The following is a 52709-nucleotide window of genomic DNA, read 5'->3' as shown; positions in this document are numbered from 1 at the left end:
GGCGCAGGCAGTTCGATTCGGGTGCTGCACATCTGGCAGATGTTGTCGTACCACTTCTTGACGCGGCGGGTGACACGAGTGTCCCGGTCCTGGCTCTGTACGACGGCGGTTCTGCGTTGGACCGGCATGTCCGGGACATCGGCCTCCGGCTCTCCGGCCGGTTCGGTGTCCGCCTCCTGGTCGGACCGCCCGGACGGCTCGGACCACACTGTTCGGATGGGTGCCCTGTCTGCGTCTTCGGCGGCCTGCAGCGCTGCGTCCACCTTGGCAAACGGCTCCATGAGTCGGCTGGTGTCCGCCGCGTCGAGTTCCCAGCTGTCCAGGATGGAGCGTCGGGTCAGGGTCCAAGCCGCCTCGATCATGTCGTGGTGGATGACCGCAGATTCTTCCGCGGCGGCGAGTGCTGCCGCGATACGAAGCGTGTGTTCACCCACACGAAGCGAGAAGGCGTCCTGCTGGGGGGCGGGCACCCCTTCCAGTTCCCACTGCAAGGACCTGACCGCACCCCACTTCTCTGCCGCGCCGCCGCTCAACTCCACCAGGCGCGGGCTGTCGACGACCCAGGCGTATGCATCGGTCAGCGCTACGGGCGGATCTTCCGGCACGCCCAACGGAAACGGATCAGTCCTTCGGACCTTGAAGGGAAGGAAGCGCGAGTAGAAGGCGTCGCAGCCGGGCGTCTGCGGCCGCTGATTCCAGGCGGTCTTCGAGACACCCCACAGGACACCCACCATGGGCGGTATGCGATCGAGTTCCTCCTGGCCAGGGCGCCGCTTTTGCTTCAGCGGCCTCCCGCCCAGGAAGTTGCTGCCGTCCCACGCCACGCGGAGCGCGTAGTCGAGATCGTCCTGAAGTCGGCACTTACCGCCTCTCGTCCAGTGGAACGGTGATCCGTTCAGCCACGTGCTCGGCAGCACTGAACCCGCGGTGGCGGTCCGGCGTGCAGCATCCACGGCCTGGAAGAGCTGCGTCACACGATCGACGCCGTATCCCCCTTCGATGAAGGCGAATCTGTCGTTGATCCGCAGAGCTTCCACCACGGTTCGCTCAAGCGGGGCCCCGGGGGTCGTGCTGTCGCCGACAAACGCCGTCCAGACGAGCGGCGGTCGTAGCCCCGGCAGATACGACTGGATCTCCAGGCGGGGCGCGATGGCTGTCGACCACAGTGCGATGGCCGCGGCGTAGACCTCTTCCGCTCCCAGTACGTCCGACGGGCTCAGCTCACGGGCGAGCTTCCCGATAGGGCCGTACAGGGTGACTCCATCGGTCATCGCCCTCTTCTCCTCACGTCGCTGGCTTCGTATCCGCCTCCGGCAATAATGCCGTGCTTCAGGGCCCTGAAACCGGCCGACCGAGGTACCCCCTACGCGACCAGCGGGCGTTGGACCGAGATGTCGGGGCCGGGATGGACTTCCCCTACTCAGCGCCACCCGTCGAGGGACACATGTGGCCCATCGGTCAGGTAGCGGTGAAGAGCGCTGCCGGTGGTGTTGACGAAGTCTTCGGGGATGGCGTCGAAATCGACCCAACTGACTCGGGCGTGCTTGCGGGGTTCGCGGTTCTCGGGCTCGCCGGTCCATTCGTGGGCGGCGAAGACGACCGTGAGGAAACCGTTGGGCGCTTCGACGCCCCACGCGCCGTGGATGATGTGGGCCACCTTCAGGCACTCCGGCTTCACGGTCAGGCCCGTCTCCTCGTACAGCTCGCGGACCGCAGTCTCGGTGATGGGCTCACCGGGCTCGCTCTTGCCGACCGGCAGGTCCCACATGCCCTTTGCGAACTTGGCGTCCTGGCTGCGCTGGAGGAGGACGACCCTATCGGTGGCCTTGTCGTGGACGATGACGGCAGCGACCAGCAAGGTCATGGATTCGAAGGCGGGCTTGAGGGCTTTCGGTTGGTCGTCGGTAGTCGGTTGCGCCACGATGGTCCTTTCGTCGGCCGGGGTGTTGGGCATGTTAGGCGAGTGCCTCGCGTGCGCGGCGGGCGAGTTCGGCGGAGCCAAGAACTCCCCGGCGCTGGTAGACCGCAAGCGTCGAGCGCAGTGACGTGATCGCCTTGCGGGTGCGGTCGGAGGTCATGCCCTCCATCAAAGCCAGGGCCTGGGTCCAAGCGGCCACCGCCTCGTCCGCGCGGGCCTGGGCAGCGAGGCTGTCCCCGAGGTCGGCGTATGTCAGGGCATGGACTCGCTTGTACTTCACGGGGTCCCAGCGAATCAGGGCGTCGCGGTGCTGTTGCTCGGTGCCGACGTGGTCGGCGAGATCAGTCAGAGTGCGAGCGGTGTGGCTGGCCACGGTGCCTGCGACCGCTGACGCGGGAGTAGCTGGGCTGTGGACCGTCGTCGCGCAGCAGGGCGTCTTCGGCGGCGAGCAGGGCACGGGCCGCAGACGGCTTCTCGCTGGTGGCGGCGTAGGCGCGGGCGTGGGTGATGTGGAGCAAGGCTTCGGTCTGGCCGTCGATGTGGCCGACGCCTTGGGTGAGGGCGGCTTCGGCGAGGTCGATGCAGTGGTGGGGCTGTTTGAGGCTGAGGGCCTGGTGGGCGAGTGTGCGCATCATCCAGGCGGCGTGGCCATAGGGGTCGGCTTCGTAGGCGAGCTGGTAGCCGACCTGGTAGTAGCGCTGGGCCGCGCCTTCCTGACCGAGGTCGTGGTGCTTCCAGCCCGCGAGGTAGGCGAGTTCTGCGACGGCGCCGAAGGCCGCCCTGCGTAAGGCTTCCGCGGCGAAGCGGCCCCGGAGCATGGGGGCGGCCGTGTCGGTGAGATAAGCGGTGACGGTAGTCAGCCCGTGGCCTCCGCCCAGACGCTCGTCCGCCGCGCTGAAGGCCGTCGTGATCTGCCGTACGACATCGACTTCCTCCGTTCCGACCAGGGTGTTGCCGGTGCGGGCGCGCAGGAGCCGCGAGGCGGCCTCATGATCGTGGGCCAATGGCATGGCGACGCCGGCGGTGGTGAAGGCGGCCACCGCCAAGGAGCGATGACGTTCGACGTCGGCACGGCCGAGGTTGGTGATGGCGACGACGGCGTCCGGCTCGTCCGGCACATCGGCCTCTGGTGCCCGGAGACCGACCTCGCTCTGAGTGATGGTGCGCCCGGTCCGGCGGGACAGCGCCTCGGCGAGGTCCTGGCCGGTCTGCCCGGCGGGCTGGCGAGTGCCGTTCACCCAGTGGGAAATCGCCGACTTGTTGGTCTGAATGATCTCGCCGTTCTCTGCGGCGACGCGCCGGACGTCCTTCGCGAGCGCCTCGTACGTGCAGCCGATCGCGTCGATGGTCTCGTGCAGGCGGGAGTTGGGTGCTCTCTGCGTTGCCACGACCGCCTCCGCTCCGGAGCTGTAAACCGCGTATACCGCTTGGCCTCGCTCTCACCGTACCCACTGTGCGTGATGGCGGGTTCACTAATCATCAGCCGCCCGGCACGGCCCGACTCCGTGATCCAGGCTCCCCTCTTGGTCCGGGCGGCTCCCCGAAGTTCCGTACACCCGCTTGGGGTTCGGGCATTCCTGTGCCCGAACCCTGGCCCATCAGAGACGGAGACACGGTGACCACCATCGACACCACGGCCATCACGGTCGAGCTGCCCGAAGCCTTCGACGAGCGCTGGAGCCGCCTGCCCGGCATCCAGGTCGAGGGCCGGCGCATCACCATCGACCCGGCTGAGTACTTCTTCCGCTTCGAGTCGAACACCTGGCTCATCGCCGCCTGGGAGCTGGTCAAGTCCCAGCTCCTGGACGTGGACGAGACCACCCAGAGCGCGGTCGAGCAGCTCGCGCTCGACTTCATCAAGCAGCACAGCCAGTCCACTTCGGACGCGGCCCGGGCACTGGCCACCGCGTACGAGGTGTACGCCTACCTCTTCCGCGACGAGCATCTCACCGGGCTCGGCCTGCCCCAGATCACCGCCGAGCATCTGCGGATGCTGCGCGAGGCCGCCACGCTCATGGCGCTGAACAAGGTCGAGCTGGACGGGCACATTTCCAACGTCGGCCCGTGCTGGTTCTTCCCGGCCGCCACCTCCGTCGTCTTCGACCTGGACGACAAGACGGGCGGCATGCTCGACGAGGTTTACCACGGCGGCTGGTTCAACGAGCACCGCCGACTCGAATCGATCAAGGCCCACGCCGCGTTCGGCGGACGCCTCGTGCACGGCTGCCAGTCCGTGCCGGACCAGTCCGGCGGCGTGGTCGCGCCCTACGGTGCGTCGATGGCCAACGTCCGTGACGACCTAGCCCAGTTCAAGGCTGGATGGATCGAGCAGGTCTACGCCCAGCACGTGATCGACGCCGCGTACCCCCCCCCGGGCATCCGGGGCCGGCTCCCTCGCCCGCCCCGGATGCCTCCACCAGGATCGGAGCCCTTGATGGACGCGAACCTCAGCGCCGAACTCCTCGCTTCCCTGTGCACCCTCGCCGGCCGCCCCGCCCCTGTCGCGCGCGAGGAGGTGCGGGTGTGGTCCATGTCCGGGGTCGAGCGACTGACCTTCCCCGACGGCAGCACGGGCATCCTCAAGTACGCCAAGAAACCCTTCGACAGCGAGGACCAGCCCCTCCGCCTCGCCGCCACCTACGGGGTGCCGGTGCCCAAGCTCCATGCCTCCGCCATCGTCGACGGCTGGCTGGGCATGCTGCTCGAAGACCTCGGCACTCCCATCCGCGACGCCGACGACCTCGACGGCGCGGCAGCCGCTGTCGTCCTCCACCACACCCGCACCGCCCCCGCCCTCCCGGTCCTCGACGAAAGGGGACTCCAGGCCCTGCCCGGCCGAGCCCTCGACCACCTCGACCTGCTCCGCAAGGCCGAGCGCTGGCAGGACACCGACGACATCGAGCACGCCCTGGCGCAGATCGCCCAGGCTGCCGCCGCTCGCGCGGGCGGAGCTACGCGCTCCCCGTTCGGCTGGGTGAGTGCTGTCCATGCTGTCAGTTACGGTCTGCGACGCCAGAGGCGGGTGGGGTGGGTGCGCAAGGGACGCCGAACGACAGGCTGCGAGGCAGTCACCCGCTCCCCGATGCTGCGCATTCTCCCCAGATTCTCCCCAGTGGGCTGGACCAGCCACTCGACGGTGTTCGCGCATGTAAATATGATCAAGAACTCCTTGATCGGCGCTACAGCCAATCCCGCCGCTTGAAGATGAAGTACAGGCTTACACACACCCCCGCCATCAGCAGGATCGCGAACGGATACCCGGCTGCCCACTTCAGCTCCGGCATGTTCTCGAAGTTCATGCCGTAGATGGTTCCCACCAGTGTGGGTGCAAACAGGATGGCAGCCCACGAGGAGATCTTCTTGATTTCCTCGTTCTGTTCGAACCCCGCCTCCGCCAACGCCCGCATTTCCGCGTTCTGTTGTTGGGTCACCAGGGTCGCGTTGACCGTGAGGATTTCGGTCAGGGCCTGGCGGAAGCCGTCCACTCGTTCGCTGGTGTGGGTCACGTGGTCCGCGACGTCGCGGAGGTAGCGCTGGAGTTCCTCGTCCGTGCCGTACTTTGCGAAGCCCGCCATGAGGGCGTGCAGCATGCCGACCAGGGGGCGGGTGGCGCGCTGGAACTCGACCATTTCCCGGGAGAGTTCGTAGATGCGGCGCGAGACCTCGGGGTCGCCCCGGAAGACCTCCGTCTCGATCTCGTCGATGTCGTTCTGCACGCCCGCCACGACCGGGGCGTACCCGTCCACCACCGCGTCCAGGATGGCGTACAGGACCGCTTCGGGGCCCAGGGCGAGGAGGTCCGGGTCCTCCTCCATGCGACGGCGGACCGCCGACAGGTCGGGGGCCGCGGCGTGGCGGACGGTGATCACGAAGTCCCGGCCCACGAAGACGTGCAGTTCGCCGAAGTCCACCTCCTCCGGGGCGTCCAGGTAGCGGGCCGCGCGCAGGACGACGAAAAGGGTGTCGCCATAGCGCTCCAGCTTCGGGCGCTGATGGGCTTCCAGCGCGTCCTCCACGGCCAGCTCGTGCAGGTCGAACTCGGCTGCCAGGGAGAGGAGTTCGGCCTCCGACGGGCGTTGCAGGCCGATCCACGCCATGCCGTCGGGAGCCTCGCGCAGACGGCGGAACGTCTCCGCGAGGGAGCCGGGGGAGGCGGTGCGGCGCCCGCCGCGGTACAGGGCCGACTGCACAACGCTGCCACCCCTGCCACCCCTGCCACCCCCTCCGTCTCCGGGTGCCGTGCCTTCGGTTCCATGCCTTGTCGACATGTCGCTCCCCGTCGTCGACCTGTCGCCGATTCCGTCTTTCCGGTCCCGTCGTTCGGGCACGCTCTCACCTCCGTTCCGCGTCCGGCTCGGTGGCCGGCCCGCCTCGGTCCGTACGGTCGGCGGCCCCGTTGTCACCGGCGCCCCACATGATTGCTATGCCCTCGTAGCAGGATATATGGCTCAAATCGCCTCGCACGGAGGATTCGGGGTCTCGGAGGGTCCGGGGCTTCGGAGGAGCGGAGGAGCGAGGAGTCGGCGCGGGGAGGGGTGGACAGGGGGGCCGGGCTCCCCTCGGGCTGCCGAGTCCGCCGGAGATCGGCCCCCGATGCGGACAGGATCTGACCGCATCGATGCGTACCGTTCCCCCATGGCCCATCGCACCGGCACCGGTACCAGCGCCGCGCCCCCGCTCTCGCGTCGCGCTCTCAATCGCGCCACCCTCGACCGTCAGCTCCTGCTGAAGCGCAGTGACGCGCTCTCGCCCAAGGATGCCGTCGCCCACCTCCTCGGGCTCCAGGCGCAGAACGTGAAACCGCCGTACTTCGCACTCTGGTCGCGGCTGGCCGGGTTCCGGCCGGAAGCGCTCTCAGAGTTGATGGAGGCGCGCGAGGTGGTGCGGATGGTCACCCTCCGCTCCACCATCCACACCCACACGGCGGACGACGCGCTCACCCTGCGACCGTTGGTACAGGCCGCGCGGGACCGGGAGTTGAACGCCTTCCGCAAGGGGCTGGTCGGGGTCGACACGGAGCGGCTCGGCGCGATCGTACGCGCGCTGGTGGAGGAGCGGCCGTACTCCATGAAGGAGTTGCGGGAGGCGCTCCTCAAGGAGTGGCCGGACGCGGACCCCTTCGCGCTCTCCGTCGCCGCTCGCTGTGTGCTCCCGCTCGTCCAGGTCACCCCGCGCGGGCTGTGGGGACGCGGCGGGCAGGTCGCGCTCACCACCGTCGAGCACTGGCTCGGACGCTCGGCCGGCCCCGTTCCCGCGCCCGACGCGACCGTGCTGCGCTACCTCGGCGCCTTCGGGCCCGCCTCGGTCAAGGACATGCAGACCTGGTCCGGGCTCACTCGGCTCGGCCCCGTCTTCGCGCGGCTGCGGCCCGAACTCGCGGTCTTCCGGGACGAGAACGGGGTCGAACTCTTCGATCTGCCGGACGCCTCCCGCCCGGACGAGGACACCCCGGCGCCGCCGCGCTTCCTGCCCGAGTTCGACAATCTGCTGCTCTCGCATGCCGACCGGGCCCGCGTCGTTCCTCCCGAGCACAAGGGGCGCGCCTGGTCCGGCAACCAGGCCCACCGCACCCTCCTCGTCGACGGTTTCCTCGCCGGGATCTGGCGGGTCGAGGAGCGCAAGGACGGCTCTGCCCTGCTCACCGTGCAGCTCTTCGAGGCGCTCGGCGCGGCCCGGCGGGGTGAAGTCGCCGAGGAGGCGGGGCGGTTGCTCGCCGATATGACCCGGGCCGCCTCGTACGACGTACGGTTCGGGGAGATCGTCGGCAACCAGGGCTGAGGCGAGGGGAGTGGCAGCTCGGCGCTAGCTGCTCAGCGCGTGGTCCCGGCGGGCGCACAGGGGCGGGGTCTGAGGCTGGGGCTGGCCGTGTCGTCGGCGGGGGGCGGGCGGGGCGAGCACGGGGTCGATGGTCACGCGGGCCACGCCGAGCGGCGCCGAGAGCGCTCTCAGGGCGGGTTCGGCCAGCCGGATCCACCTCTGGTCGCGGCCCAGTACGGCCGCCAGGGCCTCGGCACTGGTGAATCCGACGGCGGTGCGGGCGCCGAACTCGTCGCGCAGGAAGCGCAGTTGGTGTCCTCCGGCGGAGCCGAGCCGTACCGGCACGTACAGCGGCCCTGCCGGGCGGCGTTCGTCGGGGTCGGCGTCCTCGATCGTGAGGCTGTCCATGGTGTCCTCCGCTGCGGAAGTGTGGATGCCGTACGCGTCATGCGCCCGTACGCCTGAAGTTATGTCCCCGCCACCTTTCAGTCTCCCGCCCTGACGCGCCATTGACCCCGGTGCCGCCGATTTTGGCGCGCTCCTGTCGCAGGTCGGCGTGGACGGGCGGGGCGCCGCGTGGCGGTGGGCCGTCGCGGCGATTTCATTCCACCGGGTGGCGGTGCAGTCGACCTACCAGTCGTGTGGTCACCGCGGTGAGGGAGCCGAGGGGTGCGAAGGAGCCAGGGGCTGCGAGGGAGTCGAGGGAGTCGGGGGCGCCGAGGATTTCGGGGAGTTGAAGGGGGCCGCCGGAAGAGGGTGGACGGACGGGTGGACGGGCCGGACGCGTCAGTCGGCCCGACCCGTCGCCGCGACCGTCACGCCCAGCCCGATCATCGCGAAGCCCCCCGCGCCGCCGATCAGCGAGAGGCGTTTCTCGGAGCGGGCGAACCAGCCGCGTGCGGCCGCCGCGCCCAGGCCCCACAGGGTGTCGGTGATCAGCCCGATGGTGATGGGGATCAGTCCGAGCAGCAGCATCTGCGAGGGCAGATGGCCGGCCGTGTGGTCCACGAACTGCGGCAGCACGGCCGCGAAGAACACGATGCCCTTGGGGTTGGTCACACCCACCAGAACTCCGTCGGCGATGGTTCGCAGATCGCCGTGGGCCGGCCGGACGATGGCCGCCGCGTCGCCGATGGCCGCCATCCCGAGCCGCATGTCACCCCGGTGCCGGTACGCCTGCACCCCGAGCAGCACGAGATACGCGGCGCCCGCCAGCTTCACCGCCATGAACACCGACGCCGAACGCTCCACCAGGGCGCCGATGCCGAGCGCCACCGCGCACACCAGCACATACGAGCCGAGAACGTTGCCGAGCACGGTGGCCAGGGCGGTACGGCGACCGTGCGCGAGGGCCCGGCCGATCACGAACAGCACGCTCGGGCCCGGGATCACGATCACCAGAAGGGACATCGCGGCGAAGGCGAGGAAGCGATCGGTCGACACCATGTCCGTCATTCAACCTCACCTGGGTGGTGTGCGCCCAGAACATGAACTGAGCCCGGACCGGCCCCTATGTCGGCGTAGCCCATGGAGACCGGGCCCATGGAGACCGACCCCATACAGATGGGCTATACGCGTAGGGGGCGCCCATAGACGGGGAGCACATGGAGCCCCCACACATTGGCCGACCCCATATGGCGTGACCCTTCGTAGGGCGACCACGCGCGCCCCGGTACCTCAGGCAGCAGGCAGCAGGCAGCAGATAGGAGACAGGAGACAGCAGCCCGCAGCCCGCAGCCCGAGATCGCGTTGGCCGGCTCGCCCGCGTTGCGCCCTCACTCTGGCGTCCCCGGCCCCCGGGCCTCCCGTCCCCTCCTGGATACAGTCGCCGTATGGAACTGCGGCAGCTCAGCTACTTCGTCACCGTCGCCGAGGAACTGCACTTCGGGCGGGCCGCCGAGCGGCTGCACATCGTCCAGTCGGCCGTAAGTCAGCAAGTTCGGCGCCTGGAAAGGGAGTTGGGGGCCGAACTCTTCGACCGGTCGCCCCGGCACGTGCGGCTCACCGCGGCGGGGGAGCGGCTGTTGCCCGAGGCGCGCGAGGTGCTCGCCGCGGCCGAGCGGGCCCGGGCCGCCGTCCGTGGGCGCACCACTCTGCGGCTCGGCACCAGTGCCGGGCTCGGCGAACACCTCGACCGGGTGCTCGGCGCCTTCGCCGAGATCGCGCCCGGCGTCGCCGCCGAACTGGTCTCGGCGCCCACCCGCGACCGCTTGGCCCAGGTCGTCGACGGGCGGCTCGACGCGGCCTTCGTCCGCTCGCCGGAGCCGGCGCCGGGCCTGCGCTTCCTGCCCCTGTGGGAGGACCCGCTGCTCGTCGCCGTCCCGGCGACCCATCCGCTCGCCGGCCAGGACGCGATCGCCCTGTCGGAACTGGCCGCGCTTCCCCTGGCGCTCACCGCCCGCCGCAACAACCCGGCGCTCGTGGACCTGGTCGTGGGCGCCTGCCATACGGCGGGCTTCGAGCCGATACCGGGGCCGGTCGGAGGTTCGCTCCAGAACACCCTGGCCGCCATCGGGCTCGGCTCGCTGTGGACCGTCGTGTACGCGGCCCACGCGCGTCTGCTGCACAGTCCCCGGGTCGCATTCCGTCCGGTGCGCGCGCCGGGCCTCGCGCTGCCCACCGCGCTCGCCGTGCGCGCCGCCTCCATGCCGGCCACCCTTGAGCCACTCCTCAAGGCGTGCGAGGCCTCCATGGCGAGGGACGCGTCCATGGTGTGCGCGACGTCCATGGTGGGGGATGCGTCCACGGTGTGCGCGTCGTCCACGGCGGGGGATGCGTCGCCCGTCACCCACGGCGGCCCCACTAGCCCCCGCGCCACCAGCAATCCTGTGTCCTCCCACCACACTCCCGGGCCCTGACCAGCAGCGATCACGATCGCTGATCGCTGCGGTCGCGTTCTGGACCTTGGTCGGGCGGGACGGATCCGATGGACTGAGGTCACGCCGGTGAGCGACCCGGAAAGGCCGGGAAGCCGCCGCAGGCACAGGAGTTAGCCATGCCCATCGTCACCATCCAGCAGGGTCCCCGCGACGTCGAGCTCAAGCGCGAGCTGGTCAAGCGGGTCACGGACGCTTTCGTCGACGCGTACAAGATCCCGGCCGAGACCGTTCAGGTCTGGATCCACGAGGTCCCCAAGGACAGCTGGGGCGCGGCCGGCACCCTCATGGCCGACAAGTAGCCGTACGCGGGCGGCACCCTCACTCCCGCCGCGTCGGATGGCCGTCCGTACGGGGGTCGCCCGCCGGGGCTGCTCCCGGCGCGGCGCCGCTCCGTCCCCGGCCCCACCCCCGTCCCCGTACCGCCGTCGGCCGTACGCCGCGAGGGCGGTCAGCGGCAGGGAGACGAGGGCGGCCGCCCCGAACAGGGCCTGGAACGAGGCGTGTTGGACCGGGCCCGCGGCAAGGCCGGTGCCCAGTGAGCTGCCCAGGTACAGGGCCACGCCGAAGAAGGCGACCCCGGTGGCGCGGGCGGTCGGGACGAGCAGGGTCGCCCATGCCTGAACCGTCGAGTGCAGGAACGCCCAACCGCCTCCCAGCAGAAGCGCGGCCAGGGTGAGCGTCGTCAGGGATGTTGGCGGCCGTTCGACGAACCCGGCCACCACTTCCTGGCCCACCTTCCCGACGGCACGCGATCCGCGGCGGCCCTCGACCGGCTCGCCCCGACGGCCGCCGGTCCGCGGTGGCCCTGAACCTGCCAACACTTAGGGACGCGGCCTTCGACGACCGGTCCCCGCAGGTCGATTCGGCGTTTCGGCCGCTGGGAGCGTCGGAAAGTACCAGACTCGCCACCTGACAGTTGGTGCGGATCTTGCGATCAGGAGTGAGAGCGATGCGGATTCCGATGACGATCTCGGACTTCCTCGACCGGGCGGAGCTGGGCTTCTCGTCCGGCACCGGCGTCGTCGACGAGCCGGACCAGCCGGGCCCCCCGGTGCCCGATGTGACCTATGGACGGCTGGCCGAGCGGGTGCGCGCCTGGCAGGCGGGATTCGACGCGCTGGGTGTCGGCGAGGGTGAGCGGGTGGCGGTGGTGAGCCACAACTCGGCGCGCCTGCTGGAGCTCCTGTTCGCGGTGCCGATGAGCGGCCGGATCTGCGTGCCGGTCAACTTCCGCCTCAAGCCGGAGGAGATCGAGTACGTGGTGCGGCAGAGCGGGGCCTCGGTCCTGCTGGTCGACCCGGAGCTGGACGAGGTGCTGTCCGGCGTCGGGGCGCGCCACCGGTTCGTGCTGGGTGAGCAGACCGAGACGGCCCTGATGCGGTTCGGGGTCGAGCCGCGGGCCTGGTCGAACCCGGACGAGGACGCGACGGCCACCATCAACTACACCTCCGGAACCACCGCCCGCCCCAAGGGAGTTCAGCTCACCCACCGCAACATCTGGGTCAACGGGCTGACGTTCGGGCTGCACACCCGGGTCTGGGAGGGTGATGTCTATATGCACACCCTGCCGATGTTCCACTGCAACGGCTGGGGCATGCCGTATGTGATGGCCGGTCTTGGGGTCAAGCAGGTCGTGCTGCGCAAGGTGGACGGCGCCGAGATCCTGCGCCGGGTGGCCGAGCACGGGGTGACGCTGATGTGCGGGGCGCCCGCGGTGTGGAACATGGTCCTGGACGCGGCGGCGTCGTGGCGGGGCGAGATCCCGGGCCGCGACCGGGTGCGGGTGGTCTGCGCGGGGGCGCCGCCGCCGAGCCGGATGATCCAGCGCATGGACGAGGAACTGGGCTGGGAGTTCACCCAGATCTACGGTCTGACCGAGACGTCCCCGCTGCTCACCATGAACCGGACCCGCGCCGCGGACGCCGCACTGCCCGCGCCGGAGCGGGCGCGCAGGCTGTCGCGGGCGGGCGTCCCCGCGCTCGGCGTCCGGCTGAAGGTGTCGGACTCCGGAGAGGTGCTGGCCCGCTCGAACGTGGTGCTCGACGGCTACTGGGAGAAGCCCGAGGAGACCGCGGCGGCCCTGGAGGACGGCTGGTTCCACACCGGCGACGGCGGCACGATCGACGAGAGCGACGGCACCCTGACGATCTCGGACCGCAAGAAGGACGTCATCATCACCGGCGGTGAGAACGTCTCCTCGATCGAGGTCGAGGACACCATCTTCAGTCACCCGGCGGTCGCCGAGGTCGCCGTCATCGGGGTGCCGCACGAGAAGTGGGGCGAGACGATCAAGGCGCTCGTCGTCCTGGTGGAGGGCGAGAGCGTGACGGAGGCCGACATCATCGCGTACTGCAAGGAGCACCTGGCCCGCTACAAGGCGCCGACCTCGGTCGAGTTCCGCGAGGCCATCCCGCGTACGGCCACCGGAAAGATCCAGAAGTTCAAGCTCCGCGAGCCGTACTGGTCAGGTCTCGGACGCGAGGTCAATTGAAGCCCCCTCCCCGCCAGTTCGCCCTTGATGGGCGGGAGTTGGGGCCGCCACCGGGGGTGGGTGAGGGACGTCACACCCGCCCCCTTTGACCTTCACACCGATGTGAGGGTTCGAGCATGCGGTCATGTCGATCAGTGAGAAGCAGACCCCGGCCGGCCCCCACCCCGCCACCTCCGTCCCCGAGCGCCAGGACCGTAAGCGGCTGCCGTGGCTCGCGTTGCTCGCGCTGGCCACGGCGGTGTTCATCACCAGCCTGACCGAGACGCTGCCCGCGGGGCTGCTGCCGGCGATGGGTTCGGCGCTGAACGTCGGCGAGTCCGCGGCCGGGCAGACCGTCACGATCTACGCCGTCGGCACGGCCCTCACCGCGATCCCGCTCACCGCCGCGACGGCGGCCTGGCGGCGCAAGCGCCTGCTCCTGATGGCGATGGCCGGGTTCGGCGTGGCCAACACGGTGACCGCGCTCTCGGGGAACTACGCCCTCACGATGGCGGCCCGGTTCCTCGCCGGGGTGGCCGCGGGCCTGGCCTGGGCGCTCCTCGCCGGATACGCGCGCAGGCTCGCCCCGGCGCACCTCCAGGGCAGGGCCATCGCGATCGCCATGGCCGGCATTCCCGTCGCCCTGTCGCTCGGCGTCCCGGCCGGCACCTTCCTCGGCAACGCCGTCACCTGGCAGGCGGCGTTCCTTGCGATGACCGGGCTCACCGTGGTCCTGCTCGGCTGGATCGGCGCGATCGTGCCGGACCACCCCGGCCGGGACCGGGGCGAGCGGGCGCCGGCGCTCGCGGTGCTGCGCGTGCCCGGCGTCCTGCCCGTCCTGTTCGTGACGCTGGTCTTCGTGCTGGCCCACACCATCCTCTACACGTTCATCGCGACCCTCCTCGACGCGCTCGGCCTGGGCGGCTCCACCGACCTGGTGCTCCTCGTGTTCGGCGCTGCCTCGCTGGTGAGCATCTGGCTGGTCGGCGCCGGGATCAGCCGGCGGCCGCGCGCGCTGGTCGTCGCGAGCGTGCTGCTGGTCGCCGCGGGGGCCGCCGTCCTCGCGCTGCTCTCCGACAGCACCGCCCTGGCCTATGGGGCGGTCGCCCTGTGGGGGCTCGGCTGGGGCGGCGTTCCGACGCTGCTCCAGACCGCCGCCGGGGAGGCGGCCGGCGAGCACGCGGACGCCGCGCAGGCCCTGCTCGTGACGCTGTGGAACCTGGCGATGGCCGGGGGCGGCCTCATCGGCGGGCTGCTCCTGAACCTGTTCGGTCCGGACTCCTTCCCCTGGAGCGTCCTCGCGCTGCTCGCACCGGTCCTGGTGGTGGTCCTCGCCGCCCGCACCCACGGCTTCCCCGCCCGGCGCACCGGAGCCTGAGACACCCCGAGTCGATCTCCCCGGCGCCCGAGGGTAGGCAGGTCAGGGGCGGTCGGGGCATGCTGGGCGGCACGGTCCAGGAAATGAGGCGCACGGCGATGGTGACCTACTCCTACGCCCACGGGGTGAGCGACACCGCCCTGCTCGGCGACACGATCGGCGCCAACCTGGACCGCGCGGTCCAGGCGTACGGAGACCGGGAGGCGCTGGTCGACGTCGGGTCGGACCGGCGCTGGACGTACGCCCAATTCGGCGCCGATGTCGAGCGGTTGGCGTGTGCGCTGCTCGCGATCGGGGTCGCCAAGGGGGACCGGGTGGGCATCTGGGCCGTGAACTGCCCCGAGTGGGTCCTCGTCCAGTACGCGACCGCGCGGATCGGCGCGGTGATGGTCAACATCAACCCGGCTTACCGCGTCCACGAGTTGGAGTACGTGCTGCGACAGGCCGAGGTCTCGGTGCTGTTCGCCTCGCTCGCCCACAAGACGAGCGACTACCGGACGATGGTGGAGCAAGTGCGGGGAAACTGCCCGCGGTTGAGCCGGGTCGTGTTCATCGGCGACCCCGGCTGGAGCGAACTCTTGGCCGAGGGCGCCGACGTGCCGCGGTCCGCGCTCGCGGCGCGCGAGGCCGGGCTGTCCTGCGACGACGCGATCAACATCCAGTACACCTCGGGCACCACGGGCTTCCCCAAGGGCGCCACGCTCTCCCACCACAACGTCCTCAACAACGGTTACTTCGTAGGGGAGTTGCTCGCCTACAGCGAGGCGGACCGGATCTGTGTACCGGTGCCCTTCTACCACTGCTTCGGCATGGTGATGGGCAACCTGGCCGCCACCTCGCACGGCGCCTGCGTCGTGGTGCCGGCCGCGTCCTTCGACCCCGAGGCGACCCTGCGCGCCGTCGAGCGGGAGCGCTGCACCTCGCTGTACGGGGTGCCCACCATGTTCATCGCCGAGCTGAACCTGCCCGGCTTCGCCGCGTACGACCTCTCCTCGCTGCGAACCGGGATCATGGCGGGCTCGCCGTGCCCCGCGGAGGTGATGAAGCGGGTGGTCGCCGAGATGCACATGGCGGAGGTGTCCATCTGCTACGGAATGACCGAGACATCCCCGGTCTCCACCCAGACCCGCACCGACGACGACCTGGAGCGGCGCACCGGCACGGTGGGCCGGGTCATGCCGCACGTCGAGGTGAAGGTCGTCGACCCGACGGGTGTCACCGTCCCGCGCGGCGAGGCGGGCGAACTGTGCACCCGCGGCTACAGCGTGATGCTCGGCTACTGGAACGAGCCGGAACGCACCGCCGAGACGATCGACGCGGGCCGCTGGATGCACACCGGCGACCTGGCGGTGATGCGCGAGGACGGCTATGTGGAGATCGTCGGCCGCATCAAGGACATGATCATCCGGGGTGGTGAGAACGTGTATCCCCGCGAGATCGAGGAGTTCCTCCACCGCCATCCCAAGATCGCCGATGTGCAGGTGGTGGGCGTGCCCGACGAGCGGTACGGCGAGGAGGTCCTGGCCTGCGTCATCCCGCGCGACCCGGCGGATCCGCCCACCCTGGACGAGGTGAGCGCGTACTGCCGGGACCGGCTGGCCCACTACAAGGTTCCCCGCCATCTGCGGATCCTCGACGCGTTCCCCATGACGGTCAGCGGCAAGGTCCGCAAGGTGGAGCTGCGGGAGGGCTACGGGGCCTGAGGTTGCGGGGTGCGGGGCCGCGCGGCGCGGCCCTCCCGGAGGCGGTGCCGCACGCGAGCCGTCCCGCACGCGAGCCGTCCCGCGCCCCAAGGCTCAGGCGCCCGCCGAGACCAGTCGCCGGGCCACGTCGTTCACCGGTTGCGGTGTCCCCGTCAGATCCAGCACGAACAGGGGAAGGTGCAGCTCGTCGGCGCGCCGTCGGGCGTCGGGCGCGTACCCGGCGAGCGAGAAGTGGACGCCGCGCGCCGATGAGGTCATGGCGTGCAGCCACAGGCACTCCACGGCCTTGAGGGAGGCCGGCCGTGTCGTCGGATCCACCCGCGCCACCAGGCCCCGCCCGCGCACATCGATGCCGGAGGCGGGCGGGGGCTCGGCCTGGCGCACGTCGCCGAAGCCCAGCCAGGTCAGATAGAGCGCGGCCGTGGTCACCGCGTCGCGCGCGGTACGGATCGTGAGTGGCCGGAACGCGGTACGGGCCCGCGCCCCCGACGGGCGGGCGCCGGCCGGGGGCGCCTCCGGCAGTGAGGGTTCCGCGGGAGGCGGCGCCGTCACGGGCCGCACCGGGACCCGCAGCACCGCCCCGCAGGAGCAGCCGAGCTCGGGCTGCGGCCACTGGCTCTGGCGGCCGCAGGCCCGGCACCGCACCGTGACCCAGGCGTCCGTCCAGGTCCGGTGGGTGATCGGGGAAGGGGCGGCGCCGCGCTGGATGGGCGGTGCGAGCGGGGCGCCGCAGGCGCACGGGTAGGCCGGCGGCACATAGACGTGATCGCGCCGACAGGTCGGGCAGCGCACCGGTACGCCCTCGCCGCTCATCGCCCCCGCCTCCCTGATGACGTGCCCCGGCCCGGGCGTCACCGCACGGCTCGCGCTCCTCGCCGGCCGCGTCCCGGACGGCGGCACCCGCGCTTCGCGGTCCATGGTCCATCAACCGCGACCGCGGTGTGGCCGATTCGCGCATCCCGGTCCTCCCTTGACGCGCTGGCGAAGCCGTCCTACATTGCTTCCACATAGCAGAATGATACTTCCGCATTACGGAATTCGGTTCCATGGCGGCGCGGCCAGGTGGCGCGCCCGGGCCGATTTCGCCGGCCGAAGCAGGAGCACCCCATGCCTCGTATGACCGCTGCCCGAGCGGCAGTTGAGATCCTCAAGCTCGAAGGCGTCAGCCACGCCTTCGGTGTGCCGGGCGCGGCGATCAACCCCTTCTACCGGGCGCTCAAGGAGGGCGGTGGCATTGACCACACGCTCGCCCGCCACGTCGAAGGCGCCTCCCACATGGCGGAGGGCTACACGCGCTCCAACCCGGGCAACATCGGTGTCTGCATCGGTACCTCGGGCCCGGCGGGCACGGACATGATCACCGGTCTGTACTCCGCGATCGGCGACTCGATCCCGATCCTCTGCATCACCGGCCAGGCCCCGGTCGCGGTGATCCACAAGGAGGACTTCCAGGCGGTCGACATCGCCTCGATCGCCAAGCCGGTCACCAAGGCCGCGACGACCGTCCTGGAGGCCGCGCAGGTCCCCGGCGTCTTCCAGCAGGCCTTCCACCTCATGCGCTCCGGCCGTCCCGGCCCGGTCCTCATCGACCTGCCGATCGACGTCCAGCTCACCGAGATCGACTTCGACCCGGAGACCTACCAGCCGCTGCCGGTCTACAAGCCGACCGCGAGCCGCGCCCAGATCGAGAAGGCCATCACCTTCCTCCTGGAGTCCGAGCGCCCGCTGATCGTCGCCGGTGGCGGCATCATCAACGCGGACGCCTCCGACCTCCTGGTGGAGTTCGCCGAGATCACCAACACCCCGGTCATCCCCACCCTCATGGGCTGGGGCACCATCGCGGACGACCACGAGCTGAACGCCGGCATGGTGGGTCTGCAGACCTCGCACCGCTACGGCAACGCCACGTTCCTGGAGTCGGACTTCGTCCTCGGCATCGGCAACCGCTGGGCCAACCGCCACACCGGCTACAAGCTCGACGTCTACACCAAGGGCCGCAAGTTCGTCCACGTCGACATCGAGCCGACCCAGATCGGCAAGATCTTCGCCCCGGACTACGGCATCGCCTCCGACGCCAAGGCCGCCCTGGAGCTCTTCGTCGAGGTCGCCAAGGAGCTGAAGGCCGCGGGCAAGCTGCCCGACCGCTCGGCGTGGGTCGCCTCCCACCTGGAGCGCAAGTCCACGCTCCAGCGCCGTACGCACTTCGACAACGTGCCGATGAAGCCGCAGCGGGTCTACGAGGAGATGAACAAGGCCTTCGGCCCGGAGACGCGCTACGTCACCACCATCGGCCTCTCCCAGATCGCCGGCGCGCAGATGCTGCACGTCTACAAGCCGCGCAACTGGATCAACTGCGGCCAGGCGGGCCCGCTCGGCTGGACCATCCCGGCCGCGCTCGGTGCCGCCACCGCCGACCCCGAGGTCCCCGTCGTCGCCCTCTCCGGCGACTACGACTTCCAGTTCATGCTGGAGGAGCTGGCCGTCGGCGCGCAGCACAAGATCCCGTACGTCCACGTTCTCGTGAACAACGCCTACCTGGGCCTGATCCGTCAGGCGCAGATCGGCCTGGACATCAACTTCCAGGTCAACCTGGAGTTCGAGAACATCAACTCCCCGGAGCTGGGCGTCTACGGCGTCGACCACGTCAAGGTCGTCGAGGGCCTGGGCTGCAAGGCGATCCGGGTCACCGAGCCGGACCAGCTCCTGCCCGCGTTCGAGGAGGCCAAGAAGCTGGCCGCCGAGTTCCGCGTCCCGGTCGTCGTCGAGGCGATCCTGGAGCGCATCACCAACATCTCGATGAGCAAGACGGCGGACATCAGCGATGTCTCCGAATTCGAGGAGCTCGCCACCGAGCCGGGCCACGCCCCGACGGCGATCCGCCCGCTCACCGTCTGAGCCACCCCGAACGGTCCGGCCCTCGTTCCCCCGCACTGGGGAGCGGGGGCCGGACGCATGGGCCCCTGTCTACGCCGCTTCGCGCTCCAGCAGCGTCTTGAGGGTGGAGAGGATCATCACCCAGCCCTCCTTCACCCCCTTGAGCATCTCGCTGTCCGCGCTCTCGAAGCCGTCGTGCGTGATGGTCAGCTTCACCCCGAGGGAGGCCGGCTCGGCGGCCTGTATGTCGAAGGCGACCTGGGACTGTTCGGTCCTCGCCCGCTCGAACTCCGCCTCGGTGTCAAAGAGTTGACGGTGCATCGGGAGAAGGCGGTGCCAGGTGTACGCCAGCTTGCGGCCCGGCACCGCCTCCATCACCGCCTGGCCGAGATCCTCGTACGCGCCCTCCGGGCCCATCTTCCACAGCACCGGTGAGCCCACCCTCCAGTCGGACTTCGGCCCCCAGCCGCCGAAGTACCGCTGGGCGAACTCGGCGTCGGTCAGGGCCTCGTAGAGCCGCTCGGGGGTGGTCTGGATGTAGATCACGTAGACGAACTCGGGCTTGTCCATGGGGAATTCCTCCTTGGGGCTCCGCCTCGTCCGGCCTGGCCGGCCGGGACCGCCGTGCTCGTACTTGCCGATCCAGCGGTCGGACAGCTCCTGGATCGGCGTCGGGTCGAGATGGTGGAACTTCTCCCGGCCGCGCCGTGCCGAGGTGACCAGACCGGCCGTTTCGAGCACCGCGAGGTGTTTGCTCACCGCCTGCCGCGACATGGCGAGGCCCTCACCGAGCTCCCGCAGCGTCTGTCCGTCGCGCGCCCGGAGCCGGTCGAGCAGGCGCCGGCGGCTGGCGTCGGCCAGCGCCCGGAAGACGTCGTCCACGGCTGCCTCCGGCCTACCTCCGGTGATGTCCGGTATGTCACCCACGTTCCACACTGGTAACCCCGAGGTTGCGTGTCAATTCATGGGGATTTCTGCCCCGGGATGCGTTCTGGTGGGCGGGGATACCGGATCGATTCCCCATCGTCACCCGTCGGCCCTGCCCTTACGGCCGTTTCACAGCGCATACTGGGGTGACGATGACGAAGCCATCCGCGCCCCGGCGCCACCTGCCCACCAGCCCCTTCAAAGCCCCGGATGCTCCGGCGGCCAAGCACTTCGTCCTGGGAGACCGGGTCACACACGACCAGTTCGGCCTGGGCACCATCATTGGGGTCGAGGACGGCGTCGCGATGCTCGTCGACTTCGGCTCTCGCCAAGCCCGAATCGTCAGCCCGTACACCCGCATGGACAAGCTCTAGAACTCGCCCCCAGGGGAGAGCCCCGGCCCGGATCGCCTTGTGCGACCCGGGCCGGGGGCGCGTCCTGGGGCCGCACGCCGGGCCGGGGGCTGCCCGTCCGGGTGAACCTCACCGGCCGGCTGTCCGAAGCGGCGCGCGTGCGACCGAAGTCGTACGCGGCCCTACCAGAGGCTGATCAACCGGCGTACGGACCGGCACCTCGGGAGGACGTGCCCGGGAGCGCGGCCCGCCTAGCGTGGGGCCATGCGCACCCTCTCCCGCGCGGCCACGGCCGTCGCGCTCTCCTTAGCCCTCGCCGTTCCGCTCGCCGCCGCGACCGCAGCCCAGGCCGCGCCGGCGCCGTCCGCCGCCTCCGCGTCCATCGGCGCGGAGCCCATTCAACTCCCGCGCCCCACCGGCCCGTACGCCCTCGGCAGCGACACCCTGCACCTCGTCGACCACTCCCGCCGCGACCCCTGGGTGCCGAGCCAGGACCGCGAGCTGATGGTCACCCTCACCTACCCGGCGGCCCGCTCCGCCTCCGGCCGCCCCGCCGCCTACACCACCCCCGCCGAGGCCCCGGTCCTGTTGAAGGAGCTGGGCGTGGATCCCGCGCGGGTGGGCGACGTCGACGCCACCCGGACCCATGCCCGGTCCGGCGCGCGCCCCGCGCCGGGCAGCCACCCCCTCGTCGTGCTCTCACCCGGCTTCGGCGCCCCCCGCTACTCCCTCACCACGCTCGCCGAGGAACTCGCGAGCCGCGGCTATGTCGTCGCGTCCCTCGACCACGCCTATGAGTCGGTCGGCACCAGCTTTCCGGGCGGCCGGCTGCTGACCTGCGTGGCCTGTACGGCGATGGAGAACGGCGCCCCGGGAAGCCGGGTCACCGAGGCACGCGCGGCGGACGTGTCGTACCTCCTGGACCGGCTGACCGGGCCGCACCCGGCCTGGCGCCATGCCGGGGCGATCGACGAGGGGCGCATCGGCATGGCCGGGCACTCCATCGGCGGGGCCGCGGCGGTCGCCGCCATGGCGCGGGACGGGCGTATCGGTGCCGGGGTGAACATGGACGGCGCGTTCTGGGACGTGCTCCCGCCGACGGGCCTCGACGGCCGGCCGTTCATGATGCTGGGTGCCGACGACGGGCACCGCCCGGGCGGCAAGGACAGGACCTGGGACGCGATGTGGCCCGCCCTGGACGGCTGGAAGCGGTGGCTGACCGTCGCCGGGGCCGAGCACATGACCTTCTCCGACGAGCCCGTCATCGCGGCCCACTTCGGGCTCCAGCAGCCTCCGCTGCCCGCGCCGCGCGCCGTCGAACTCGTGCGGACGTACGTCGGCGCCTTCTTCGACCAGGAACTGCGGGGCTTCACCCGCCCGGTCCTCGCGGGGCCGTCCGCCGACCACCCCGAGGTGAGGTTCAACAACCCGTGACGCGATGAGAACGGGGCCGCCCCTTCGAGAGGGACGGCCCCGGTTTCGCGGTCTGACGACCACTCAAACTGCCCTGGGCTGTGGTCAGTTGCTGCCTAGTCGGCGAGGAGCGAGGGGAGTTGGGTGAGGGAGTCGATCCGCCAGTCCGCCGCGGTGGCCACCTCCGGGTGGTCGGCCCACCAGTGCCCCCACGGGCCGCGCCGCAGATGGGCGACGCGCAGCCCGGCGGCCTTGGCGGGGAAGACGTCGTTCCCCGGGTGGGTGCCCACGTACACCGTCTCGCGCGGCCCGCACTGGGCCGCCTCCAGGACGCGCTCGAAGAACGCGGGCGCGGGCTTGGCGACGCCCCACTCCTCCGAGGTGACCACCAGGTCCGCGGGCAGATCGAGACCGCGCAGCAGTTCCCCGGCCCGGGCCGAGCGGTTGCCCGCGACGACGACGCGTACGCCGAGCTTGCGGAGGCCGCCGAGGGCCGGCCGTACGTCGTGGTACAGATCCGTCTCGTCGAGGTGCTCGCCGCGGCCCGCGGCCTCCCGCGCCAGATGGGCCTCCCGGACGTCCATGCCCGGCTTGACCATGCGCAGCGCGTCGTCCGGGTCGCGGCCCTGGGTGACCACGGCGCCGACGAGGGCCGCGAGGGTGTGCCGGGGCACGCCGATCCAGTCGGCCCACGACGCCCAGTAGCGGTCCTCGCGCACCAGTGTTTCGCCCATGTCCAGCACGATCGTCTCCATCATCGGGGCGATCCTAGGCGGTTGCGGGTGCGAATCGGTCGGACGGCGCCACCGCGCGGCGCGGACGTCACCCGCCCGCCGGGGTGTTCCCAGGGTGTTCCCGCGGCCCGCAATAGATCAAGGCCCCACCTGCATGTGCAGACGGGGCCTTGATCATCGGGCATTCCGTTCGGGACCGTAAACCGAACGGAACGCCCTGGTCGTGGAGGTGTGACCGCCCGGCGGAACGAGGCTGGCGCGACAGGACGTTCGCACCGCCGGGCGGAGTTCAGGGGGGAGGTTCTGGGATCGCGGCGGCGGCGATTGGAGTGCGCGAGCCATCCCTTCCCTCAGGTCAGGAAGGGGGACGCGCACACCTTCACCACCGCACTGGCATCGCCGTACCGCCGCGATCCTCAGGTTGTCCATATCCGCCGACCACCCCTCATCCGGGTCGGCGGATCGGACGGTGCAAAGGATGTGACCTCCCGTCAAATCCCTTGCACGGTCTGCGGGTTGAAGCCGGCTCCTAGTCCTCGCGCAGGGCGCGGACGGCCGCCTCGACGCGCTTGCCGTACTCGGCGTCCGCGGCGTGGAAGTGGGCCAGGTTCTTCTCGATGACGTCGTCGCGGGTGACCTGCGAGAGGCCGCCGGCGATGTTCGCGATGAGACGGGCCTTCTCGTCGTCCGACATCAGACGGTAGAGCTCGCCCGCCTGGAAGAAGTCGTCGTCCTTCACGTGGGCCGGGGCGGCGTGGGTGCCCGTGTGGCCGTGGATGGCCAGCGGGGCCGAGAGGGCCGCGTCGGTCTGGGCCGGGCCCGAGTACGAGTTGGGCTCGTAGTTCTTGTCGCCGCGGCGGCCGTTGCGGGTCGCCATCAGGCCGTCCCGGCCGTAGTTGTCGGCCTCGGTGGCCTTGGGCGCGTTGACCGGGAGCTGGGTGTGGTTGACGCCCAGGCGGTAGCGGTGCGCGTCCGCGTAGGCGAACAGACGGCCCTGGAGCATCTTGTCGGGCGAGGGGCCGATGCCCGGAACGAAGTTGTTCGGGGAGAAGGCGGCCTGCTCGACCTCGGCGAAGACGTTGTCCGGGTTGCGGTCCAGGACCAGACGGCCCACGCGCTGGAGCGGGTAGTCCGCGTGCGGCCACACCTTGGTGAGGTCGAACGGGTTGAAGCGGTAGTCCGCGGCCTCGGCTGCGGGCATGATCTGCACGTACAGCGTCCAGGACGGGTTCACGCCGCGCTCGATGGCCTGGAGCAGGTCCGTCTGGTGGCTGTTGGCGTCCTTGCCGACCGTCTCCGCGGCCTGCTCGGAGGAGAGGCAGCGGATGCCCTGGTTCGTCTTGAAGTGGTACTTGACGAAGAAGGCCTCGCCCCGCGCGTTCGTCCACTGGTAGGTGTGCGAGCCGTAGCCGTTCATGTGACGGTACGAGGCGGGGATGCCGCGGTCGCCCATGAGCCAGGTGATCTGGTGGGTGGCCTCGGGGGCGTGCGCCCAGAAGTCCCAGACGTTGTCCGGCTCCTGCTTGCCCGTGAAGGGGTCGCGCTTCTGGGAGTGGATGAAGTCGGGGAACTTGATCGGGTCCTTGATGAAGAACACCGGGGTGTTGTTGCCGACGAGGTCGTAGTTGCCCTCTTCGGTGTAGAACTTCAGCGCGAAGCCGCGCGGGTCGCGGACCGCGTCCGCGCCGCCCAGCGAGTCGGCGACGGTGGAGAAGCGGATGAACGTCTCCGTGCGCTTGCCCACCTCGCCGAGGAAGTCGGCCTTCGTGAAGCCGGTGACGTCGTCGGTCACCTCGAAGTAGCCGTACGCGCCGGAGCCGCGGGCGTGCACCACGCGCTCCGGGATGCGCTCACGGTTGAAGCGCGCGAGCTTCTCCAGGAGGTGCTGGTCCTGGAGCAGGATGGGGCCACCGACGCCGGCGGTGGCGGAGTTCTGGTTGTCGGCGACGGGGGCGCCGGACTCGGTCGTAAGCACGCGCTTCGACATCGTGACCTTCCGTACTGGAGCTGCACCGCTGACTGTGTTCCGCGGTTCCGTGAGCGTAAGGACGCCTGGAAGGGAACGTCAACAGTTTGTTGAAAAACAAGGGGTGAGCTTCCGGGCGGCGGCGGCGCCTGGGCGCGACAGGACAGGTGTCAGCGCCGCCGCCGCCCGGAAATCTGGGGGACCCGCGGGATGGTGCCGGTGGGTCAGACCTGCGAGCCGGAGAGGCGCTCGACGGCGCGCAGCAGGGCGGAGTGGTCCAGACCGCCGTCGCCCTGGGCGCGCAGCGAGGCGACGAGCTGGGCGACGACCGCGCCGACCGGCAGGGCAGCGCCCACGTTGCGGGCGGCGTCGGTGACGATGCCCATGTCCTTGTGGTGCAGGTCGATCCGGAAGCCGGGCTTGAAGTCCCGGTTCAGGAAGTTGTCCTTCTTGCGGGTCAGCACGGTCGAGCCGGCCAGACCGCCGTTGAGGACGTCCAGGGCGGCGGCGAGGTTCACGCCGGACTTCTCGAGGAAGACGACGGCCTCGGCACAGGCCTGGATGTTGACCGCGACGATGAGCTGGTTGGCCGCCTTCACCGTCTGGCCGGAGCCGTGCGGGCCGCACAGGACGATGGTCTTGCCGAGGGCCTGAAGGATCGGCAGCGCCTCGTCGAAGTCGGCCTGCTCGCCACCCACCATGATCGACAGCACGGCCTCGATGGCGCCGGCCTCGCCGCCGGAGACCGGGGCGTCCAGGACGCGGATGCCCTTCTCGGCGGCGTTCTTGGCGAGGTCGACCGAGGTCTGCGGGGTGATCGACGACATGTCGACGATCAGCGCGCCCTCCCTGGCGTTGGCCAGGATGCCGTCCTCGCCGTACGCGATGGCCTCCACCTGGGGGGAGGCCGGAACCATCGTGATGATCACGTCGGCGTCCTTGACGGCCTCGGCGATCGAGCCCGCCGCGGTGCCGCCGGCCGCCGAGAGGCGGTCCAGCTTGTCCTGCTCCAGGGTGAAGCCGGTGACCGAGTAACCGGCCTTGATCAGGTTCTCGGACATGGGGGAGCCCATGATGCCGAGGCCGATCCACGCGATCGCCGGGCGGCCGGACGGGGACGAAGGGGCGAGGTTGCTCATGAGGGTGCCTCTCTAACTGCGGTGGTACGTCAAGAAGTTCGGGTGCGCGGTCAGTTCGCCGCGCGGGCCTCGGCCGGAAGCCACGCGAAGGACGCGGCGGCGTCGGCGGCCTTGTACTCCAGGCCGACCCAGCCGTCGTAACCGGCCTTGGCCAGCTGGTCGAGCAGCTCCTCCAGCGGCAGCGAGCCGGTGCCCGGCGCGCCACGGCCCGGGTTGTCGGCGATCTGCACGTGGCCGGTCTTGTCGGCGTACGCCTCGATGACCTCGGAGACGTTCTCGCCGTTCATCGACAGGTGGTAGATGTCGAGGAGGAACTTGGCGTTGCCCAGGCCCGTCGCCGCGTTCACCTTGTCGATGACCTCGATCGCCGAGGGCGCGCTCACCAGCGGGTAGAGCGGCGACTCCGGCTTGTTGAGGGTCTCGACCAGGAGGATCGCGCCGACCCGGTCGGCCGCACGGGCCGCCAGGACCAGGTTCTCCAGGGCGAGGGTGTCCTGCACCTGCGGGTCGGCGCCCTCGACGCGGTTGCCGTAGAGCGCGTTGAGCGCCTTGCAGCCCACCGAGGCGGCGAAGGCGGCCGCCACCGCGATGTTGGCGCGGAAGCGGTCCGACTCCTCACCGGGAATCGACAGCGCCCCGCGGTCCGGGCCCGGCAGGGCGCCGGCGTAGAAGTTGAGGCCCACCAGCTGGGTGCCGGCGTCGTCGAGCGCCTTTTTGAGGGCGTCGAGCTCGGCCTGGTCGGGGGTGGGGGTCTCGATCCAGGGCCACCACAGCTCGACCGCCGTGAAGCCGGCCGCGGCGGCGGCCGCGGGGCGCTCCAGGAGCGGGAGTTCCGTGAAGAGGATCGAAAGGTTTACATCGAAGCGCTGGTTCGAGTAGCCCATGAGGGGTGTGCGCTCCTTCCGTATTGCGGAAGTTATTTTCTGCTTGATGGAAGGTTGCAGCGGGACCGGCGAGCTTGTCAAGGGGGCCTCCCGGATTTCGCCCACCTCGCAGTAGGTTGAGCGGGTGCGATTGAGAGTGGAGTTCACGACCGAGCCCTTCGATCTCGACGAGGCGCCGCCGCATGCCGTGGTCGCCCGCGACGTGATCCAGGCGGCCCGGCTCGACGCGGTCGACGTCGGCCCCTTCGGCAACACCGCGGAAGGCGGCGCCGACGAGGTGCTGACCGCGGTGGACGCGTTGCTGCGCCGCGCCCTGGCGGCCGGCGCCACCCGCGTCTCGCTCCAGGTCAATGTGATCGGAGAGGGCGAGAAGTGACCGAGCCCACGGAGCACCCCCTCATCCAGGCGGTCAAGCCGCTCGTCGATGCCATGGGCGCCGAGATACTCCCGCCGGGCCTCGCCGACCCCGACGACGTGGTGCTCGCCTGGGAGGGCGAGGACGTGGTGGCGGTGCGCCTGCCGCAGCTCTCCGACTCCCTGGACCACATCCTGGCCGCCATGGAGCGCCGGCACGGGATGCCGCTCGCGGCCCTGGACCGCAAGGCCAAGCAGTCGGCCGTACGGACCCTGGAAGCCCGTGGCGCCTTCTCGGTACGGCACGGCGTGGAGACGGTCGCCTCGGCCCTCGGGGTCAGCCGCTTCACCGTGTACAACTACCTGAACAGGGAAAACGGCAAGTGATTGTGGACGGAACATCCACCGAGGTGGAAGGTCTGTTTTCGATAAAAGGCCAGCTCAGAGCCTATGTAGGCCCTGAGCTGACTTGATGTGAGTGGATGTGAGTGGAGGTGGACGCGTGGACGGGATGTGGATTCCGGTGGATCGCTACGAGACGAGCTTGCTAGCGTCTGCATCCAAGGCTTCGCGGACCCGAGCCACCGCATCCTCGCGTGCGTGGGTATAGAGCCACGTGACCTTGCCACCCCGCTTGTGGCCAAGGATCTTCTGCGCATCAGCCTCGGGCACGCCGTTGGCGTGCAGGCGGGACGTGAACGCGTGACGAATGTCATGCTCGTGCGGCCACATCTCGGCACGCTTGGTCTTCGGATTGATCACCTTGCGCGCAACGCCTGCGTCTTCAGCCGCCTTGGTCCACAGTCGCCAGAAGTTCGACCGGCCCAGCACCCCTGAGAAGGTGCGCACCCGGGTCTTGCTCCCGGCCCGCGGGGACCGGAAAACCAGCTCCTCAGGATGCATCCCCGATTCGACAGCAGAACGGCCGATCGAGGCAGGATGCGCCGCAAGGTGCCCCTTGAGGGCACGGGCCGCCCGAGCCGAGAGGGGCACCGAGCGGCAGCCGGCATCAGTCTTCGGATAAGCCTTGCGCTGCACCTTGCCCCGAACCTGGATTACCGTCTCCCGGACCTGCACCAGCGAACGCTTGAAGTCCACATGACAGAGACGCAAGCCGACCAGCTCGCCCCAACGCAGTCCCGTCTCCTCCGCGAAGATCAGCATGGGGTGATAGTGCTCCGGCATGTTCGCGCGAATCGCGGCGAGCTGGTCGTAGGTGGGCGGCAGCAAGTCGTCCGGGTGCTTTGGCGGAGCGGGCGGCAGCTTCACGCCCTCGCATGGATTGTGGGCGATCCTCCGATCCCGCAGAGCCACCCGCAGCATCTGATCCAGCATCTGGTACGCCTTCTCGATGGTCCCCCGCCCGACGACCCTGGAAAGCTTCGCGATCCAGATCTCGACATCCAGATGTCCGATGGAGACGAGCGGCCATGAACCGAAGTGCGGCTGCACGTGGTTCAGCCAAACGCTGGCCGTGGTCTCCGCCGTGTTCTCGGCCAGGGTCAGGGACTCCTGCCACTGCTTACGCCACTCGGTCAGCGTGACCTGGCCTCGGTCCAGATCTACGAACGAGCCGGTGCGCACCTGATCGCGGGTCTTGTCCAGGAACGCCTCGGCCTTCGCCTTGGCATTCTTGCCCGCGAACGTCTTGGCCCGCTGCCGCCCCGACGGATCGCGGTAGCGGGACTGCCAAGGACCGGTGCAGTCCTTGCGAGTGAAGGGTTCTCCGGGCCTGAACCTGTCGGTGCACAGCTTGCAGCCGCACGACTGGACTCGGATCTGCCGCGGGTTGTTCCGGGCTTTAGCCGGCATGACGAACCTCCTGGCGGCCGGGGGCAGTTCGCTGCCGCGGCACACGCGAGATGGTCTTCGGGATGGAGACGAAGTCTCCACACCAGCATGTCGCACCGAGGCCCAGTTGCGGGGCCCCCAGCCAGGAAAGCATGGACCGCACCTGCCTCAGCGTCTCCAGGTAGGACAGTCGGGGACCCACGATGATCGCCACCCGCTGGCGGTCCCACTTCGGAGCGGCCGGATCGATGTCCTCCACTACGACAGTTGCGCACATGAAAGCCCCCATGCAGACACGGCTAATCGAAGCCCGACCGCAGGTGGAGGTACGGCGGAAGAATGACGGTACAGCTGTCAACTACCGTTCGTGAAGCGGCAATACGCGATTGATGATGCATAAATGCAAGTCCGGAGAAGGTTGTGCCATCTCCACAAGATCTTTACATCAGGAGCGCTGGCGCTCACTCATCGCCCGCATCGTCGCCTTGACGACCGCACGGTCAGCACTGTCGAGAGTGCGGAGCAGATGGAGGAACTGGCGCTCATCTTCGTCATCCATGGGTGCCGGTACGTGGCGGCCTGCGGCTTCGAAGACCTCGGCGACTGGTAGGCCCGCTCCGTCGGCGAGCTGTCGCAGCTTGTCCGGGCTCGGCCCGCGGCTGCCCGTGGCGCGGTCGCCGCTCTTCCAGGAGTGCAGCGTGGAGGTGGATAGCCCGGAGCGGCGTGCCAGAGTCGACAAGGTCCAGTCCTTGTCTGCCATGACGCGCTCGATGAGTGCCTTCAGGTCATCCACATGTAGAAGCATCGGTCATCCTCCACATTCACTACAAGTCGCTACCATCCACGTGACCAGCAATGATTTCCGCATGTGGACGTCAGGGCATGTGCCAACGCCGCTCGAAGCCGCACCACCTCACTTGAACTCCCTTGACATCCATCCACATTCGCCGTTGAATGTGGAAACGAAGCCGGTCGCGGGGTTCCACATTCGGCCACCGGTTGCCAACGCACAGTCGCGAAAGGGCGCCCCATGCACCGCTTGGACAACGGCCAGCCCATACGTACCGCAATGCACGAGGCCGGCCTGTCCATCGAGCGCCTCGCAGAGAAGACCAGGCAGGTCGACCCCGCCGGTTACGGCATCAGCCACTCGGCCATAGGTCACATGGTTGCCACCGGCCCCAGTGGCCGCGAACGGTTCGAAGACCGCTCGTGTGACCTCGTCGCCCGAGCGCTTGGTAGGTCCGTCGAGGAGCTCTTCGTCGCCCCCGCAGGGTGACATTCGCTTGCCGCACGTTTCCACTTTCGCTGGAACATCATTCGCTGTCACTGAAAGGAGGCGTCATGGATCAGCGCAACACCCCCACGCCACTGATCACCAAGGCCGAGCTCATGGCCTGGCTCAAGGTCAGCAACTTTTGGGTGCGCGACCGCATGAAGAAGGACCCGCACTTCGTCGAACGGTGCGTGGTCGACCTCGCGCCGGACGGAAGCGACCGCCAGACGCTGCGTTTCGTCGTCGACGCAACGGCCGCACATCTCGGTATCCCGCGACCGTCCGAAGCGGTCAAGTCCGCCGCCTAGGCGGCTATGCGGGCCGGCCGCCGGTAACTGCCAGGCCACCGGCAAACCGGCCCTCCAGTTCCACCGCTCCACCGCAATCAGCCTGCGAGAGAGAAGAGGACCCAGTGTCCCGAGTGTCCCAGATCCCCAAGTCCTTGGTCATCCGGCCCGAGCTGGCGGCTGTGTTCGCCGAGACCGTTGAGCGTTTCGTGGTCCGTGACGGTGTTGACCTGACGACCGTGGCCGACCTCGACAGTGTCCGTGTCGCCCTGGTGATGGCCGCGCACCGCCTGAACCGCGTGGTCGAACTGCGGGAGACCGCACGGTCCGCGTCGACCACCCACGTGAAGTACCTGCTGCTCACGACCCCGGCTATGGTGGACCGCCGTTGGCCTGCCGCCCGTGACGCCGATGCGGCGCTCGACGCCGCCGAGGCCGCGTTCGAGACCGACAAGACCGTGGCGCTCGCCCTGCTGGCCGGACTGTCGGCGGGTGCGACCTACGGCGACGTGCTCGACGCCCTGCACCCGGCGATCGACGGCGGTGCGCGATGAGCATCTCGACCACTCCCGAGTTCAAGCGGCTGGTCATGGCTATGGACCATGACGTCCCCGCCGATGCGGCTTCTTATCTGCTGGCCGCCTTCTACGAGGTGGTGCGCACAGAGGTCCGCGCCGAGGTCGCCGCCGACATTCGCCGCGCCGAACTGCCGTCTTTCCCGGCCGGGGAGCGCACCGACCTGGTCGCGAAGACCATGCGGGCCGTCGATGTCCGCATCGCCGAGTGGGGCGCGGAAGCCCCCTACGGCGTCACGGAGCAGGCGATAGCGGCCCGCGTTGCTGCCGCCGAGGCCGAGCAGCTGAAGGTCTGCCCGTCCCGCGCCGAGGTGTTGCGCGAGGCGATCGCGCAGCTCAGCGGGCTGGCCGGCTCGGTGTCGGAGTCTCGTCAGCTCGGTCTGGATTTCGCGGTCGGTGTGCTGCTGGACATGGTGACCGGCCGGGACAAGACCACCGGCGGTGCGTCGTGAACGCCGACGAGTTCAACGCCTTGTACCCGGTGGGCACGCCGGTCGTGGCCTACCCGTTCGTCCGCCCTGAGCACCCGATCGCGGTCGCGTTCCGTAAGGCCGCTGATGCTGGCCGCCGACGCGGCGCCGAGCCGGTCCCGTGCGAGCGCCTCGACACCCGTACCCGCAGCGTGGCCTGGAGTCGCGGCCACGGCGCGCCGGTCGTCCTCGTCGAGGGCTACAGCGGCGGTATCTGCCTCACCCACATCGACGTCGTCAACGGAGGCGCGTCATGAGCGAGTACACCCTGCTCCAGGAGACGCAGTCCGACCGCCTGTTCATCCGTACCTGGGCCCCTGGCGACGGCGTGACATGCAGCTTCGCCCGTATGCAGCGCGGTACGCCCTGCACTCCGCCGGTCGCCGTCACGATCACTGAGGACAAGCGGGAGCACTTCGGCAAGTACAGCCGGACGAAGACGAAGCGCATCGTCTGCCGCAACCATCTGCCGGGCTTGTCGCGGCCGAGCGAGATCAACACCGAGGCGCGCAAGGCCGCCACGGAGCGCCTGATTGTCGGGCACTGGGACGAGTACCAGTCGTACCTCGCCCAGGAGACGGCGTCTCGTCGCGAGGCCGAGTTCGACTTCGCCGACCCGGAGATCCGCAAGCTGGTCCTCGACGCGAGGGACCCGGCCGTGTCCGAGGCGGGTGACCCGCGATGACGACTCCCACGAACCCGATCGAGCGCCTGGACTTGGGCGCAGAGATCAAGGCGCAGCTCGCGCGGCAACTCGCCCGGCAGCGTGCCGCAGCTCTGGAGCGGCAGATCGCGGAGATCTCCGCGCACGCCCACGCCGCCGTGCCCGTGCCGGATGGCCGCCTTGCGGAGCAGTGGCACCAGTTCCTCGACATCGACCCCGACCTGCGGTGCCGCGACTACACCCGCACCGAGCGCACCCGTGGAGGGGCGTCATGAAGCTGCTCGATCTGTCCCGCCCGATGGCTGTGCTCCAGGAGCTTGGCCGCGAGTTCCCGATGCTGCCCGCCCCGCACATCGACCTCAACGACATCTACCCGAGCCAGATCCGCCTGGCGTTCCACAAGAGCCTCGGCGACTTCGAGGCGTGGCGCGAGGCACTGAGCATCGACCCGGCCGCAGTCCGGCAGACCACGCAGAGCGGCGACATGACCCTGGTCCTGCACGCCTCCGCCACCCGCGGCGACGTCCTCATCGAGCTGATCGCCTACGGCCCGAACCCGGCGATGCTCCTTCAGGCGGTGGCGTGATGGATCTCGCCGAGCTGACGCCCCAGGAGTCGAACGACCTGGAAGCCGTGCTGGTCGAGTTGGACGGCGAGTACCGGAAGCTGTACGGCCCGGATGCGGCCGCATGGCCTCGGGATGTGTTCCACCTCTACTCCTCGACGTCGGAGCAGGTGCAGGAGCATTCGCAGCTGGTGCGCGAGCACCGTCCCGAGCGGCCCCGCTACTCGCCGAAGGCACGCATGCACCGGCATCAACGGCAGTTGCCGTACCGGGTGCGCCAACTGGTGCCGGGCGCCGAGTCTGTTGTCCTCACGCCGACGTGGACGGGGGCGTCGATCGACGACCTGCACGTGGTCTTCATGGCGCTGGTCCGTAACGCCGACGGTGTGCAGCTGAAGCTGCCGCGCGGCGGGTCCCAGCGGCTGGCCGAGCTGCTCCAGGGCGCCTTCAAGGCCGACTGGCGCCGCTGCCAGGTCTGGCATGCGGACGGCAACCGGCTGGAGCGGTGGGAGCCGACCGCCTGCACCCCGAGGCGGGTGGCCGCATGAGCCTCCGCCGTCTCGCGGCCCTGACGGCCGTCGACATCGCCGCATCCATCACCGCCCTGATCTGGGCAGGCCGCCGCACCTGGGGGAACCGATGACCGACCTCGAAACCGCAATCGACCGCACCGCCGAAGCTGGCGCGCTGAACATCGCCGACCTCGCCGGGATCGCCTTCCGGGAGATGCAGGAGGGCGCCGAGAAGCAGGGCGACGACATGTTCGACGAGCACCGCGAGCAGCTGCTGAGCGCCGCACGACAGACCGCTCTCATGAAGCTCGGTCCGGACGTCGCCGTCCAGTTGGCATGGCAGTTCACGGGCACCGCCGAGCTGCCGCCGGACATCGAGCAGGCCGTCGCCGTCGTCGATGAGGGCCCCGACTACCTGCGCTACCGGTACAACGTCGCCACCGAGATCACGTCGTTCGAGCTGGTCGAGCCGTGCAGGGCCTGCGGCAGGGACAAGGTCAGCGAAATCCACGACCTGGTTGGCCTCGGCGCCCTCTTGGAGGCGGCTGTCTGGGACAGGGAGCTGTCGTGACCTTCAGCCCGTGGCCGTCCATCGCCTGGACGGCAGGCCTGATCGGCCTCATCGGCTTCCTCATCGTCCGGGGCCAGCACATCAGCGCAGCCCGCCGCGAAGCCGCCCGCACCGCCATCCCGCACCAGCGCCAGGGGGAACAGTGACCAGCAGCCTTCCACAGGACCCGTACATCGACGCGATCGCCACCGGGCTCGCCGATGTCGGCTTTGACATCGCCGACGGCTGGACGTCGGACGCTGAAACCCGCGGCACGTACTGCTTCCTCAGCGCCGTCCTCACTCTCGACGCCGATACCAGCGGCCTCGACGAGGACGACTGGCCGGAGGGGCTGCTGCTGATCTGGGAGTGGCACACCGGCATCGAGGCCGCCGATGGCGAGCCCGAACGCGGGCCGTCGTGGCAGTGGGCCAAGAAAAACGCCGACGGCTCCAACACGCCGCCCGAACAGCTGCCCGTCGATGGGTTCGCCAACCCCGTCCAGGTTGCCGCCGCGGTCCACGAACTCGCCACCACAGGCAACGCCCTCAAGAAGCGGCCCGGCCGGTGGGACGGCACTGCCGCTGTCGAAACGGCGATCAGCGCATGGGAGGCGGAAGCATGACCCTCACCCTCCCGTGGCAGGGCACCGGTAGCCACCGGGCAGTCGACGAGGTCGCCCGTCTCCGGCACGAGCTCGCCGGCGCCGGACACCTCATCGAGAGCCTTCGCGGCCAGGTCGACGACGCCAACGCGGCCCGCGACCGGGCCAACGAGAAGGCCAGTCAGTACGACGAGGCTGTAGCCCGCGCCGACGCCGTCGTAGAGGCTATGGCCGAGATGCAGTCCGAACTTCGGGAACTGCGCGCCCACCTCGCCAACTGCGAGGCCGTCACCGTCCCGCCGATGGAACGCGACATCGACCCCGGCGACCATCCGACAGTGCCGGTCGACGTCAAAAGCCTGCGAGAGCGCTTCGCATCCGGACCGGTCGTCAGCCTCCACCACTCGCCGCAGGCCGCCGTCGACCCCGCGCACGTGCCGGGCTGGGTGAAGCCGGACACCGACAGCGTCGAACTCCCGGTCCACGCCGACCGGCTCGTGCAGGGCGCCGCCTAGACCCGCCGGCGGGCGTCGACTACGCGTCCGCCCGCCGGCGACGAACACCGCCCCGCCCGAGGCGAATTCGGGCGGGGCTCACCAACCAGCATCTCTCATCGGGAGACCTCGTGTCCGTCACGATCAACGCTCACCAGCTGCAACTCCTCCTCGACAAGACCGCCAACCACATGGGCAGCGAGTACAACGAAGCCCTGCACGGCATCCGCCTCGACGTGGACGCCAAGTACCTGTACGCCGTCGCCTCCGACCGCTACACCATCGCCGTCGCCCGCTACCAGCTCAGCCACGACGACGAGCAGCAGGAGCCGTGGGCGCGCACCATCCCCGGTGAACACTTCCGCTCGATCCGCGAATGGATCGACACCATGAAGGGCGCCGGCCTCATCACCATCAGCGCCGCGAAGGACCGGCTCGTGTTCGAGGGCCCGCAAAGCGACTTGAGTATCACCGTCAACACGGACCTGGAGTTCCCCGACTGGCGTGGCGTCCTCCGCAAGCAGGTCGAGGCCGCCACAGACGGCACAGCCTTCCCCGCCTTCGACTCCGGCTTCCTGGCCCGCTTCAACACGGGCACCTTCTTGCACGCCCGCCTGACAGGCAACGACAGGCCGCTCCTGGTCTTCGCCGACGATTTCCTCGGCGCCCAGATGCCGATGCGGCACGCAGGGATCTACCCCTGCAAGGAGGCGTCGTTCGACGGCGCCCACCGGTCGTGGCTGTGGACTCTCGCCGCCGGCTCCAAGGACGCCGACCTGTCCGACCCGGCGTTCGCGGACGGGGACCGGTCCCGGTACGAGGTCACGATCGACATCCGCGAGACAGGCGAGTCGCTGCTGGACACGGCACTCCGGTCGGTCTGGGAGATGAGCGGCAAGTCGAAGGACAAGCCCGACGAGTTCCTCGCCCACTGCCTCGCCGCGACCCATGCCTGGATGGCCTACCGCTACCTGGACGCCCTGTACAACGCGGACCCGCGAGCCGCTCAGGCCGTCGTAGCCGAAACGGCCGGCGACCTGGAGGACGGGGAGATCGGCGAGTTCGCATGGGAAGCCGCCGAGAAGGCCGGGTTCGCCCCGCAGAAGTGGCACGACGACTACGAGGCGCGAAAGGCCGAGCGGGCTGCTGACGCGGCCTGATCGCTCGCACCCATAGACGCGGCCGTCGAGCGCCCCCATCCCGCTCCGGCCGCCCAGGGCCCGGTCCCTGACCCACCCCCGCCAGGGACCGGGCCCCACCACACGACACCCATTCCGCACAGATCACGAAGCTCAACAGCGAACAGGAGCACCAGAAGTGAGCAACGAACTCGTTAGGGCTGACTCCCAACAACGTCCAGGAGGCGCGCTCTCCCTGGGCCACATGACCCCCCACGAGGCCTGGCTGTTCTGCCAGTCCCTCTCCGACACCCCCCTCCTGCCGGACGCCTACCGGCGCAACGCCGCCTCTGTCCTGTGGGCCATGGAATACGGCCGCGCCCTCGGCCTGGACGTCGTCACCACCATCACGACCATCCACGTAATCAAGGGCAAGCCCACCCAGTCCGCCGACTTGATGCTGTCCCGGACCCGATCCGCCGGCCACAAGGTCCGCATCCGGCAGGAACCGGGCCAGTGCACCGTCAGCATCTGGCGGACCGATGACCCCGAGTTCGAGAACGCGATCACCTGGACTTACGACGACGCAGTCACCGCCGGGCTGTGTGAGATCCGCAACAACCGGCCCTACTCGCGCAGTCAGAAGGGCGAGCCTCAAAGCTGGGAGAAGTACCCGCGGGCGATGCTGCGCGCCCGCGCAATCGCCGAGGCTGTCCGGTCGGCGTGCCCCGAGGTGCTGCACGGCGCGATCTACACCCCGGAGGAACTCGGCGCCCGCGTGGACTCCGAGGGGCTGCCGATGGAGGCAGAAGTACATCAGCTGCGCCGCGTCGAGCCGGGCCAGACCGACCAGTGGGCCACCCCTGCGGCCACCGTCCAGGCGGCCACGGCAGATCTGCCGTCGGAGTCGCTGACTCCCGCAGGACGCGACTACCTGCACGAGGCGCACGCCGCGCCGGACGCGGCAACGGTTCGGCTGATCTGGCAGGACGCCAAGACCGAGGGCGCACGCCCGGAGTATCTGGCGCAGATCGCCGAGGTCGGCCAGCAGAAATCCGCCGCCGAAAAGACCAAGGCTGACGACGTGGTGGACGGCGAAATCGTCGACGAGCCCGCGGACGAGCACGCCGACGCGATCGCCGAACTTCGCGTGGCCGCCGCCGAGGCCCGGCTCGACGACTTCGAGAACGGCGCCGCCACCGCCCTCGGCATGCCGATCGAGAAAGCCAGCACCGTCGCGATCCGCGCGCTCGCCGCACAGATCCGCCCCGCCGCCTGACCCCCGCGCACATCGGCCCGCCCCGCGGGATTCGGGGCGGGCCACCCACCAGCAAAGCACACCGGAGAAGCAATGGATCTCGCGCAGCTCGCCCTAGAAGAGGCCGCCCTCAAAGCCCTCTCCGACACCGTCAACGACCGCCTCAAGGAGGTGAAGGCCTCGATGCAGGAAGCGCTAGTAGGCAACGACGTCTCGAAGGTCAACGCCACCCTGCCGGACGGCACCAAGGTCGCGACCATCTCCCGCACCGACCCGAAGCCGACCGCTGTGGTCACCGACCCGGACAAGTTCCTGGCCTGGGTCCGCGTCAACTCCCCGCACAACGTGACCACTCGGCTTGTCACCGAAGTCCGGCCCGCGTACACGACCGCCCTCCTCGCTGAGATGACAGCCGCCGGATGCAACGAGGTGGCCGACAAGGAGACCGGTGTCGTCGAGGAAGTCGGCGGGGTGGAGATCAGGGCGACCCGCAGCACGTTCCACTCCGTCCGCCCCGTCGACGGCGGAAGGGACGCCATCGCCAAGGCGTGGCGGGCCGGCCAACTCAACCACCTCAACCCGTTCCAGATCGAGGCAGGTGAGGCGTCGTGAGCTGGCACACCGAACCCCTGGTCGGCTTCGACCTGGAGACCACCGGCGTGGACGTCGAGACCGCCCGGATCGTCACCGCCGCCCTTGTCTTCCGCATCGATGCCGACCTCGCACCAGTCACGCTGACCTGGCTCGCCAACCCGGGCGTCGACATCCCTGCCGAAGCTGCGGCCGTGCACGGCGTCACCACCGCGAAGGCGATGGCTGACGGAGAGTCCGCGGCGGCTGTTGCCGAGGCTGTCGCGGCCTACCTCGCCGCGGCCCTGAACGAGGGCCAGCCAGTCGTCGCCATGAACGCCCGCTACGACTTCACCGTCCTCGACCGCGAACTACGCCGCCACGGGCTCAAGACCCTCCACGAGCGCATCGGCGCCGCGACCAGCCCCGGTCCCGTCATCGACCCACTCATCCTCGACAAGCAAGCCGACAAGTACCGCAAAGGCTCACGGAGGTTGGAGGCTCTCGCCGTCCACTACGGCGTGATCCTGGACTCCGCGCACGCTGCGGACGCGGACGCGCTCGCCGCGGTCGAAGTGGCCGTCGCGATAGCCGAGAAGTTCCCGCAGCTCCAGGTCCACCCCGAGCAACTGCACGCGTGGCAGATCCGGTGGGCGGCCGAACAGGCAACCAGTCTCCAGCAGCACCTGCGGAGGCTGTCGCCCTACGCGGTGGTCGACAGCGAGTGGCCGATGGTCCCGCTGACCGGCGAACGCCAGGTACGCAACGCGCTCGCCGACCTCGCCCAGCGGTGGGAATCGATGGCCCCCAAGCCCCCTATCGGTGACCTCTTCGTGGACGAGGTGACGCCGGCGGAGGCACACAGGGCCGCCCGCGACCACACCTACCGCCAGGCAGCCGCCGACGTCCGCGACGTGCTGCGCACTGGCCACGTCCCGCACGGGCTGATGACCGACGCCGAACTTGAGCAGTACGGAACCCCGGAGGCCACGTCGTGAGGGCCTTCTACCGCGGCTATCACGCCGCCACGGGCCGCCGGGCCAAGCAGGTCCGCCGCCTGCACGTGATGCGCGAGGACGGCCAGTTCGCGGGCAAGCAGGGCCTGTGCGGGGCGCACGGCTGGGGCGTCACCAACTCGCCGCCCGTCATCCTCGACCCGCTGCCCGCCCAGCCCCCGGCCGGTCTCGACTGGTGCGCGTCCTGCGTCGGCCACGCCGCCCGCATCGTCGGCGAGCTGGAGAAGGTCGCGGACACCGTGGCCCGCCTCCAGCCGCCCACCGAAGGCCCCTGCGGACGCTGCCGCCGCACGCTGCCCCTCTTCTCCTTCGAATGGGTGCCCAACGGCTGGGCCGAGTTCAAAGAGATCAAGCTCTGCACCCGGTGCCACAGCCTCTCCGCCCTCGAAGACGAAGACGGACAGCTCGACTCGGGACCACTGCTCGACCGGATCGGAGCCACGTCATGAGCAAGCGCCTGACCCTCGCCGAGGAGGTCGCCGCCGATGTCCGCGACAAGACCCTCGCACAGCTGGTCCGCCAGGCCTCCGACTGGGACCGCAAGGTCGTCGCCCAGGCCGTCCTCATCTGGATCCGCGACCACGACACCGTCTCGGCGAACGACCTCCGCGACCAGCTCCCCGACGTCGCCGCCGGAGTCCTGCCCGGTGTACTCCGCGGCATGAGCCACAACTACCTCATCGGCACAGGGGAGTTCGTCCCGTCGACCGCGCCCTCGACCCGCGGGCACCGCATCGCCGTCTACCGCAAGCGCACCAACGCAGACCGGGCGGAGGCGGCATGAAGCCTTACCGCATCCTCGTCACCGGCTCTCGCGACTGGGACGACATCGACATGGTCCGCGACAACCTCGCCACCGCCATCTACCAGAACGTACCCGCGGTCATCGTCCACGGCGCATGCCCCCGAGGCGCGGACGCTATCGCCTCCTGGTGGACCCGTCAGAACCGTGCTCTCGGAGTCGCCGAAGAAGCGCACCCCGCCAACTGGCAGGCCAACGGCAAGCGCGCCGGCTTCATCCGCAACGCCCACATGGTCCACCTCGGCGCCGACCTCTGCCTCGCCTTCATCAAGAACGGCAGCCGCGGCGCCAGCCACACCGCCGCCCTGGCCGAAGAAGCCGGCATCCCCGTCAGGCGGTGGACCGCATGAGCCTCTCCTTCCTGATCCTCGCCGTCCGGTGCCTCGCCATCTTCATGGGGCTGGCGCTCCTGGGCCTCGCCGTCAGCGGCACCTGGGCACTGACCTGCTGGATCGCCGGACACGTACAGCGGCGCAAAGAACCGCAGGCCCGCCGCTACCAGACCGACCACGACGACCACCCCCACACCCCGAGGGGAGAGCAGCAGTGACCACCGCGACGAAGGCCCTCCCGCCGCACGGGAGTTACCGGCGCTACAAGGGCACGCGAACCCGCCGCCCTTGCCGCTGTCAGGCATGCACCCGAGCCAACCGCCTCTACGGCGTCCAGCGCGCCCGGAACATCCTCGAAGGGCGCCCCAACCGCATCCCCCGCGCCGAACTCGTACCGCACATCGAGATGCTCCTCGCCAGCGGCATGAGCCAAACCCTCATTGCCCGCCACGCCGACCTCGCCCAGGGGACGATCAGTTACCTCCTGTCCGGGCGAAGCAAGACCTGCCGCCGCGACCAGGCCCTCCGCCTCCTCGCTGTCCGGCCGAACTCCTTCGACGGGATCTCCGACCGGCCCGCCACCGGCACGACCCGCCGGCTCCGGGCGCTCATCGCTCTCGGCCACACCCGCCAGGCCATCGCTGCTGAGAGCGGCCTCCACATCGCCACCCTCAGCTTTCTCCTGAACGGCCACTGGACCGTCGTCGACGGCCGGACAGCCGATGCCGTAACGCTCGCCTACAAGAGCCTCGGCAACCGCCCCGGAGACTGCGAACCCAACCGGCGACGAGCCGCCCGACTCTCCTGGGGACCGCCCGCAGCCTGGGACGACGACACGATCGACAACCCCGCCGCCCAGCAAGACACCGGCCAACACGTCCCCCGCTACATCGCCCTATCCGAAGACGGCCTCGAACTCGAAGCCCAGGGCTACACCCGCGAACAGGCCGCCGAACGCCTCGGCGTCACCCGCGACGGACTCCAGCGCGCACTCCAGATCTACCGCAGCGCATACAAGGAGGCAGCGTGATGTACCGCAACGACAACGACGCGCTCACCGTCATGGACTGGTTTTGCGGTGCGGGCGGCAGCTCGCAGGGCATGCACGCCATCCCCGGCGTCCGGGTCGAGCGCGCGGCGAACCACTGGCAGAAGGCCATCGACTCGCACGCCGCGAACTTCCCCCAAGTCGACCACTACCGCGGTGACATCCGCGAGGCTCCGGTCGAGCAGTGGCCAGTCACCGACATCTTCTGGGCGTCCCCGGAGTGCCCGCAGTGGTCGAACGCCCGCGGCAAGAAGCGGGACTTCGCCACCAGCCAGCAAGGCGACCTGTTCGGCGACGATTTCGCCCCTTCCGAGGAGGTCGAGCGCTCCCGCGCACTGATGGAGGAAGTCCCCATGTACCTGCGGGGCGTCCAGCAACGCGGCGGGCTGGTGAAGGCCGGCGTCGTCGAGAACGTCGTCGACGTCCGGGCCTGGGACCAGTGGGACCGCTGGATCGGCGAAATCAGGAAGCTCGGCTACGAGACCCGGGTCATCGCCCTGAACTCGATGCACGCCGACCCCCGCACCGTCCACAGGGCGCCTCAGTCCCGCGACCGTCTGTACGTCGCGTACTGGCACCGCAGCCTCGGTCGCACCCCGGACTGGGACAAGTGGCTGCGCCCGCGCGCCTGGTGCCCCGGCTGCGAGCAGTGGGTCCAGGCCGTGCAGCGGTTCAAGACCCCCGGCCGCGACATGGGCCGCTACAGGCAGCAATACGTCTACCGCTGCCCCAACACCACCTGCCGCAGCCAGATCGTGGAACCGGAGACACTGCCCGCCGCAGTCGCCATCGACTGGACGCTGCCAGGCCGGCGGATCGGCGACCGGGCCAAGCCCCTCGCGGACAAGACCCTCGCCCGCATCCAGGCCGGCCTCGACAAGTTCGCCCGCCCCATCACCCTGGAGGCGGCGGGCAACACCTTCGAGCGGCGCCCCGGGGTACGCACCTGGCCCATCGACGCGCCCATGACGACACAGACCACCACCGCGACCAAGGCCATGGCCTACGAGCCGTTCATGGTCCCCGCGGGCGGCACCTGGCGTGACGACCCGTCCAGCGTCCTGGACCCGATGGCCTGCCGCACCACCCGCGAGAACGACGGCCTCGTCATCCCGCCCCTCCTCATCCCGGTCGAGGGCCGCGACGGCAAGGAGCCCGCAAGCGCGAACAACCCGCTGCGCACCCAGACCGCCCGCAACGAAACCGGCCTGGCCTGGCTCCCGTTCATGGTCACCATGCGCGGCGGCGGCGACCAGCTCCGCGGCCGCTCCATCCGCGAAGCCCTCGGCACCGTCTCCGCCAACGGCAACCACCACGGCCTCGTCACACCGGAAGCAGTCGACTGGCAGTCCCTGCTTGTCCCCTACTACGGCAACGGCCAGGCCCGGCCTGTCGCCGAACCCGTCGGCACGCTCTCCACCCGCGATCGGTACGCCCTCGTCCAGGGCCAGGTCGACATCGACGACGTCCGGTTCAGGATGCTCGAACCCCACGAGATCGGCCGGGCCATGTCCTTCGCCGACCAGTACATCGTGCTCGGTTCAAAACGGGAGAAAGTCCGTCAATACGGTAATGCCGTTACCCCGAATTGCGCCGAAGTCATCGTGAGCGCGCTCGTCGAAGCGATCACCGGCGACGACATCGAACGGCACACCCAGCCGCAGTTGGCAGCCGCCGCGTGACCGCCTCCCGCCCGGCCCGCGCCGCACCCCGCTAGCCCGGCACCCGCACCCCTTACCCGTACCGCCAGGAAGAAGACCGACCTCATGGCACGTGGCCACGGCAGAATCCTCACCAGCATCTGGGAGGACGCTGATTTCCTCGCGCTCGACGAGAGGGAGCAGCGCCTCTACCTGTTCCTGATCTCGCAGCCGAACCTGAATCACGCCGGGCTGCTCGACCTCACGCTTCGGCGCTGGGCGCGCAAGGCCCGCGGGCTCACCTCAGCAGAACTGGAGAAGCTCCTCCAGTCGCTGGAGGCGGCCCGGTTCATCGTCATGGACGACGAGACGGAAGAGCTCCTCATCCGCTCGTTCATCCGTAACGACGGTGTCTGGCGCATGCCGAAGGTCATGGGTGCCATGGTGTCTGGCGCGCTGGAGATCTCCTCCAAGCGGCTCCAGCGCGCCCTCCTCGCCGAGGCCGACCGCATCCCGCTCGGCGAGTTGAGTGACGAGCCGGCGAAGCTTCGCGGCGGCGGCGAGGGGCCATCGATCCGCAGCCAGGTTTCTGCCCATATCGACACCCTTCGCAAGGCCTTCCAGAACCCCGAACCCGACCCCACGGAAGGGGGTTCGGTAACCCCCTCTGCAACCTCTTCGGGAACCCCCTCCGATACCCCAGCCGAAGGGGGTCCGAAAGGCTCTACGCGCGGGCGCGCGGCCCTGCACGTGCGCGCGGCCCCTGCCCCTGCCCCTACCCCTGCCCCTAACCCCAGCCCCATACAAGACGCGTCGGCTGATGCGGGCGATCAAGTCGAGCTTGTCGTCGTCGAGGATTCCGACTTCGTCGGCGCGACGGATACAGCCGCAACAGAGGCCGGTCTGGTCGGCGCGGCCCAGATCGTCGGTGAGTGGATCGAGCGCTGCGCCAAGCGACCACCCGGCTCCGTCATCGGCCGCGTCGGCAAGCAGATCAAGAAGCTCCTCGATGACGGCATCGCCGCGGACGACATCCGCCGCGGCCTCGCCCTGTGGATGGCCAAGGGTGCCGACCCCTCGACGATCCCCAGCTTCGTGAACCAGGCGATGAACGCCGCTCCGGCCCCCACCCCCATCGGCAACGTCGTCGACCTCGCCTCCGGCCGGCCCCTCACAGGCACCGACGCCAAGGTCGCCGGCTGGGCCGCCATCGCCGCCAAGTACGCGAACGGAGATTCCGCGTGAACGTCCCCGAAGCGGCTGAACTCCTCAGCCACTGCACCGCGTTCGACAACCGCCAGCCCTCCGAGGCAGCCGCCATCGCCTGGGCTTCCGCCCTGCACGACGTCCCGTTCGACACGGACGCCAAGGCTGCTGTCGCCAGCTACTACACGACTCCGCCGCAGAACCCGAACGAGCGCCTGTGGATCTTGCCGCATCACGTCCGCACCCTGCGCACCAAGATCCGCAACCAGCGGTTGGAGAACTTCCAGTACGAGCCGCAGCCCGACGAGACCATCGCGGAGTACCTCGGCCGCCTCCGCGGGCAGGTGAAGGCCATCGCCTCCGGCCGCATAGCCGGACCCAGTGGCCAGCCAATGCTGTCGGGCGGCCCGTCCAAGCGGTTCATCGAGGAACTGGAGGCCCGCGGCTTCGCTGTTGGCCGCGACGTGCCTGACTCCGACGAGGAGTCGCTCGTCGACACGGTGCGCCGTTCCGGTCCGCTCGGCGTCAAGTGCCCGGCCTGCGCCGCCGAGATCGGCTTCCCGTGCAACAACGGCCGGGCCACCGCCAAGCATCCGCTGGGCAAGCCCCTCCCGAAGCCGCACACGGCCCGCTCCCGCGCCGCCAGCGGCGAGACGGGGCTCAGCGCCGAACAGCGGGCCGCAGAGGAGCAGAGGGTCCGTGAGGCCTCGCGGCGGGCCCTTGAGCGCCTGGAGGCCGAACAGGCCATCCACGACGCGGAGATCGTCGACGAGGAAGTGCCCCGTGGATGAGCCGCTGGAGCGCGACGACGTCAAGGCGATGCGCAAGCAGGGAGACCTCGGCCGCTACCTCCGGGACCAGATCCGCGCCGGGAACGCCCGCCGCACCAGCCCACCCGCCACGGCCCCGCCGCCGAAGCCGCCCGGCTACCGGGCCGGCGCCTGGCCCACCGGCACCCGTCCACCCGACCCGCCGCCACCCCAGCCGCCCGACGCCTGGATGCGCGCCCTGGAGGCGTACCGCGAGCACGTCGTCGCCACCGAGCACCGCGACCGGCTCGACGACGACCCCGGCCAGACCTGCGACTGCAAGCCCTGCACCGACCAGAGGAGGAACCCGTGAAACGTTCCCAAGCCCCGATGCCCGAGTCGATCCGCCACACTCTGCGCGCCGGCCAGCACCCGGCCCGCTCCGTCGCCTGCCCCTGGTGCGGGGTTGCCGCACACAAGCCCTGCCAAGCGGGCAAGACCCGGTTGCTGACTGGCGGTTCGCTGCACCCGCAGCGGGTGTCCGCCTGGGCTGAGCTGACCGCATGCTGCCCGGCCTGCCAGGTCGAGCCGACCGTCCCGTGCCACGAGGACGGGCGGGAGCGGGCCACCGTCCACGCCCGCCGGTACGAAGAAGCCGAGCAGGCCGCGGCATGACGCCGCTGGAGCGCCTGATGGCCGAGGGGGTGCCCGACGGCACGTTCGGCGCCTCACGGCCCGCACAGGCCCGCCTGAAGGCCAAGCGGGCCCCAACCGGACCTGACCCGCGAGCAGCCGAGCACCGGGCCGCCCTCCTCGCCGCCATCAGCCGCAAGCACCGCCCCGCCGCCTGACCCCCGCCGTGCCACGACGACCGCCGTGGCCGCCCCCTGGCCCGTTGCTACACCCGAGGAGAAGCCCGATGGACCGGATCTACATGAACCACCGTCACGGTGAGCGCCGCATCCATGTCGAGATCGAGGAGCAGGAGGTCGCCGATCTCCTCGACTCGCGCGACGGCGAGGCGGCCCGCCGGTTGGACGAGATCCTGCGCGCCGCGCGCCGGGCCTTCACGGGGGGCCGGTCGTGACGGCCGATGGCCGGGCCCGGCTGAAGATCGTTCCGGCGCGCTCGTTCGATGAGGCCTGCGACTTGGTGGATGCCCTGCACCGCCATCACCGGCGTCCGGTCGGCCACAAGTTCAGCATCCGTGTAGTGGCCGGTGTTCGGACGGTCGGTGTGGCCATCGTCGGGCGGCCTGTTGCCCGCTCGTTCGACAACGGGTTGACGGTCGAGGTCACTCGTGTGGCGACGGACGGGACTCCCAACGCCTGCTCGGCCTTGTACGGGGCGGCCTGGCGGAGCGCGTCGGAGCAGGGCTACCGGCGGATCGTCACGTACACGCAGGACGGGGAGTCGGGGGCGAGCCTGCGGGCGGTGGGCTGGCGGCAGGTTGCGGTCCTGCGTCCGCGGACGGGTTGGGATACGCCGTCGCGGCGCCGGGAGGGGCGCGGGACGGACGGGATAGCCCGGATCTTGTGGGAGCAGACGCGAGTTGATGCCGAGCCGCTTCCACCCATCGACGTTCTGCGTCACGAAATGCGTAACGAAATCCTCTGCGAAGCCGTCGGCTGCGGACGCCCCTTCCTGCTCCGTGCCGGCCCCGGGCGCCCTGCCCGCTTCTGCTCCGACGCCTGCCGCCAGCGAGCCCACCGTGCCCAACGCCGTCCCGCCTGACCGCCCCGACCACCCGACCCGGAGGAACCCATGCTCAGCACTGACCAGTGGTCCACGATCCGCAGCCTCGTGGACTGGCTCGACTCGAAGAACGGGCGCAGCGACGCAGAGATCACCCTGCGCCTACTGAAGATCACCGAGGAGGCGGGGGAGGTCGCCCAGGCCTGGATCGGGGTGCAGGGCCAGAACCCGCGCAAGGGGATCACGCACATCGTCCCGGACGTCCAGGACGAACTGTGCGACGTGATCGTCACGGCCGCCGTGGCGCTCGCCTCGCTCGTCGGCAACCCCGAGACCGTCCTCAGCGCCAAGCTCGCGAAGATCGCCGACCGGGCGGCGGCCCACTGATGCCGCGCCACGTCCGAGCCCGTGACATCGACGCCGTGCTCGCCTACGGCGGCTATGAACCGTCCGAATGGGCCGACGGCGACTGGGACCCCGGCTACCGCGTCGCGCAGGACGGCCGCCGCCAGGTGAACGTCTTCCACGACGGGCCCGGGGAGCAGGACGCCCTGGATCTCTACGCGGCCGAACTCCGCGCCCACGACTACCACGTGATCCCCGACCAGCAGCCCGGCGCCGGACGACGCCGGCTCCACATCACCAAGCCCTGAACCGATCCGGAGGAACCCGATGACTGACCAGCCTGTCGCTGCTTACCGACGCCCCGAGGAGCCCACCGTCCTGTTCTGCCGGGTGCACGGCCGGACGCATGCCGACTGGCGCAGCCTGACGCCGCTCGTGTCCGAGGATCTGCCCGATGGCGGGTTCTGCTCAGAGTGCTACGCCGACGTCCTCATCCCGCTGACGGGAGACGGCCGATGACCGACCAGCCCGCCCTGCGCGACCGGATCGCCGCCGCGATCGACGACGTCTTCGCCCGCTGGCAGGCAGGCCTCGGCGACCAGCGCCCGCAGGACGCGATCCGAGACGCCGTGATGGCCATCCTGCCCGCGCCCGTCGCCACCGACCTCCGTGAACAGGTGGAGGTGTGGCCACTGAAGCGCGTGCTCGCCGAGGTGCGCTGCGGTTCGCAGGACTGGTCGTGGGACGAGGAGTGGGCCGACCTCGACAAGCGTCATGCCGCGACCGGCTACCTGGCCAAGCTGGAACAGCAGATCCGCGAGAACGGCATCACCATGCCCGTGCTCATCGGCTCGGACGGCCGCCTATGGGACGGGCACCACCGGCTGCGGATCGCAGTCCGCCTCGGCATCGGCTACGTGCCAGTCGAGATCACACCGAGCCGCATGGCCGATGAGGCGCAGCAGCCCGAGGAGGCGTGGCCGTCGGAGTCGCAGTGGCGCGTGGAGCTCTACGACCCGGTCGCCGAGCAGTGGGTGCCCTTCGGGACCCTCACGACGAAGCCCGAAGCCGAACGCCGACTGGCCCTGGCGGTTGAGCGGGCGCCGAGGTGGCGGGATGACGGGGCCGATGTCCGCCGCCGGATCGTCCGCACGACCACCACGTACACCGTCGAAGCCGAGGCGCAGCAGGCCAAGGGGACCCGGCGATGAGCGAGCAGCCTTCCCGCATCCAGCGCCGCCGCAACAAGGGCTGGCGGAAGCCCGCTAACACCGTGATCGTCACCCGGCCCAGTCGGTTCGGGAACCCGTTCACCCTCGCCGGGGCTATCGAGTGGCTCGGAGCCGAATCGCCCGAGCAGGCCCGCCAGGCGTGCCACATGGCGTTCCACTCCTGGGTACGCGGTTCCGACCAGTGGTGGATGGGCCCCGAAGCCGCCGCCACCCGCAAGCGCCTCCTCGACGGGCTGCACGAACTGCGCGGCAAGAACCTTGCCTGCTACTGCCCGCTCCCCGAGCCCGGCCAGCCCGACCACTGCCACGCGGCCGTGCTGCTGGAGCTCGCCAATCGCCCCGCCTCGTGACGCCCACCGTGCGGCCCCGGCGCCTATCCGGGGCCGCACCCGCCCAGTCCAGCACGACCACCACCGGAGGAACCATGACCGACCAGCCCGCTGCCGTTTCGATCAGCTACTTCATCCAGTCCCGCCCCGCCCCGAGCCAGCCGTGGCAGCAGGCCTCGGGCGCCGTGTGGAGTTGGGGGTCCCGGGCCACGGCCCTGGACAAGCTCGCCGTCCGGCGCCGAATGCAGCCGAGTTGGGAGCACCGGCTTATGCGGCGCACCACCACCGTCACCGAGCAGCCCGAGCCCGAGGAGACGCAGCGATGACGACCCTGCCCCCGCCCCGCGTCGGCGCCCCGCTGTCCGCCCGGGAACTCGCCGTCCTCGAAGGGATAGCCCGCGGCCTGCCCAACGCGAGGATCGCCGTCGAGCTCGGCTTGTCGACGGGCACGGTCGCCACGCACATCCGCCGCCTGCTGGCCAAGCTCGGCGCCCGCGACAAGGCGCACGGGGTGGGGAACGCGTTCAGGCTCGGGATCCTCGGCGGGCCGGTCATCCGGCCGCGGGGGTGGGCGGCGTGAACGCCCCGCGCCCGCTGGCCCCGGCACTGCACGAGCGGACGGCGGAGATCCTGCGCCGCTGCTACCGCTACGAGCCGCCGGCTGACGTCCTGGCTCGCGCGGTGCGGATGCTCGCCACCGCGGACGGGCACCTCGATGCGGCCGGGCGGATCGTCACCGGGTCCCGTGCCGGGAGGCGGACGTGAGCGGGCCGTCGTCCAGCCGGCGCGGCGAGCACACCGGAACCCCAGGCGCCCTCTGGGAGACCGAACTCCGGCCCGTCGAGCGGGTCGTGGACGACGAAGCGCCCGAACCCCGCCCCAACCGAGCCACCCGCCGGGCGACAGCCCGACCCGTCAGGAGGCAGCGATGAGACACACCGCAGACACGATCACCGACGACGAGTTGGACGCGCTGTACGAGCGGTTGGAGGCAGCCGAGACGGCGGTGAGCCGCACCCGCGCGGTCGTCAACGAGCGCCGAGCCCAGGTCGCCGAACGCGAAGCCGAACGCCAGCTCGCCGAGGGCTACTTGCCCCTTGATCATCCGATGGCCCTCTGGTGCGACACCGTCGCCAACATGTGCAGCGAGGTCGAGTACGCGCTCCGCACACCCAGGAAGCCCGTGATCGTGGTCGTACCCGGGGAGGCGTCGTGACCGACGACCACTGGGGCCCGACGCGGCGCCCGAAGGGCAAGGCTCGGGACCTGACGCCGGAGCAGCAGGCACTGGCCGAGGATCTCCATGTCCGGGCGCTGGCCCTGCGGGCGGCGTCGGACGGAGAGCTGTCGATACGTGAGGCCGTCGACCTTGCGGCGTTCCAGCTAGGTCTCGAAGCGCCACAAACCGGGACAGTGGACGGAGTTGGGGCGTGACTGCACCTTCTCTCAACCCGAAACGCCCCCCGGGGAAGGGCTCAGGTGGCTCTGAGAGCGTCTGGGACCCCCAACCCGGCACCGAGCGAGGGTGTGGGGGTCTGATCAAGCCGCAGAACGGCGCTCAGAGCCTCGACCCCGAGCGCATGCTCCGATCAACCCCGGGAGCCACGCGCCGCCCCGGCACGATCGCCGCCCCCAACCCCGCCCGGAAGGAACCGAAATGACCGACTCTGCCGCTCGTGCCGCTGCCGTATGGGCAGCCCTCTCCGCCTCCCACGACGTAGCTGATCATTGGGTGCAGATCGACGCCCAAGCCGTCGCGAAAGGCCAGCCCGGCCCCGAAGGCGTCAAAGCATGCGCCGCGCACGTGGCGACGTACACCGCCACCCAGGCCGCCGCCCTGTACGCAGCCAACCGACTCCTCGGCCTGCGCCTCGACTGGCGGCGTGCAGCGCTCGGCCTCGCGATCTCCGCCGGAACCCACTACATCGCCGACAGGCAAGGAGGCCACTGGCGCGACCCAGAACCGCGCGGCGTCGTCCGCCTCGCCGCAGCCACCGGACACGCGGGATGGCTACAACGCGACCCGGGCGCCGGCTACCTCATGGATCAGTCGTGGCACAAGGGATGGCTCGCTGTCGCGGCGGCCGTCATCGGCGGCGGAAGTGGGGCGAAATGACCGCCCTCGACCCCGACGAGGCATTCCGCCACCCCAACCCCGCCCGGAAGGAAGCCCGATGACCAAGAAGTCGAAGTCGACGGCACAGAAGAAAGCCCGTGCCCTCCAAGCCGAGACCGGCATGCCCTACACGGCAGCACTCGCCAAGATCCAGGACGAGATCGACGAAGGTCTGTGCACCTCTGAGTACCACGGTGATGACCTCGGATTCGTGGGCCAGCTGTGCGAGTTGGAAGACGGCCACGGCGGCGTCCACCGCTGCGACACGGACCTCCCCGGAACCCGGTACACCGTCACCCTGACGTGGGGTTGAGCCGTGACCCAGCCCCTCGACCCCGACGAGCAAGCCTTCCTCGACCTCGCCGCCGACGAGCCCCGGCATTTCGACGCCCCCGGCTACTACTCCGACCTCGGCGCGGACGGCCTGCCCTGGCCCGCCACCCGCCAGCCCGCACTACACGACTGGCCCGGAACCTTCGACGACCTGCACCTGCCCGAGGAGGGCTCGTGAGCATCTACGCGACCATCGAAGGCATTGGTGGCGACGGCGACCCAGAAGACCTCGGCATGCCGTGGATCTACCAGGGCTCGCACATCCTGCCCGACGAGGACGATCCGCGCGGCGGTGATGTAGGCCTTGCGCTCATCCCCTCACACATCACCCGAGACGGACGTGACGACCAGCCCGAAGACGGCATCCCCTGGCCGTGGCTGCGCCTCTCCATCGACGCCGAGAGCGACCGCGCCGTCCTGCTCAGCCCCGCCCAAGCTCGCCGTCTGGGCCAGCAACTCGCCAACTGGGCCGACGAGGTCGACCCCACCACCGACGGAGACGACCATGCCTGACCAGATCGAGCCGCTCGCCCCGTTCCGTGCCCTCGCCGACCAGTACGCCGCCAAAGCCGCCGAAGCCGCGCGCAACGCCGAGGCATCCACGATGGCCGACGCCCGCCTCGCACAGCAGGGCATCGCCGCCGGATGGCAGTCCGCCGAATTCCTGCTGCGCCACACGCTCGCCGACCTGGGCAACTCGGCAGCCAGCGACGGCACGACCGCCGACGACCGCCGTTACTGGACCAGCCGCTACGGCCAGGAGCCGACATGACCGACGACGAGGCCTGCGGCAACGAGGATCACCGCGTCGACATCCACATGCGCCCAGGAGAAACAGCGCATTGGGCCTGGCGGCACGGATACGAGTTCGACGTCTCCTGCGCACAGTCAGGCGTCGGAAAACTGCGCCTGCACTTCCGGCGCGGCCAAGAAGAAGTCACCGTCAGCATCCCTGCCGTCCTGCACTGGGACGGCCAGCGCATCACCGTGAAGGCGACATGAGCGAGCCCCGCCGCAACCTGACCTTGCACCTGCCGCTGGTCACCGGCACGGACGGCCAGCCCTACATCAGCTGCCTCGCCGTCGCCGCCCTCCTGGAGTACGTCGCGACCACGATCCGCATCACCGGCCTCGACGGAGAAGCCGGCGCCGAACTCCTCGACAGCGAAGCCTCAGCCCTCACCGTCCGCGCCATCGCCCGCACCGGCCCTGAACGGTCCGGCCAGTGAGGCGCGTCGATCACTCTGACGGCAGCCGGCCCGCCAGCTCGGTGGCCAAGGCGTAGGCGTCAAGTTCCTCGTCCGAGCCCGGCCCGTTCGTCTCGGCGAAATGCATCAGCAGCCGCACGACATCCCGCGCCTCCACCAGAGTGATCAACGGTTCGCGCGGAGCATCGGAGTAGGTTCCGGTCACGGGAGCAGCGAGATCATCCATGACCGGTCAACTTGGCTACGGGTGCTGCGGTTACGGGGCTAGCCCCGCGGAGAGGCGGAGGCCGTCATCACGACTCGGCAACACCAGTCGCCAGCAACGCCGTTCGGCAGTGCAATAGCCCCCTCACCGCTTGGGGGACCCATGAACCACACCCGTACCGCCGCCGTTGCGCTCGCCGCCGCAGGACTGCTCCTCGCAGGCTGCTCCGCCGCGAACTCCTCCGCCGGCCACGAACCCCGCGGACCACCCGCCGGAAACCGCCCCAAGACCTCGGCGCTCATGCCGCGCTGCCCGAGATCAGCCGGGCCCGCGCCCGCACCTGCTCGGCGAACGCCACCAGCCGGACAGCGAACTCCTCCGCCTCCACGGCCGACAGATGATGGCCCTCCGAACCGTCGTCGATCACAACGAACGGGCCACGCTCCTCAGGCCGCGGGCCGAACGGATCCGAACCCAGCCGGGCATGCACCAGCAACCGGTACGACGGCTCACCACCCGGCACCACCAGATCGACCATCGCCCCGGAGTGCGCGACATCCTCCAGGAAGCCCTCGTTCTCGGCCACATGGTCGGCCACACACCACACAGGGCACTGAACCCAGACAGGCTGGCCATGGATCAGCGCGGGAGACAGACGGGCCGCAGGCCCGGCGGGGGAGAAGTGGGGCTGCTCGATTTGGGCAGCTTGCTCTAAGCTCATGACCGAGCTCCTTCTTTGACGAGACGGGACTTCCTGACCAGCGGGGTGATGACCCGCTGGTTGAACTGGCCGGGCGGGTGATGACCGCCCGGCCTTTCACGTTTCCGAGCGGGTGATGATGGCCCGGAGCGTGGCGTTGGGACGAACCTACCGCCGCCCCCGAAGACCCCCGGATGGATCCAGTAGGCCTCTGACCTGCACCGGGGTGACATATTCTCACTTTCGTGAGCATGTCAGTCGGGGCGACCT

71 protein-coding genes and 5 pseudogenes (1 of these 76 cut by a window edge) are annotated in these 52709 nt (G+C 70.0%); 60 read left to right on the top strand and 16 right to left on the bottom strand.

From position 1 onward, the window contains the following. From N4G70_RS29380 to N4G70_RS29370, 3 genes and pseudogenes are all read right to left on the bottom strand, one after another. Nucleotides 1-1271: the 5' portion of an HNH endonuclease gene (locus N4G70_RS29380; RefSeq protein ID WP_261715778.1), read on the bottom strand. 265 nt of this gene lie to the left of the window's left edge; 1271 of the gene's 1536 nt are visible here — the first part of the coding sequence; it begins with the start codon at nt 1269-1271; its stop codon lies beyond the left edge, outside the window. 149 nt (nt 1272-1420) lie between these two features. After that, nucleotides 1421-1954, bottom strand: coding sequence for an NUDIX domain-containing protein (locus tag N4G70_RS29375; RefSeq protein ID WP_261715777.1), 534 nt, complete (start codon nt 1952-1954; stop codon nt 1421-1423). Between the two features lies 1 nt (nt 1955). Continuing rightward, a pseudogene (locus N4G70_RS29370) lies at nt 1956-3306 on the bottom strand (tetratricopeptide repeat protein). A 227-nt stretch (nt 3307-3533) separates the two neighbouring features. On the opposite strand from N4G70_RS29370, the pseudogene N4G70_RS29365 reads away from it, so the two are divergent. Continuing rightward, nucleotides 3534-4280: pseudogene (locus N4G70_RS29365) on the top strand (hypothetical protein); the annotation flags it as partial. 72 nt (nt 4281-4352) lie between these two features. After that, nucleotides 4353-4949, top strand: a pseudogene (locus N4G70_RS29360) (aminoglycoside phosphotransferase family protein); the annotation flags it as partial. 148 nt (nt 4950-5097) lie between these two features. On the opposite strand, the gene N4G70_RS29355 reads toward N4G70_RS29360, so the two are convergent. Beyond that, nucleotides 5098-6186 carry a magnesium and cobalt transport protein CorA gene (locus N4G70_RS29355; protein WP_261715776.1) on the bottom strand — a complete coding sequence of 363 codons (1089 nt, stop codon included), beginning with the start codon at nt 6184-6186 and terminating at the stop codon, nt 5098-5100. Nucleotides 6187-6553: 367 nt separating this feature from the next. Between N4G70_RS29355 and N4G70_RS29350 the strand changes: the two genes are divergently transcribed. Next, nucleotides 6554-7696, top strand: a complete 1143-nt coding sequence (locus tag N4G70_RS29350; RefSeq protein ID WP_261715775.1) for a winged helix DNA-binding domain-containing protein — start codon at nt 6554-6556, stop codon at nt 7694-7696. A gap of 24 nt (nt 7697-7720) precedes the next feature. On the opposite strand, the gene N4G70_RS29345 is transcribed toward N4G70_RS29350, so the two are convergent. Together N4G70_RS29345 and N4G70_RS29340 are read right to left on the bottom strand one after the other, a co-directional pair. After that, a complete protein-coding gene (locus N4G70_RS29345) occupies nt 7721-8083 on the bottom strand; it encodes an SAV_915 family protein (RefSeq protein ID WP_261715774.1) in 363 nt (120 codons plus the stop codon). 378 nt (nt 8084-8461) lie between these two features. Beyond that, the gene (locus N4G70_RS29340) at nt 8462-9121 is read right to left on the bottom strand and encodes a LysE family translocator (RefSeq protein ID WP_261715773.1); all 660 of its coding nucleotides are present in this window, start codon (nt 9119-9121) and stop codon (nt 8462-8464) included. 386 nt (nt 9122-9507) lie between these two features. Between N4G70_RS29340 and N4G70_RS29335 the strand changes: the two are divergent. The 5 genes and pseudogenes from N4G70_RS29335 to N4G70_RS29315 all read left to right on the top strand — a co-directional run. Beyond that, a pseudogene (locus N4G70_RS29335) lies at nt 9508-10356 on the top strand (LysR substrate-binding domain-containing protein); the annotation flags it as partial. Between the two features lie 314 nt (nt 10357-10670). Further along, the gene (gene dmpI, locus N4G70_RS29330; protein ID WP_261715772.1) at nt 10671-10853 is read left to right on the top strand and encodes a 4-oxalocrotonate tautomerase DmpI; all 183 of its coding nucleotides are present in this window, start codon (nt 10671-10673) and stop codon (nt 10851-10853) included. 650 nt (nt 10854-11503) lie between these two features. Continuing rightward, nucleotides 11504-13045 (top strand): AMP-binding protein, encoded by a 1542-nt coding sequence (locus N4G70_RS29325; RefSeq protein WP_261715771.1) that lies wholly within the window; start codon nt 11504-11506, stop codon nt 13043-13045. Between the two features lie 124 nt (nt 13046-13169). Next, nucleotides 13170-14402, top strand: a complete 1233-nt coding sequence (locus tag N4G70_RS29320; protein ID WP_261715770.1) for an MFS transporter — start codon at nt 13170-13172, stop codon at nt 14400-14402. A gap of 98 nt (nt 14403-14500) precedes the next feature. Then, on the top strand, nt 14501-16105 hold the full coding sequence (locus N4G70_RS29315; protein ID WP_261715792.1) for an AMP-binding protein: 1605 nt from the start codon (nt 14501-14503) through the stop codon (nt 16103-16105). Between the two features lie 93 nt (nt 16106-16198). On the opposite strand, the gene N4G70_RS29310 is transcribed toward N4G70_RS29315, so the two are convergent. Next, a complete protein-coding gene (locus N4G70_RS29310) occupies nt 16199-16918 on the bottom strand; it encodes a hypothetical protein (protein ID WP_261715769.1) in 720 nt (239 codons plus the stop codon). Nucleotides 16919-17212: 294 nt separating this feature from the next. Here N4G70_RS29310 and gcl point away from each other — a divergent pair, with 294 nt between their 5' ends. Beyond that, nucleotides 17213-19000: a glyoxylate carboligase gene (gene gcl / locus N4G70_RS29305; protein ID WP_261715768.1), complete on the top strand. Its 1788-nt coding sequence runs from the start codon at nt 17213-17215 to the stop codon at nt 18998-19000. A 69-nt stretch (nt 19001-19069) separates the two neighbouring features. On the opposite strand, the gene N4G70_RS29300 is transcribed toward gcl, so the two are convergent. Next, on the bottom strand, nt 19070-19906 hold the full coding sequence (locus N4G70_RS29300) for a metalloregulator ArsR/SmtB family transcription factor (RefSeq protein WP_315904300.1): 837 nt from the start codon (nt 19904-19906) through the stop codon (nt 19070-19072). Between the two features lie 152 nt (nt 19907-20058). Between N4G70_RS29300 and N4G70_RS29295 the strand changes: the two genes are divergently transcribed. Both N4G70_RS29295 and N4G70_RS29290 read left to right on the top strand, forming a co-directional pair. Then, the gene (locus N4G70_RS29295) at nt 20059-20280 is read left to right on the top strand and encodes a hypothetical protein (RefSeq protein ID WP_100579962.1); all 222 of its coding nucleotides are present in this window, start codon (nt 20059-20061) and stop codon (nt 20278-20280) included. 243 nt (nt 20281-20523) lie between these two features. Beyond that, nucleotides 20524-21693, top strand: coding sequence for an alpha/beta hydrolase (locus N4G70_RS29290; protein ID WP_261715767.1), 1170 nt, complete (start codon nt 20524-20526; stop codon nt 21691-21693). 95 nt (nt 21694-21788) lie between these two features. On the opposite strand, the gene N4G70_RS29285 is transcribed toward N4G70_RS29290, so the two are convergent. The 4 genes from N4G70_RS29285 to N4G70_RS29270 form a co-directional block, all read right to left on the bottom strand. Then, nucleotides 21789-22427: an HAD family hydrolase gene (locus tag N4G70_RS29285; RefSeq protein ID WP_261715790.1), complete on the bottom strand. Its 639-nt coding sequence runs from the start codon at nt 22425-22427 to the stop codon at nt 21789-21791. 508 nt (nt 22428-22935) lie between these two features. Further along, the gene (locus N4G70_RS29280) at nt 22936-24393 is read right to left on the bottom strand and encodes a catalase (RefSeq protein ID WP_261715766.1); all 1458 of its coding nucleotides are present in this window, start codon (nt 24391-24393) and stop codon (nt 22936-22938) included. A 203-nt stretch (nt 24394-24596) separates the two neighbouring features. Then, nucleotides 24597-25511, bottom strand: coding sequence for a 2-hydroxy-3-oxopropionate reductase (locus tag N4G70_RS29275; protein ID WP_261715765.1), 915 nt, complete (start codon nt 25509-25511; stop codon nt 24597-24599). A gap of 50 nt (nt 25512-25561) precedes the next feature. Further along, nucleotides 25562-26395 carry a TIM barrel protein gene (locus N4G70_RS29270; protein WP_261715764.1) on the bottom strand — a complete coding sequence of 278 codons (834 nt, stop codon included), beginning with the start codon at nt 26393-26395 and terminating at the stop codon, nt 25562-25564. Nucleotides 26396-26519: 124 nt separating this feature from the next. Here N4G70_RS29270 and N4G70_RS29265 point away from each other — a divergent pair, with 124 nt between their 5' ends. Together N4G70_RS29265 and N4G70_RS29260 are read left to right on the top strand one after the other, a co-directional pair. Continuing rightward, entirely contained in the window at nt 26520-26771 is a 252-nt protein-coding gene (locus N4G70_RS29265; protein ID WP_120720675.1) for a hypothetical protein, read from the top strand. Beyond that, complete coding sequence (locus N4G70_RS29260; RefSeq protein ID WP_261715763.1) at nt 26768-27136, top strand: helix-turn-helix domain-containing protein; 369 nt, start codon at nt 26768-26770, stop codon at nt 27134-27136. Before N4G70_RS29265 ends, N4G70_RS29260 begins: the two co-directional genes overlap by 4 nt. Nucleotides 27137-27280: 144 nt before the next feature. Here N4G70_RS29260 and N4G70_RS29255 read toward each other — a convergent pair whose 3' ends face one another. Continuing rightward, complete coding sequence (locus tag N4G70_RS29255) at nt 27281-28561, bottom strand: site-specific integrase (RefSeq protein WP_261715762.1); 1281 nt, start codon at nt 28559-28561, stop codon at nt 27281-27283. 424 nt (nt 28562-28985) lie between these two features. After that, complete coding sequence (locus N4G70_RS29250; RefSeq protein WP_261715761.1) at nt 28986-29333, bottom strand: helix-turn-helix domain-containing protein; 348 nt, start codon at nt 29331-29333, stop codon at nt 28986-28988. Between the two features lie 237 nt (nt 29334-29570). Here N4G70_RS29250 and N4G70_RS29245 point away from each other — a divergent pair, with 237 nt between their 5' ends. The 47 genes and pseudogenes from N4G70_RS29245 to N4G70_RS29015 all read left to right on the top strand — a co-directional run bounded on the left by N4G70_RS29245 (nt 29571) and on the right by N4G70_RS29015 (nt 51555). Further along, nucleotides 29571-29819, top strand: coding sequence for a helix-turn-helix transcriptional regulator (locus N4G70_RS29245; protein WP_261715760.1), 249 nt, complete (start codon nt 29571-29573; stop codon nt 29817-29819). Nucleotides 29820-29884: 65 nt separating this feature from the next. Then, on the top strand, nt 29885-30124 hold the full coding sequence (locus tag N4G70_RS29240; protein WP_261715759.1) for a hypothetical protein: 240 nt from the start codon (nt 29885-29887) through the stop codon (nt 30122-30124). 104 nt (nt 30125-30228) lie between these two features. Continuing rightward, complete coding sequence (locus N4G70_RS29235) at nt 30229-30657, top strand: hypothetical protein (protein WP_261715758.1); 429 nt, start codon at nt 30229-30231, stop codon at nt 30655-30657. Beyond that, nucleotides 30654-31130, top strand: coding sequence for a hypothetical protein (locus tag N4G70_RS29230; RefSeq protein ID WP_261715757.1), 477 nt, complete (start codon nt 30654-30656; stop codon nt 31128-31130). The genes N4G70_RS29235 and N4G70_RS29230 overlap by 4 nt, the downstream gene beginning before the upstream one ends. Next, nucleotides 31127-31405 carry a hypothetical protein gene (locus tag N4G70_RS29225; protein ID WP_261715756.1) on the top strand — a complete coding sequence of 93 codons (279 nt, stop codon included), beginning with the start codon at nt 31127-31129 and terminating at the stop codon, nt 31403-31405. Before N4G70_RS29230 ends, N4G70_RS29225 begins: the two co-directional genes overlap by 4 nt. Further along, nucleotides 31402-31833 (top strand): hypothetical protein, encoded by a 432-nt coding sequence (locus tag N4G70_RS29220; protein WP_261715755.1) that lies wholly within the window; start codon nt 31402-31404, stop codon nt 31831-31833. Before N4G70_RS29225 ends, N4G70_RS29220 begins: the two co-directional genes overlap by 4 nt. Then, nucleotides 31830-32087: a hypothetical protein gene (locus N4G70_RS29215; RefSeq protein WP_261715754.1), complete on the top strand. Its 258-nt coding sequence runs from the start codon at nt 31830-31832 to the stop codon at nt 32085-32087. The genes N4G70_RS29220 and N4G70_RS29215 overlap by 4 nt, the downstream gene beginning before the upstream one ends. Further along, nucleotides 32084-32398, top strand: coding sequence for a hypothetical protein (locus N4G70_RS29210; RefSeq protein ID WP_261715753.1), 315 nt, complete (start codon nt 32084-32086; stop codon nt 32396-32398). The genes N4G70_RS29215 and N4G70_RS29210 overlap by 4 nt, the downstream gene beginning before the upstream one ends. Then, nucleotides 32398-32925, top strand: coding sequence for a hypothetical protein (locus tag N4G70_RS29205; protein ID WP_261715752.1), 528 nt, complete (start codon nt 32398-32400; stop codon nt 32923-32925). The genes N4G70_RS29210 and N4G70_RS29205 overlap by 1 nt, the downstream gene beginning before the upstream one ends. A 91-nt stretch (nt 32926-33016) precedes the next feature. Further along, entirely contained in the window at nt 33017-33460 is a 444-nt protein-coding gene (locus tag N4G70_RS29200) for a hypothetical protein (protein ID WP_261715751.1), read from the top strand. Continuing rightward, the gene (locus N4G70_RS29195) at nt 33457-33606 is read left to right on the top strand and encodes a hypothetical protein (protein WP_261715750.1); all 150 of its coding nucleotides are present in this window, start codon (nt 33457-33459) and stop codon (nt 33604-33606) included. Before N4G70_RS29200 ends, N4G70_RS29195 begins: the two co-directional genes overlap by 4 nt. Continuing rightward, nucleotides 33603-34064 (top strand): hypothetical protein, encoded by a 462-nt coding sequence (locus tag N4G70_RS29190; RefSeq protein WP_261715749.1) that lies wholly within the window; start codon nt 33603-33605, stop codon nt 34062-34064. Before N4G70_RS29195 ends, N4G70_RS29190 begins: the two co-directional genes overlap by 4 nt. Beyond that, nucleotides 34061-34558 (top strand): hypothetical protein, encoded by a 498-nt coding sequence (locus tag N4G70_RS29185; protein ID WP_261715748.1) that lies wholly within the window; start codon nt 34061-34063, stop codon nt 34556-34558. The genes N4G70_RS29190 and N4G70_RS29185 overlap by 4 nt, the downstream gene beginning before the upstream one ends. Nucleotides 34559-34668: 110 nt before the next feature. Beyond that, nucleotides 34669-35697: a hypothetical protein gene (locus N4G70_RS29180; RefSeq protein WP_261715747.1), complete on the top strand. Its 1029-nt coding sequence runs from the start codon at nt 34669-34671 to the stop codon at nt 35695-35697. 223 nt (nt 35698-35920) lie between these two features. Next, entirely contained in the window at nt 35921-36934 is a 1014-nt protein-coding gene (locus N4G70_RS29175) for a recombinase RecT (protein ID WP_261715746.1), read from the top strand. Between the two features lie 72 nt (nt 36935-37006). Next, a complete protein-coding gene (locus N4G70_RS29170) occupies nt 37007-37525 on the top strand; it encodes a hypothetical protein (protein WP_261715745.1) in 519 nt (172 codons plus the stop codon). Next, nucleotides 37522-38223 (top strand): annotated as a pseudogene (locus N4G70_RS29165) (exonuclease domain-containing protein); the annotation flags it as partial. The gene N4G70_RS29170 and the pseudogene N4G70_RS29165, both read left to right, overlap by 4 nt. Before the next feature lie 254 nt (nt 38224-38477). Then, nucleotides 38478-38948 carry a hypothetical protein gene (locus N4G70_RS29160; protein ID WP_261715744.1) on the top strand — a complete coding sequence of 157 codons (471 nt, stop codon included), beginning with the start codon at nt 38478-38480 and terminating at the stop codon, nt 38946-38948. Further along, nucleotides 38945-39283, top strand: a complete 339-nt coding sequence (locus N4G70_RS29155) for a hypothetical protein (protein ID WP_261715743.1) — start codon at nt 38945-38947, stop codon at nt 39281-39283. Before N4G70_RS29160 ends, N4G70_RS29155 begins: the two co-directional genes overlap by 4 nt. Continuing rightward, the gene (locus tag N4G70_RS29150; RefSeq protein WP_261715742.1) at nt 39280-39651 is read left to right on the top strand and encodes a DUF2493 domain-containing protein; all 372 of its coding nucleotides are present in this window, start codon (nt 39280-39282) and stop codon (nt 39649-39651) included. Before N4G70_RS29155 ends, N4G70_RS29150 begins: the two co-directional genes overlap by 4 nt. Further along, nucleotides 39648-39851 (top strand): hypothetical protein, encoded by a 204-nt coding sequence (locus N4G70_RS29145; RefSeq protein WP_261715741.1) that lies wholly within the window; start codon nt 39648-39650, stop codon nt 39849-39851. The genes N4G70_RS29150 and N4G70_RS29145 overlap by 4 nt, the downstream gene beginning before the upstream one ends. Next, nucleotides 39848-40663 (top strand): hypothetical protein, encoded by an 816-nt coding sequence (locus N4G70_RS29140; protein WP_261715740.1) that lies wholly within the window; start codon nt 39848-39850, stop codon nt 40661-40663. Before N4G70_RS29145 ends, N4G70_RS29140 begins: the two co-directional genes overlap by 4 nt. Next, nucleotides 40663-42363, top strand: a complete 1701-nt coding sequence (locus tag N4G70_RS29135; protein ID WP_261715789.1) for a DNA cytosine methyltransferase — start codon at nt 40663-40665, stop codon at nt 42361-42363. Before N4G70_RS29140 ends, N4G70_RS29135 begins: the two co-directional genes overlap by 1 nt. Before the next feature lie 84 nt (nt 42364-42447). Next, nucleotides 42448-43566: a hypothetical protein gene (locus tag N4G70_RS29130; protein ID WP_261715739.1), complete on the top strand. Its 1119-nt coding sequence runs from the start codon at nt 42448-42450 to the stop codon at nt 43564-43566. After that, nucleotides 43563-44318 carry a hypothetical protein gene (locus N4G70_RS29125; protein ID WP_261715738.1) on the top strand — a complete coding sequence of 252 codons (756 nt, stop codon included), beginning with the start codon at nt 43563-43565 and terminating at the stop codon, nt 44316-44318. The genes N4G70_RS29130 and N4G70_RS29125 overlap by 4 nt, the downstream gene beginning before the upstream one ends. Then, on the top strand, nt 44311-44649 hold the full coding sequence (locus N4G70_RS29120; RefSeq protein WP_261715737.1) for a hypothetical protein: 339 nt from the start codon (nt 44311-44313) through the stop codon (nt 44647-44649). The genes N4G70_RS29125 and N4G70_RS29120 overlap by 8 nt, the downstream gene beginning before the upstream one ends. Beyond that, nucleotides 44646-44951, top strand: a complete 306-nt coding sequence (locus N4G70_RS29115) for a hypothetical protein (protein ID WP_261715736.1) — start codon at nt 44646-44648, stop codon at nt 44949-44951. Before N4G70_RS29120 ends, N4G70_RS29115 begins: the two co-directional genes overlap by 4 nt. Further along, nucleotides 44948-45127 carry a hypothetical protein gene (locus N4G70_RS29110; protein WP_261715735.1) on the top strand — a complete coding sequence of 60 codons (180 nt, stop codon included), beginning with the start codon at nt 44948-44950 and terminating at the stop codon, nt 45125-45127. Before N4G70_RS29115 ends, N4G70_RS29110 begins: the two co-directional genes overlap by 4 nt. Nucleotides 45128-45195: 68 nt before the next feature. Continuing rightward, the gene (locus N4G70_RS29105; RefSeq protein ID WP_261715734.1) at nt 45196-45363 is read left to right on the top strand and encodes a hypothetical protein; all 168 of its coding nucleotides are present in this window, start codon (nt 45196-45198) and stop codon (nt 45361-45363) included. After that, nucleotides 45360-46010 carry an XF1762 family protein gene (locus N4G70_RS29100; RefSeq protein WP_261715733.1) on the top strand — a complete coding sequence of 217 codons (651 nt, stop codon included), beginning with the start codon at nt 45360-45362 and terminating at the stop codon, nt 46008-46010. Before N4G70_RS29105 ends, N4G70_RS29100 begins: the two co-directional genes overlap by 4 nt. Before the next feature lie 30 nt (nt 46011-46040). After that, nucleotides 46041-46358, top strand: coding sequence for a MazG-like family protein (locus tag N4G70_RS29095; protein WP_261715732.1), 318 nt, complete (start codon nt 46041-46043; stop codon nt 46356-46358). Then, on the top strand, nt 46358-46624 hold the full coding sequence (locus N4G70_RS29090; protein WP_261715731.1) for a hypothetical protein: 267 nt from the start codon (nt 46358-46360) through the stop codon (nt 46622-46624). The genes N4G70_RS29095 and N4G70_RS29090 overlap by 1 nt, the downstream gene beginning before the upstream one ends. Nucleotides 46625-46643: 19 nt before the next feature. Next, entirely contained in the window at nt 46644-46835 is a 192-nt protein-coding gene (locus tag N4G70_RS29085; RefSeq protein WP_261715730.1) for a hypothetical protein, read from the top strand. Next, nucleotides 46832-47527, top strand: coding sequence for a ParB N-terminal domain-containing protein (locus tag N4G70_RS29080; RefSeq protein ID WP_261715729.1), 696 nt, complete (start codon nt 46832-46834; stop codon nt 47525-47527). The genes N4G70_RS29085 and N4G70_RS29080 overlap by 4 nt, the downstream gene beginning before the upstream one ends. After that, a complete protein-coding gene (locus N4G70_RS29075) occupies nt 47524-47898 on the top strand; it encodes a DUF4326 domain-containing protein (RefSeq protein ID WP_261715728.1) in 375 nt (124 codons plus the stop codon). Before N4G70_RS29080 ends, N4G70_RS29075 begins: the two co-directional genes overlap by 4 nt. Before the next feature lie 74 nt (nt 47899-47972). Then, on the top strand, nt 47973-48203 hold the full coding sequence (locus N4G70_RS29070; RefSeq protein WP_261715727.1) for a hypothetical protein: 231 nt from the start codon (nt 47973-47975) through the stop codon (nt 48201-48203). After that, nucleotides 48200-48457 carry a response regulator transcription factor gene (locus tag N4G70_RS29065; protein WP_261715726.1) on the top strand — a complete coding sequence of 86 codons (258 nt, stop codon included), beginning with the start codon at nt 48200-48202 and terminating at the stop codon, nt 48455-48457. The genes N4G70_RS29070 and N4G70_RS29065 overlap by 4 nt, the downstream gene beginning before the upstream one ends. After that, nucleotides 48454-48642: a hypothetical protein gene (locus N4G70_RS29060; protein ID WP_261715725.1), complete on the top strand. Its 189-nt coding sequence runs from the start codon at nt 48454-48456 to the stop codon at nt 48640-48642. The genes N4G70_RS29065 and N4G70_RS29060 overlap by 4 nt, the downstream gene beginning before the upstream one ends. A 163-nt stretch (nt 48643-48805) precedes the next feature. Further along, complete coding sequence (locus N4G70_RS29055) at nt 48806-49093, top strand: hypothetical protein (RefSeq protein WP_261715724.1); 288 nt, start codon at nt 48806-48808, stop codon at nt 49091-49093. Then, nucleotides 49090-49311, top strand: a complete 222-nt coding sequence (locus tag N4G70_RS29050) for a hypothetical protein (RefSeq protein ID WP_261715723.1) — start codon at nt 49090-49092, stop codon at nt 49309-49311. Before N4G70_RS29055 ends, N4G70_RS29050 begins: the two co-directional genes overlap by 4 nt. A gap of 223 nt (nt 49312-49534) precedes the next feature. Continuing rightward, complete coding sequence (locus N4G70_RS29045) at nt 49535-49993, top strand: hypothetical protein (RefSeq protein WP_261715722.1); 459 nt, start codon at nt 49535-49537, stop codon at nt 49991-49993. A gap of 58 nt (nt 49994-50051) precedes the next feature. Further along, complete coding sequence (locus tag N4G70_RS29040) at nt 50052-50306, top strand: hypothetical protein (protein WP_261715721.1); 255 nt, start codon at nt 50052-50054, stop codon at nt 50304-50306. Nucleotides 50307-50309: 3 nt separating this feature from the next. Next, complete coding sequence (locus N4G70_RS29035) at nt 50310-50504, top strand: hypothetical protein (protein ID WP_261715720.1); 195 nt, start codon at nt 50310-50312, stop codon at nt 50502-50504. After that, nucleotides 50501-50839 carry a hypothetical protein gene (locus tag N4G70_RS29030; protein ID WP_261715719.1) on the top strand — a complete coding sequence of 113 codons (339 nt, stop codon included), beginning with the start codon at nt 50501-50503 and terminating at the stop codon, nt 50837-50839. Before N4G70_RS29035 ends, N4G70_RS29030 begins: the two co-directional genes overlap by 4 nt. After that, nucleotides 50832-51098: a hypothetical protein gene (locus tag N4G70_RS29025; RefSeq protein WP_261715718.1), complete on the top strand. Its 267-nt coding sequence runs from the start codon at nt 50832-50834 to the stop codon at nt 51096-51098. The genes N4G70_RS29030 and N4G70_RS29025 overlap by 8 nt, the downstream gene beginning before the upstream one ends. Then, nucleotides 51095-51328, top strand: coding sequence for a hypothetical protein (locus N4G70_RS29020; protein ID WP_261715717.1), 234 nt, complete (start codon nt 51095-51097; stop codon nt 51326-51328). The genes N4G70_RS29025 and N4G70_RS29020 overlap by 4 nt, the downstream gene beginning before the upstream one ends. Beyond that, nucleotides 51325-51555 (top strand): hypothetical protein, encoded by a 231-nt coding sequence (locus N4G70_RS29015; RefSeq protein WP_261715716.1) that lies wholly within the window; start codon nt 51325-51327, stop codon nt 51553-51555. Before N4G70_RS29020 ends, N4G70_RS29015 begins: the two co-directional genes overlap by 4 nt. 10 nt (nt 51556-51565) lie before the next feature. Here N4G70_RS29015 and N4G70_RS29010 read toward each other — a convergent pair whose 3' ends face one another. Both N4G70_RS29010 and N4G70_RS29005 read right to left on the bottom strand, forming a co-directional pair. After that, nucleotides 51566-51760, bottom strand: a complete 195-nt coding sequence (locus N4G70_RS29010; protein ID WP_261715715.1) for a hypothetical protein — start codon at nt 51758-51760, stop codon at nt 51566-51568. A 277-nt stretch (nt 51761-52037) separates the two neighbouring features. Continuing rightward, the gene (locus N4G70_RS29005) at nt 52038-52460 is read right to left on the bottom strand and encodes a DUF6907 domain-containing protein (RefSeq protein ID WP_261715714.1); all 423 of its coding nucleotides are present in this window, start codon (nt 52458-52460) and stop codon (nt 52038-52040) included. Between the last annotated feature and the right edge of the window lie 249 nt (nt 52461-52709).

Source organism: Streptomyces sp. ASQP_92, from assembly GCF_025399895.1.
Lineage (GTDB): Bacteria > Actinomycetota > Actinomycetes > Streptomycetales > Streptomycetaceae > Streptomyces.
This window is presented reverse-complemented; position numbering and strand designations above follow the sequence as displayed.

Excerpts from the sequence above, each read along its gene's own strand:
- N4G70_RS29375 (WP_261715777.1), bottom strand. The coding sequence starts at position 1,954 with ATGCCCAACACCCCGGCCGACGAAAGGACCATCGTGGCGCAACCGACT.
- N4G70_RS29355 (WP_261715776.1), bottom strand. The coding sequence starts at position 6,186 with ATGTCGACAAGGCATGGAACCGAAGGCACGGCACCCGGAGACGGAGGG.
- N4G70_RS29350 (WP_261715775.1), top strand. The coding sequence starts at position 6,554 with ATGGCCCATCGCACCGGCACCGGTACCAGCGCCGCGCCCCCGCTCTCG.
- N4G70_RS29345 (WP_261715774.1), bottom strand. The coding sequence starts at position 8,083 with ATGGACAGCCTCACGATCGAGGACGCCGACCCCGACGAACGCCGCCCG.
- N4G70_RS29340 (WP_261715773.1), bottom strand. The coding sequence starts at position 9,121 with ATGGTGTCGACCGATCGCTTCCTCGCCTTCGCCGCGATGTCCCTTCTG.
- dmpI (WP_261715772.1), top strand. The coding sequence starts at position 10,671 with ATGCCCATCGTCACCATCCAGCAGGGTCCCCGCGACGTCGAGCTCAAG.
- N4G70_RS29325 (WP_261715771.1), top strand. The coding sequence starts at position 11,504 with ATGCGGATTCCGATGACGATCTCGGACTTCCTCGACCGGGCGGAGCTG.
- N4G70_RS29320 (WP_261715770.1), top strand. The coding sequence starts at position 13,170 with ATGTCGATCAGTGAGAAGCAGACCCCGGCCGGCCCCCACCCCGCCACC.
- N4G70_RS29315 (WP_261715792.1), top strand. The coding sequence starts at position 14,501 with ATGGTGACCTACTCCTACGCCCACGGGGTGAGCGACACCGCCCTGCTC.
- N4G70_RS29310 (WP_261715769.1), bottom strand. The coding sequence starts at position 16,918 with ATGAGCGGCGAGGGCGTACCGGTGCGCTGCCCGACCTGTCGGCGCGAT.
- gcl (WP_261715768.1), top strand. The coding sequence starts at position 17,213 with ATGCCTCGTATGACCGCTGCCCGAGCGGCAGTTGAGATCCTCAAGCTC.
- N4G70_RS29295 (WP_100579962.1), top strand. The coding sequence starts at position 20,059 with ATGACGAAGCCATCCGCGCCCCGGCGCCACCTGCCCACCAGCCCCTTC.
- N4G70_RS29290 (WP_261715767.1), top strand. The coding sequence starts at position 20,524 with ATGCGCACCCTCTCCCGCGCGGCCACGGCCGTCGCGCTCTCCTTAGCC.
- N4G70_RS29285 (WP_261715790.1), bottom strand. The coding sequence starts at position 22,427 with ATGGAGACGATCGTGCTGGACATGGGCGAAACACTGGTGCGCGAGGAC.
- N4G70_RS29280 (WP_261715766.1), bottom strand. The coding sequence starts at position 24,393 with ATGTCGAAGCGCGTGCTTACGACCGAGTCCGGCGCCCCCGTCGCCGAC.
- N4G70_RS29275 (WP_261715765.1), bottom strand. The coding sequence starts at position 25,511 with ATGAGCAACCTCGCCCCTTCGTCCCCGTCCGGCCGCCCGGCGATCGCG.
- N4G70_RS29270 (WP_261715764.1), bottom strand. The coding sequence starts at position 26,395 with ATGGGCTACTCGAACCAGCGCTTCGATGTAAACCTTTCGATCCTCTTC.
- N4G70_RS29255 (WP_261715762.1), bottom strand. The coding sequence starts at position 28,561 with ATGCCGGCTAAAGCCCGGAACAACCCGCGGCAGATCCGAGTCCAGTCG.
- N4G70_RS29245 (WP_261715760.1), top strand. The coding sequence starts at position 29,571 with ATGCACCGCTTGGACAACGGCCAGCCCATACGTACCGCAATGCACGAG.
- N4G70_RS29240 (WP_261715759.1), top strand. The coding sequence starts at position 29,885 with ATGGATCAGCGCAACACCCCCACGCCACTGATCACCAAGGCCGAGCTC.
- N4G70_RS29230 (WP_261715757.1), top strand. The coding sequence starts at position 30,654 with ATGAGCATCTCGACCACTCCCGAGTTCAAGCGGCTGGTCATGGCTATG.
- N4G70_RS29220 (WP_261715755.1), top strand. The coding sequence starts at position 31,402 with ATGAGCGAGTACACCCTGCTCCAGGAGACGCAGTCCGACCGCCTGTTC.
- N4G70_RS29215 (WP_261715754.1), top strand. The coding sequence starts at position 31,830 with ATGACGACTCCCACGAACCCGATCGAGCGCCTGGACTTGGGCGCAGAG.
- N4G70_RS29210 (WP_261715753.1), top strand. The coding sequence starts at position 32,084 with ATGAAGCTGCTCGATCTGTCCCGCCCGATGGCTGTGCTCCAGGAGCTT.
- N4G70_RS29205 (WP_261715752.1), top strand. The coding sequence starts at position 32,398 with ATGGATCTCGCCGAGCTGACGCCCCAGGAGTCGAACGACCTGGAAGCC.
- N4G70_RS29200 (WP_261715751.1), top strand. The coding sequence starts at position 33,017 with ATGACCGACCTCGAAACCGCAATCGACCGCACCGCCGAAGCTGGCGCG.
- N4G70_RS29185 (WP_261715748.1), top strand. The coding sequence starts at position 34,061 with ATGACCCTCACCCTCCCGTGGCAGGGCACCGGTAGCCACCGGGCAGTC.
- N4G70_RS29175 (WP_261715746.1), top strand. The coding sequence starts at position 35,921 with ATGACCCCCCACGAGGCCTGGCTGTTCTGCCAGTCCCTCTCCGACACC.
- N4G70_RS29170 (WP_261715745.1), top strand. The coding sequence starts at position 37,007 with ATGGATCTCGCGCAGCTCGCCCTAGAAGAGGCCGCCCTCAAAGCCCTC.
- N4G70_RS29155 (WP_261715743.1), top strand. The coding sequence starts at position 38,945 with ATGAGCAAGCGCCTGACCCTCGCCGAGGAGGTCGCCGCCGATGTCCGC.
- N4G70_RS29150 (WP_261715742.1), top strand. The coding sequence starts at position 39,280 with ATGAAGCCTTACCGCATCCTCGTCACCGGCTCTCGCGACTGGGACGAC.
- N4G70_RS29145 (WP_261715741.1), top strand. The coding sequence starts at position 39,648 with ATGAGCCTCTCCTTCCTGATCCTCGCCGTCCGGTGCCTCGCCATCTTC.
- N4G70_RS29135 (WP_261715789.1), top strand. The coding sequence starts at position 40,663 with ATGTACCGCAACGACAACGACGCGCTCACCGTCATGGACTGGTTTTGC.
- N4G70_RS29130 (WP_261715739.1), top strand. The coding sequence starts at position 42,448 with ATGGCACGTGGCCACGGCAGAATCCTCACCAGCATCTGGGAGGACGCT.
- N4G70_RS29110 (WP_261715735.1), top strand. The coding sequence starts at position 44,948 with ATGACGCCGCTGGAGCGCCTGATGGCCGAGGGGGTGCCCGACGGCACG.
- N4G70_RS29105 (WP_261715734.1), top strand. The coding sequence starts at position 45,196 with ATGGACCGGATCTACATGAACCACCGTCACGGTGAGCGCCGCATCCAT.
- N4G70_RS29095 (WP_261715732.1), top strand. The coding sequence starts at position 46,041 with ATGCTCAGCACTGACCAGTGGTCCACGATCCGCAGCCTCGTGGACTGG.
- N4G70_RS29090 (WP_261715731.1), top strand. The coding sequence starts at position 46,358 with ATGCCGCGCCACGTCCGAGCCCGTGACATCGACGCCGTGCTCGCCTAC.
- N4G70_RS29085 (WP_261715730.1), top strand. The coding sequence starts at position 46,644 with ATGACTGACCAGCCTGTCGCTGCTTACCGACGCCCCGAGGAGCCCACC.
- N4G70_RS29080 (WP_261715729.1), top strand. The coding sequence starts at position 46,832 with ATGACCGACCAGCCCGCCCTGCGCGACCGGATCGCCGCCGCGATCGAC.
- N4G70_RS29075 (WP_261715728.1), top strand. The coding sequence starts at position 47,524 with ATGAGCGAGCAGCCTTCCCGCATCCAGCGCCGCCGCAACAAGGGCTGG.
- N4G70_RS29070 (WP_261715727.1), top strand. The coding sequence starts at position 47,973 with ATGACCGACCAGCCCGCTGCCGTTTCGATCAGCTACTTCATCCAGTCC.
- N4G70_RS29065 (WP_261715726.1), top strand. The coding sequence starts at position 48,200 with ATGACGACCCTGCCCCCGCCCCGCGTCGGCGCCCCGCTGTCCGCCCGG.
- N4G70_RS29055 (WP_261715724.1), top strand. The coding sequence starts at position 48,806 with ATGAGACACACCGCAGACACGATCACCGACGACGAGTTGGACGCGCTG.
- N4G70_RS29045 (WP_261715722.1), top strand. The coding sequence starts at position 49,535 with ATGACCGACTCTGCCGCTCGTGCCGCTGCCGTATGGGCAGCCCTCTCC.
- N4G70_RS29040 (WP_261715721.1), top strand. The coding sequence starts at position 50,052 with ATGACCAAGAAGTCGAAGTCGACGGCACAGAAGAAAGCCCGTGCCCTC.
- N4G70_RS29025 (WP_261715718.1), top strand. The coding sequence starts at position 50,832 with ATGCCTGACCAGATCGAGCCGCTCGCCCCGTTCCGTGCCCTCGCCGAC.
- N4G70_RS29020 (WP_261715717.1), top strand. The coding sequence starts at position 51,095 with ATGACCGACGACGAGGCCTGCGGCAACGAGGATCACCGCGTCGACATC.
- N4G70_RS29015 (WP_261715716.1), top strand. The coding sequence starts at position 51,325 with ATGAGCGAGCCCCGCCGCAACCTGACCTTGCACCTGCCGCTGGTCACC.
- N4G70_RS29010 (WP_261715715.1), bottom strand. The coding sequence starts at position 51,760 with ATGGATGATCTCGCTGCTCCCGTGACCGGAACCTACTCCGATGCTCCG.
- N4G70_RS29005 (WP_261715714.1), bottom strand. The coding sequence starts at position 52,460 with ATGAGCTTAGAGCAAGCTGCCCAAATCGAGCAGCCCCACTTCTCCCCC.